Source organism: Amycolatopsis sp. NPDC041971, from assembly GCF_055588925.1.
This window is the reverse complement of sequence record NZ_JBVJCE010000012.1, coordinates 143879-200921: the sequence shown is the minus strand read 5'-3', so window position 1 is coordinate 200921 and position 57043 is coordinate 143879. Positions and strand designations below refer to the sequence as shown.

General features: G+C 69.0%; 50 protein-coding genes, 1 pseudogene and 1 riboswitch (1 of these 52 only partly in view). Of the genes and pseudogenes, 14 read left to right on the top strand and 37 right to left on the bottom strand.

All coding sequences use genetic code 11. The features are described 5' to 3' along the window. Window positions 1–611, top strand: partial view of a lytic transglycosylase domain-containing protein gene (locus ACZ6DT_RS23905; RefSeq protein WP_465598989.1) — the 3' portion only. Its footprint begins 211 nt before the window's first position; 611 of the gene's 822 nt are visible here — the last part of the coding sequence; the start codon falls outside the window, past its left edge; the stop codon is at window positions 609–611. On the opposite strand, the gene ACZ6DT_RS23900 is transcribed toward ACZ6DT_RS23905, so the two are convergent. From ACZ6DT_RS23900 to ACZ6DT_RS23890, 3 genes are read right to left on the bottom strand one after another with little or no spacing between them, the layout of a single operon-like run. Further along, complete coding sequence (locus tag ACZ6DT_RS23900; RefSeq protein WP_465598987.1) at window positions 608–1957, bottom strand: vWA domain-containing protein; 1350 nt, start codon at window positions 1955–1957, stop codon at window positions 608–610. The two genes, ACZ6DT_RS23905 and ACZ6DT_RS23900, sit on opposite strands and share 4 nt — an antisense overlap. Next, window positions 1954–2835, bottom strand: a complete 882-nt coding sequence (locus ACZ6DT_RS23895) for an AAA family ATPase (RefSeq protein ID WP_465598985.1) — start codon at window positions 2833–2835, stop codon at window positions 1954–1956. Before ACZ6DT_RS23895 ends, ACZ6DT_RS23900 begins: the two co-directional genes overlap by 4 nt. A 21-nt stretch (window positions 2836–2856) precedes the next feature. Further along, complete coding sequence (locus ACZ6DT_RS23890) at window positions 2857–4302, bottom strand: MFS transporter (protein ID WP_465598983.1); 1446 nt, start codon at window positions 4300–4302, stop codon at window positions 2857–2859. A gap of 62 nt (window positions 4303–4364) precedes the next feature. On the opposite strand from ACZ6DT_RS23890, the pseudogene ACZ6DT_RS23885 reads away from it, so the two are divergent. From ACZ6DT_RS23885 to ACZ6DT_RS23875, 3 genes and pseudogenes are all read left to right on the top strand, one after another. After that, window positions 4365–4790: pseudogene (locus ACZ6DT_RS23885) on the top strand (helix-turn-helix transcriptional regulator); the annotation flags it as partial. Window positions 4791–5002: 212 nt separating this feature from the next. Beyond that, window positions 5003–5674, top strand: coding sequence for a TetR/AcrR family transcriptional regulator (locus ACZ6DT_RS23880; RefSeq protein WP_465598981.1), 672 nt, complete (start codon window positions 5003–5005; stop codon window positions 5672–5674). A gap of 12 nt (window positions 5675–5686) precedes the next feature. Then, window positions 5687–6610 carry a TIGR03564 family F420-dependent LLM class oxidoreductase gene (locus ACZ6DT_RS23875; protein WP_465598979.1) on the top strand — a complete coding sequence of 308 codons (924 nt, stop codon included), beginning with the start codon at window positions 5687–5689 and terminating at the stop codon, window positions 6608–6610. Here ACZ6DT_RS23875 and ACZ6DT_RS23870 read toward each other — a convergent pair. From ACZ6DT_RS23870 to sigC, 5 genes are all read right to left on the bottom strand, one after another. Further along, window positions 6570–7382 carry an aldo/keto reductase gene (locus ACZ6DT_RS23870; RefSeq protein WP_465598977.1) on the bottom strand — a complete coding sequence of 271 codons (813 nt, stop codon included), beginning with the start codon at window positions 7380–7382 and terminating at the stop codon, window positions 6570–6572. The genes ACZ6DT_RS23875 and ACZ6DT_RS23870 overlap by 41 nt on opposite strands. A 9-nt stretch (window positions 7383–7391) precedes the next feature. Beyond that, window positions 7392–8633: a PucR family transcriptional regulator gene (locus tag ACZ6DT_RS23865; protein WP_465598975.1), complete on the bottom strand. Its 1242-nt coding sequence runs from the start codon at window positions 8631–8633 to the stop codon at window positions 7392–7394. Between the two features lie 140 nt (window positions 8634–8773). Continuing rightward, complete coding sequence (locus tag ACZ6DT_RS23860) at window positions 8774–9229, bottom strand: (2Fe-2S)-binding protein (protein WP_465598973.1); 456 nt, start codon at window positions 9227–9229, stop codon at window positions 8774–8776. Between the two features lie 26 nt (window positions 9230–9255). Next, a complete protein-coding gene (locus ACZ6DT_RS23855; protein ID WP_465598971.1) occupies window positions 9256–11502 on the bottom strand; it encodes a xanthine dehydrogenase family protein molybdopterin-binding subunit in 2247 nt (748 codons plus the stop codon). Window positions 11503–11768: 266 nt separating this feature from the next. Continuing rightward, window positions 11769–12338, bottom strand: coding sequence for an RNA polymerase sigma factor SigC (gene sigC, locus ACZ6DT_RS23850; protein WP_465598969.1), 570 nt, complete (start codon window positions 12336–12338; stop codon window positions 11769–11771). A gap of 58 nt (window positions 12339–12396) precedes the next feature. Here sigC and ACZ6DT_RS23845 point away from each other — a divergent pair, with 58 nt between their 5' ends. The 4 genes from ACZ6DT_RS23845 (at window position 12397) to ACZ6DT_RS23830 (ending at window position 17990) form a co-directional block, all read left to right on the top strand. Continuing rightward, the gene (locus ACZ6DT_RS23845) at window positions 12397–13125 is read left to right on the top strand and encodes a zf-HC2 domain-containing protein (RefSeq protein ID WP_465598967.1); all 729 of its coding nucleotides are present in this window, start codon (window positions 12397–12399) and stop codon (window positions 13123–13125) included. A 249-nt stretch (window positions 13126–13374) separates the two neighbouring features. Further along, complete coding sequence (locus tag ACZ6DT_RS23840; protein WP_465599174.1) at window positions 13375–14535, top strand: ROK family transcriptional regulator; 1161 nt, start codon at window positions 13375–13377, stop codon at window positions 14533–14535. A 363-nt stretch (window positions 14536–14898) separates the two neighbouring features. Next, entirely contained in the window at window positions 14899–15633 is a 735-nt protein-coding gene (locus ACZ6DT_RS23835; protein ID WP_465599173.1) for an HAD family hydrolase, read from the top strand. Then, entirely contained in the window at window positions 15630–17990 is a 2361-nt protein-coding gene (locus ACZ6DT_RS23830) for a glycoside hydrolase family 65 protein (protein ID WP_465598965.1), read from the top strand. The genes ACZ6DT_RS23835 and ACZ6DT_RS23830 overlap by 4 nt, the downstream gene beginning before the upstream one ends. Before the next feature lie 80 nt (window positions 17991–18070). On the opposite strand, the gene ACZ6DT_RS23825 is transcribed toward ACZ6DT_RS23830, so the two are convergent. The 4 genes from ACZ6DT_RS23825 to ACZ6DT_RS23810 all read right to left on the bottom strand — a co-directional run bounded on the left by ACZ6DT_RS23825 (window position 18071) and on the right by ACZ6DT_RS23810 (window position 23879). Continuing rightward, on the bottom strand, window positions 18071–18250 hold the full coding sequence (locus ACZ6DT_RS23825) for a hypothetical protein (protein ID WP_465598963.1): 180 nt from the start codon (window positions 18248–18250) through the stop codon (window positions 18071–18073). 39 nt (window positions 18251–18289) lie between these two features. Then, window positions 18290–19246 (bottom strand): Ppx/GppA phosphatase family protein, encoded by a 957-nt coding sequence (locus ACZ6DT_RS23820; RefSeq protein WP_465598961.1) that lies wholly within the window; start codon window positions 19244–19246, stop codon window positions 18290–18292. Between the two features lie 201 nt (window positions 19247–19447). Beyond that, entirely contained in the window at window positions 19448–20488 is a 1041-nt protein-coding gene (locus ACZ6DT_RS23815) for an LLM class F420-dependent oxidoreductase (RefSeq protein ID WP_465598959.1), read from the bottom strand. Between the two features lie 79 nt (window positions 20489–20567). Then, entirely contained in the window at window positions 20568–23879 is a 3312-nt protein-coding gene (locus tag ACZ6DT_RS23810; RefSeq protein WP_465598957.1) for a DUF885 domain-containing protein, read from the bottom strand. Between the two features lie 134 nt (window positions 23880–24013). Here ACZ6DT_RS23810 and ACZ6DT_RS23805 point away from each other — a divergent pair, with 134 nt between their 5' ends. Further along, window positions 24014–25033, top strand: a complete 1020-nt coding sequence (locus ACZ6DT_RS23805; RefSeq protein WP_465598955.1) for an AsnC family protein — start codon at window positions 24014–24016, stop codon at window positions 25031–25033. A gap of 175 nt (window positions 25034–25208) precedes the next feature. On the opposite strand, the gene ACZ6DT_RS23800 is transcribed toward ACZ6DT_RS23805, so the two are convergent. The 10 genes from ACZ6DT_RS23800 to ACZ6DT_RS23755 all read right to left on the bottom strand — a co-directional run bounded on the left by ACZ6DT_RS23800 (window position 25209) and on the right by ACZ6DT_RS23755 (window position 37917). Continuing rightward, a complete protein-coding gene (locus ACZ6DT_RS23800; RefSeq protein WP_465598953.1) occupies window positions 25209–26135 on the bottom strand; it encodes an RluA family pseudouridine synthase in 927 nt (308 codons plus the stop codon). Beyond that, entirely contained in the window at window positions 26132–26695 is a 564-nt protein-coding gene (lspA, locus tag ACZ6DT_RS23795; RefSeq protein WP_465598951.1) for a signal peptidase II, read from the bottom strand. Before lspA ends, ACZ6DT_RS23800 begins: the two co-directional genes overlap by 4 nt. A 24-nt stretch (window positions 26696–26719) precedes the next feature. Continuing rightward, complete coding sequence (locus ACZ6DT_RS23790; RefSeq protein ID WP_465598949.1) at window positions 26720–27331, bottom strand: hypothetical protein; 612 nt, start codon at window positions 27329–27331, stop codon at window positions 26720–26722. A 19-nt stretch (window positions 27332–27350) separates the two neighbouring features. Continuing rightward, the gene (locus tag ACZ6DT_RS23785; RefSeq protein WP_465598947.1) at window positions 27351–28715 is read right to left on the bottom strand and encodes an aminotransferase class V-fold PLP-dependent enzyme; all 1365 of its coding nucleotides are present in this window, start codon (window positions 28713–28715) and stop codon (window positions 27351–27353) included. A gap of 32 nt (window positions 28716–28747) precedes the next feature. After that, window positions 28748–28862, bottom strand: a riboswitch (SAM riboswitch). A gap of 163 nt (window positions 28863–29025) precedes the next feature. Beyond that, a complete protein-coding gene (locus tag ACZ6DT_RS23780) occupies window positions 29026–29709 on the bottom strand; it encodes a M23 family metallopeptidase (protein WP_465598945.1) in 684 nt (227 codons plus the stop codon). Window positions 29710–29839: 130 nt separating this feature from the next. Then, on the bottom strand, window positions 29840–31318 hold the full coding sequence (locus ACZ6DT_RS23775) for a potassium/proton antiporter (RefSeq protein ID WP_465598943.1): 1479 nt from the start codon (window positions 31316–31318) through the stop codon (window positions 29840–29842). 111 nt (window positions 31319–31429) lie between these two features. Continuing rightward, entirely contained in the window at window positions 31430–32113 is a 684-nt protein-coding gene (locus ACZ6DT_RS23770; protein WP_465598941.1) for an ArsR/SmtB family transcription factor, read from the bottom strand. A 43-nt stretch (window positions 32114–32156) separates the two neighbouring features. Next, window positions 32157–33761 (bottom strand): penicillin-binding transpeptidase domain-containing protein, encoded by a 1605-nt coding sequence (locus ACZ6DT_RS23765; protein ID WP_465598939.1) that lies wholly within the window; start codon window positions 33759–33761, stop codon window positions 32157–32159. 207 nt (window positions 33762–33968) lie between these two features. Then, window positions 33969–37130 carry an isoleucine--tRNA ligase gene (gene ileS, locus ACZ6DT_RS23760; protein ID WP_465598938.1) on the bottom strand — a complete coding sequence of 1054 codons (3162 nt, stop codon included), beginning with the start codon at window positions 37128–37130 and terminating at the stop codon, window positions 33969–33971. A gap of 271 nt (window positions 37131–37401) precedes the next feature. After that, window positions 37402–37917: an Imm21 family immunity protein gene (locus tag ACZ6DT_RS23755; RefSeq protein ID WP_465598936.1), complete on the bottom strand. Its 516-nt coding sequence runs from the start codon at window positions 37915–37917 to the stop codon at window positions 37402–37404. A gap of 48 nt (window positions 37918–37965) precedes the next feature. On the opposite strand from ACZ6DT_RS23755, the gene ACZ6DT_RS23750 reads away from it, so the two are divergent. Next, window positions 37966–38229, top strand: a complete 264-nt coding sequence (locus tag ACZ6DT_RS23750; protein WP_465598934.1) for a hypothetical protein — start codon at window positions 37966–37968, stop codon at window positions 38227–38229. 21 nt (window positions 38230–38250) lie between these two features. Here ACZ6DT_RS23750 and ACZ6DT_RS23745 read toward each other — a convergent pair whose 3' ends face one another. Beyond that, complete coding sequence (locus ACZ6DT_RS23745; RefSeq protein ID WP_465598932.1) at window positions 38251–38457, bottom strand: hypothetical protein; 207 nt, start codon at window positions 38455–38457, stop codon at window positions 38251–38253. A gap of 357 nt (window positions 38458–38814) precedes the next feature. Between ACZ6DT_RS23745 and ACZ6DT_RS23740 the strand changes: the two genes are divergently transcribed. Then, window positions 38815–40632 carry an FUSC family protein gene (locus ACZ6DT_RS23740; protein WP_465598930.1) on the top strand — a complete coding sequence of 606 codons (1818 nt, stop codon included), beginning with the start codon at window positions 38815–38817 and terminating at the stop codon, window positions 40630–40632. Here ACZ6DT_RS23740 and ACZ6DT_RS23735 read toward each other — a convergent pair. The 11 genes from ACZ6DT_RS23735 to ACZ6DT_RS23685 form a co-directional block, all read right to left on the bottom strand. Further along, window positions 40629–41198, bottom strand: a complete 570-nt coding sequence (locus ACZ6DT_RS23735) for a hypothetical protein (RefSeq protein ID WP_465598928.1) — start codon at window positions 41196–41198, stop codon at window positions 40629–40631. The two genes, ACZ6DT_RS23740 and ACZ6DT_RS23735, sit on opposite strands and share 4 nt — an antisense overlap. A 122-nt stretch (window positions 41199–41320) precedes the next feature. Continuing rightward, window positions 41321–42181, bottom strand: a complete 861-nt coding sequence (wag31, locus tag ACZ6DT_RS23730; RefSeq protein ID WP_465598926.1) for a DivIVA-like cell division protein Wag31 — start codon at window positions 42179–42181, stop codon at window positions 41321–41323. Window positions 42182–42235: 54 nt separating this feature from the next. Further along, window positions 42236–42511 (bottom strand): YggT family protein, encoded by a 276-nt coding sequence (locus tag ACZ6DT_RS23725; protein ID WP_005155180.1) that lies wholly within the window; start codon window positions 42509–42511, stop codon window positions 42236–42238. A gap of 114 nt (window positions 42512–42625) precedes the next feature. Beyond that, window positions 42626–43240, bottom strand: a complete 615-nt coding sequence (locus tag ACZ6DT_RS23720; RefSeq protein WP_465598924.1) for a cell division protein SepF — start codon at window positions 43238–43240, stop codon at window positions 42626–42628. A gap of 82 nt (window positions 43241–43322) precedes the next feature. Beyond that, window positions 43323–44060 carry a YggS family pyridoxal phosphate-dependent enzyme gene (locus tag ACZ6DT_RS23715; protein ID WP_465598922.1) on the bottom strand — a complete coding sequence of 246 codons (738 nt, stop codon included), beginning with the start codon at window positions 44058–44060 and terminating at the stop codon, window positions 43323–43325. Next, window positions 44057–44770, bottom strand: coding sequence for a peptidoglycan editing factor PgeF (pgeF, locus tag ACZ6DT_RS23710; protein ID WP_465598920.1), 714 nt, complete (start codon window positions 44768–44770; stop codon window positions 44057–44059). Before pgeF ends, ACZ6DT_RS23715 begins: the two co-directional genes overlap by 4 nt. Window positions 44771–44973: 203 nt before the next feature. Then, entirely contained in the window at window positions 44974–46299 is a 1326-nt protein-coding gene (gene ftsZ / locus ACZ6DT_RS23705; protein ID WP_125789611.1) for a cell division protein FtsZ, read from the bottom strand. Between the two features lie 251 nt (window positions 46300–46550). Beyond that, on the bottom strand, window positions 46551–47309 hold the full coding sequence (locus ACZ6DT_RS23700; protein ID WP_465598917.1) for an anti-sigma factor: 759 nt from the start codon (window positions 47307–47309) through the stop codon (window positions 46551–46553). Then, a complete protein-coding gene (sigK, locus tag ACZ6DT_RS23695) occupies window positions 47306–47914 on the bottom strand; it encodes an ECF RNA polymerase sigma factor SigK (RefSeq protein WP_465598915.1) in 609 nt (202 codons plus the stop codon). Before sigK ends, ACZ6DT_RS23700 begins: the two co-directional genes overlap by 4 nt. Beyond that, window positions 47907–48653, bottom strand: a complete 747-nt coding sequence (locus ACZ6DT_RS23690) for a DUF1365 domain-containing protein (protein ID WP_465599171.1) — start codon at window positions 48651–48653, stop codon at window positions 47907–47909. Before ACZ6DT_RS23690 ends, sigK begins: the two co-directional genes overlap by 8 nt. A gap of 5 nt (window positions 48654–48658) precedes the next feature. Beyond that, window positions 48659–49936: an NAD(P)/FAD-dependent oxidoreductase gene (locus ACZ6DT_RS23685; RefSeq protein ID WP_465598913.1), complete on the bottom strand. Its 1278-nt coding sequence runs from the start codon at window positions 49934–49936 to the stop codon at window positions 48659–48661. Between the two features lie 87 nt (window positions 49937–50023). On the opposite strand from ACZ6DT_RS23685, the gene ACZ6DT_RS23680 reads away from it, so the two are divergent. Beyond that, the gene (locus ACZ6DT_RS23680) at window positions 50024–51334 is read left to right on the top strand and encodes a class I SAM-dependent methyltransferase (RefSeq protein ID WP_465598911.1); all 1311 of its coding nucleotides are present in this window, start codon (window positions 50024–50026) and stop codon (window positions 51332–51334) included. Further along, complete coding sequence (locus ACZ6DT_RS23675) at window positions 51334–52119, top strand: DUF1295 domain-containing protein (RefSeq protein WP_465598909.1); 786 nt, start codon at window positions 51334–51336, stop codon at window positions 52117–52119. Before ACZ6DT_RS23680 ends, ACZ6DT_RS23675 begins: the two co-directional genes overlap by 1 nt. Here the strand turns inward: ACZ6DT_RS23675 and ACZ6DT_RS23670 are convergent. Further along, on the bottom strand, window positions 52106–52615 hold the full coding sequence (locus ACZ6DT_RS23670) for a DinB family protein (RefSeq protein ID WP_465598907.1): 510 nt from the start codon (window positions 52613–52615) through the stop codon (window positions 52106–52108). The two genes, ACZ6DT_RS23675 and ACZ6DT_RS23670, sit on opposite strands and share 14 nt — an antisense overlap. Window positions 52616–52833: 218 nt before the next feature. Between ACZ6DT_RS23670 and ACZ6DT_RS23665 the strand changes: the two genes are divergently transcribed. Then, window positions 52834–54141: a wax ester/triacylglycerol synthase family O-acyltransferase gene (locus tag ACZ6DT_RS23665; protein ID WP_465598905.1), complete on the top strand. Its 1308-nt coding sequence runs from the start codon at window positions 52834–52836 to the stop codon at window positions 54139–54141. Between the two features lie 73 nt (window positions 54142–54214). On the opposite strand, the gene ACZ6DT_RS23660 is transcribed toward ACZ6DT_RS23665, so the two are convergent. Next, complete coding sequence (locus ACZ6DT_RS23660) at window positions 54215–55606, bottom strand: class II 3-deoxy-7-phosphoheptulonate synthase (protein ID WP_465598903.1); 1392 nt, start codon at window positions 55604–55606, stop codon at window positions 54215–54217. Between the two features lie 79 nt (window positions 55607–55685). Next, window positions 55686–56618 (bottom strand): trypsin-like serine peptidase, encoded by a 933-nt coding sequence (locus ACZ6DT_RS23655; protein WP_465598901.1) that lies wholly within the window; start codon window positions 56616–56618, stop codon window positions 55686–55688. Window positions 56619–57043 lie beyond the last annotated feature (425 nt).

Genomic DNA, 57043 nt, shown 5'->3' with positions numbered 1-57043 from the left:
GTTCGGCGATCCCCGGCGACGCCGGACCGCTGCCCGCGGAGCCCGCGAAGGACGCCTGGATCGCAAAGGTGTCGGAAAACACGGACATACCTTCGCGCGCGCTGCGGGCGTACGTGAACGCGGCCGTGAAGACCGCGACGACCACGCCACGCTGCGGAATCACCTGGGCGACCATCGCCGGGATCGGCCGGACCGAGTCCCAGCACGCCCGGCACGACGGCTCCCGCGCCGGTGAGGACGGGGTCGTGACGCCGCCGATCATCGGCATCCCGCTCGACGGCTCCCCCGGTGTGCTGGCGATCGTCGACACCGACAAGGGCGCCCTCGACGGCGACCCGAAGTGGGATCGCGCGGTCGGTCCGATGCAGTTCCTGCCCGCCACCTGGAAGCGGTACGGCGTCCGCGCGAGCGGTGACGGCGCCGCACCGGATCCGCAGAACATCGACGACGCCGCGCTGACGACCGCGCGGTACCTGTGCGCGCGGGGCGGCGACCTCGGCAAACCCACCGGCTGGTGGTCGGCCGTGCTGACCTACAACAACTCCACCGCGTACGGGCAAGAAGTGTTCAGCAACGCCGACGCCTACGGCAAGGCCGCGCTGAAGCCCTAGGCGGGAAGCAGCCGCGTCACCAGCCGGGTCAGCTGGTGCACGTTCCGGCATTCGTACATCTCGACGACCTCCGCGTAGGCGTGCGCCTCGGAGTCCCCGGTGGACCACAACGCCGTCCGCTCGGGATTGAGCCAGTACGTATGCCTCGCCGCGGCGGCGATCGCGCGTACCGCCGCCAGGTTCGGGTCGCCGCCGTTGGTCCTGGCGTCCCCGAGGATGAGCATGGATGTCTTGGGCCCCACGGCATCCGAGTACCGTTCGACGAACTCGCCGAGCGCGTGGCCGTAGTCGCTGTGCCCGTCCCAGCGGGTCAGTTCCGCGTCGGCGAGGATGCGCGCGCCGAGGTCCTCCGGATCGGCGGCTCCGGTGTCGACGAGGTGGGTGATCTCGTCGCACGCGTCGATGAACGCGAACACCCGCACCTTGCTGAACTGGTCACGCAAGGCCTGCACCAGCAGCATGGTGAAGTTCGCGAAACCGGCCACCGAGCCCGACATGTCGCACAGCAGCACGATTTCCGGCCTCCCCGGCCGGTGCCGCCGGTACGACGGCCGCATCGGGACGCCGCCGGTGGACAACGAGCGCCGCAGCGTCCGGCGCAGGTCGATCTGCCCGCGCGCGTGCCGCCGTCGCCGGGCGGCCAGCCGGGTGGCGAGCTTGCGGGACAGGGGCCGCACGACGCGGCGGAGTTCGGCGAGTTGCGCGCGGCTGGCGAGCAGGAAGTCGACGCGGTCGGCCGCCGGTGGGACGGCGTGCCGTGAAACCCGTTCCCTGCCACGGACTTCCGCCACCCTGCGGCGTGCTTCGGTCCGCACCATTCCCCGGAAGCCTTCGACCCGCCGCCGGACGTCGTCGCGGTCCAGTCTGTCAGTGAAATCGCTCAAAGCTCCCGCACGGATCGCTTCCAGCACGCGGACGACGAGGGTTTGCGGCTGGAGCCGTTCCAGCGTCTGGTGCGCCGACCAGCCGCCGGTGCCCGCCGTGCCGCCGTACTCCCCGAGCAGGTCGACGGCGAGCCCGGCCAGTTGCGTCAGGTCCGTCTGATCGTTGGCGGCGAGCGCCGTGGCGAGCCGGTCTCGCAGCGCGGCCAGGTCTTCGACGGGGTCCTGCGAGGGCGCGCCGACGCCGAGCGGGAAGTAGATGTCGAACGTCGCGTCGAACACCGCGCGCTGGCCGCCGCGCCGGACGAGCGCCGCCGCGAGCCCTTCCCTCATCTGCTCGCGGGAGGCAAGGCCCAGCACTTCGAGTGCCGCCGCGGCGTCGACCGTCTCACTGGGACCCGCCGGGATCCCGTGTTCCCGCAACGCTTCCACGAACTCGACGAGCCTGCCCGGCACACCGCTCACGAGTCGAGGACCTTGCCGAGTTCCAGCCGCGCGTCCGCCTTCACGACGTCTTCCTGATGCTTGAGGATCACGCCGAGACTCGCGCGGACGACGTCCTCACCGAGGCTGTCCGCGCCGAGCGCCAGCAGAGTGCGGGCCCAGTCGATGGTCTCCGCGACCGACGGCGCCTTCCGCAGTTCCATCGCCCGCAGCGCGGTGATCACCTTGACCACGGACGCCGCGAGCGCGTCGTCGACGCCGGGCACCTTGAGCCGCACGATGCGCTGTTCCAGTGCCGCGTCGGGGAAATCGATGTGCAGGAACAGGCAGCGCCGCCGCAGCGCCTCGGAAAGTTCGCGCGTCGCGTTGGAGGTCAGCACCACGAACGGCTTGCGCCCGGCGGTGATCGTGCCGAGTTCCGGGACGGTGATCTGGAAGTCGCCGAGCACCTCCAGTAGCAGCCCCTCGATCTCGACGTCGGCCTTGTCGGTCTCGTCGATGAGCAGGACGGTCGGCTCGTCGCCCTTGATCGCCGTCAGCAGCGGCCTGGCCAGGAGGAATTCCTCGCCGAAGATGTCGGTGCGGGCTTCGTCCCACGTCTCGTCCTTGCCGGCGGTGATCCGGAGAAGCTGTTTCGCGTGGTTCCACTCGTATAGGGCGCGTGACTCATCGACGCCTTCGTAGCACTGCAACCGCACGAGCCGGGAGCCGCTCGCCTGTGCGACCGCCTTCGCCAGTTCGGTCTTGCCGACCCCCGCGGGGCCCTCGATCAGCAACGGCTTGCCGAGGGCGTCCGCGAGGAACACCGTGGTGGCGACGGCCGCGGAGGCCAGGTAGCCGGTGTCGGCGAGCTTCGCCGTCACGTCTTCGACGGATGTGAAGTACCCGGTCCCAGCCACGCGGCCTCCCAGCTCGATCGCCTACCCGGCCGACTCTACGTCGCGGATCTGCTTGGGCAGCAGGAACCCGACCGCGAAGGTGAGCATCACCATCACCGCCACCACCCAGAACGTCCGCTGGGCGGCGTCGGTCGGTTCGGCGGTCCCGGCGTCGAAGAACACCGTGCCCAGCAACGCCATCCCCAGCGCGCCACCGACCTGCTGGAGCGAGGTCAGCGCGCCCGACGCCGATCCGGCTTCCGACGGTTCCACTCCGGACAGCGCGATCTCGAAGTACGGTCCCATGATCAGCCCGGAGCCGATCCCGACCACCAGCAACGCGGGGGCGATCGACCACGGACCGGTTTCCGGGCCGAGGAGCAGCAGCAGCGCGACCACACCCGCGGCCATGATCAGCGCGCCGGTGTGCAGCACCTTGCGGCCGTGCTTGCGCACCGCCTGCACCAGGCCCATCCCGACGATCATCCCCAGCGACATCGGCACCCCGGTCAACCCCGCTTTGAGCGGCGAGAAACCGAGCCCGAGTTGCAGGTACAGCGTGAAGACGAGACCGAAACCGGAGAACGCCGCGAAGTAGATCGTCCCGGTCGCCATCCCGGCGAGAAAACTGCGCTTGCGGAACAGGCTGGGTTCCACCAGCGGGTCACCGCCGCGACCGCTCTTGCGCTTCTCGAACCACGCGAAGACCCCGAACACCACGACCGCGGCGGCCATCATCGCGAACGTCCACAGCGGCCAGCCGTACTCGCGGCCCTGTACCAGCGGGAAGACGATCAGCAGCGCACCGGTCGTGGCGAGCAGCGCGCCAGGGATGTCGAGGGTGAGCGAACCACCGGGACGGGACTCGGGAAGGAATTTCAGCGCGGCCAGCACGGCGAGCGCGCCGATCGGGAGATTGATCAGGAAGATCATCCGCCAGCCGGTGCCGAAGAGATCGGCGTCCACCAGCCAGCCCGCGAGGATCGGGCCGCCGACCGCGGCGAGCCCCATCACCGGGCCGAACAGGCCGAACGCGGACTGAAGCTCCTTTCCGGTGAACATCTCCTTCATCATGCCGAGGCCCTGCGGGATCATCGCGGCGCCGAACAGGCCCTGCACCACCCGCGCGGCGATGATCATCTCCGGGTTCACCGCGATCGCGCAGAACAGCGAGCCGACGACGAAGCCGACCGCGCCGATCAGGAACATGCGCTTGCGACCGAAGATGTCGCCGAGCCGTCCGCCGGTGAGCAGGCCGGACACCATCGCGAGGGTGTAGGCGACGCCGAGCCACTGGATCATCGCCGTGCCACCGCCGAGCGAGGCCCGCATGACCGGTCCGGCGATGCTCGTGACCGTCATGTCGAGCAGTTCCATCACCGAGCCGGTCAGGATCACGAACAGCGCGGGCCAGCGCCAGCGGTACGGCTTCGCCACGAGCGCGTCTTCCGAGGTCGCATCGCTCGGCGTATCCAGTGTCATCGTCATGGAAACAACGCTAAAGTCAATTCCGGCCACATTCTGACCGGAATCGGAGCGAACCTGGATTCATGGCGAATACGAGTGCGCGGATGCTGCGGCTGCTGTCACTGCTGCAGACACACCGCTTCTGGTCGGGGACTGAACTGAGCGACAAACTCGAGGTGAGCGAGCGGACGCTGCGACGCGACGTCGAGCGACTGCGCGAACTGGGCTATCCGGTCAACGCGAGCCGCGGCGTCGCGGGTGGGTACCAGCTGCGGTCGGGGACGGTCATGCCGCCGCTGCTGCTGGACGACGAGGAGGCCGTGGCGATCGCCGTCGGCCTGCGGACGGCGGCGGGCGGTTCGGTGGAAGGCATCGAGGAGACCTCGGTCCGGGCGCTGACGAAGGTCGTCCAGGTGATGCCGCCCCGGCTGCGTCGACGCGTCGACGCGCTCCAGGCGTACACGACCCCGGCGGCCGTCACCGGTCCCCGGGTCAACGCGGCCAGCCTGGCGGAAGGTGATCTGGATCGTGCCGGGCTTCGAGGTGGAGAACTACCACGACGAGCTCGCGGACCTCCATCGGATGATCGAGGCCGACGAGAAGTTCGTCGCGCACTCCCGGCGGGTGCTCGTGGAGGCCGTCAAGCCTGGCCACACCTCGAGTGCCCACTCTCCGCCGTCCGCCACTTGACCAAATTTCAAAATCAGTCATAAACTAGCGCGTGACCGAGGACCGGCAGGAACGCGCCGAACGTATTCTCGACGCCGCCGCGGACCTGCTCCTGCGGCACGGCTACCGGCGGGTGACCGTGGAGGACGTCGCCGAGCACGCCGACGTCGGCAAGGGAACCCTTTACCTGCACTGGAAAACCCGGGAACAGCTGTTCCTCGCGGTGATGCTGCGCGAGGCGGCGCGGTCCATCGAGAACCTGGCACAGGCGATCGAGGACGATCCCGACCTCACCCTGCTGCACCGGATGACCCGCACCCAGTTCCTCAACGTCGTGCGCAGGCCCCTGCTCCACGCGCCCTACCTCGCCGACTCCGGCGTGCTGGGCAAGCTCGCGGCGAAGCTCCACGAAAACCAGGACCCCCGGCACCACGAGGCGTTCCTGGACTACCTGAAACTGCAAGCCGAGCACGGCCTGATCCGCACCGACATCGAGGTCGAAGACCTGGCGAAGGCTTACCAGGCCGTCCTGCACGGCTTCCTTCTCGCCCCTTCGGCGGATCCCGAAGCCGCCGCCGACCTGCTGGCCGACACCGTCGCCCACGCCTTCCAGCCGACGGCCACTCCGCCCGCCGCGAAGGTACGCGCGGCGGCACCGGGCGCCATCGCCCTCTTCCGCGCGACCGCGGAAATCGACCACGCCAACCTCCGGCGCGCCTACTGACGGGAGCCGCCCATGCGGACCGGAATCCTCCTCGACGAAATCGGTGTCCCCTTCGGCGACGTCGTCGCGCAAGCGAAAGAAGCCGCCAGGCTGGGCTACGACGCGATCTGGCTCGCGCAGCGCGGCGGCTGGGACGCCCTCACGGCGTTGACGGCGCTGGGCGCGGCCGCCCCCGGTCTCGCGCTGGGCACTTCGGTGCTGCCCACCTACCCGAGGCACCCGATTTCCTTGGCGGCGCAGGCTTTGACATTACAAGCCGCCACGGGCGCGCCGGTCTCGCTCGGCGTCGGGCTGAGCCATCGGCCGATCATCGAAGACCAGTACGGCTACTCCTTCGACCGCCCTGTCCGGCATCTGCGCGAGTACCTTCAGGCGCTCTACCCGTTGTTGCACCACGAAAAGGCCGACGTGCACGGCGAGACGCTGACCGCTGTCGGCACCGTCGAGGCGCCCGGCGCCGAGCCACCTTCGGTCGTCGTCGGCGCGCTGAGCCCGCTGTCGCTGAAGGTCAGCGGCGCCTGCTCCGACGGCGTGGTGTCCACTTGGGCCGGGCCACGCTCGCTGGCCGAGTACATCGTCCCGACGCTGACGAAAGCGGCGACGGAGGCCGGGCGTACGGCACCGCGCGTCATCACCGGGCAGCTGATCTCCGTCACCCACAACCCCGACGGGCCGCGGAACTGGGTCGCCGAGAACTACGGCATGGCGGCGAACATCCCGGCGTACCAAGCGATTTTCACCCGCGACCGGGTCGACGGCCCTGGCGGGACGGTGCTCGCCGGCGACGAGGAGTTCGTCCGGGCACGGATCCGCGAACTCGAAGAGGCCGGTGCGACGGAGCTGATCCTGATGCCGGTGGGGACGCCCGAAGAGCAAGCGCGGACCCGGGAACTGCTCAGCTCCCCAAGCGCTCCAGGTGCTCGGCCGTCAGTGTGACCTCCGCGGCGGCGAAGTTCTCCTCCAGGTGCGCGACGTTCGCCGTCCCCGGGATCGGCAGGATCACCGGCGACCGGGCGAGCAGCCACGCCAGCCCGGCCTGTGCCGTGGTCACCCCCAGCTCCGCCGCGACGGCGGTGAGTTCGGAACCGGCCTCCGACGCGGCGCCTAGTACCGGACGCCAAGGCAGGAAAGCGATGCCTGCCGACTCGCACGCGTCCAGCACCGCCTCGTGCTCGCGGTCGAGCAGGCTGTAGCGGTTCTGCACGCTCGCGATGTCCACGATCTCACGTGCCCGCGCGAGTTCGTCCACGGTGACCTCGGACAGCCCGATCCGGCCGATCTTGCCCTCGTCCCGCAGGTCCCGCAGCGCGCCGAGCTGGTCGGCCAACGGGGTCTCCGGATCGATGCGGTGCAGTTGCAGCAGCTCGATCCGTTCGACACGCAGCCGCCGCAGCCCTTCGTCGACCTGCACGCGCAGCGATTCCGGCCGTGCGTCGTACTTCCAGTCGTCCCCGGTCCGCACGACACCGACCTTGGTGGTGACCACCAGGTCGTCCGGGTACGGGTACAGCGCTTCCGCGAGGAGTTCCTCGTTGGCACCGCCGCCGTACAGGTGCGCGGTGTCGATCAGGGTGATGCCGAGCTCCACGGCCCTTCGCGCCAAGGCGATGGACGCCTCACGCGCGGGGCCGGCTTCGGTCGGCAGGTGCATGGCGCCGAAACCGAGACGGTGCACGGCCAGATCTCCACCGATGGCGAATTCGTTCATGGGGGAAACCTAGCGCAGCGGATCCCTCGGCGAGGGCAGATGAGAAGTGTCCGGGAACATGTGGAGCGCGCGCAGGGCGGCGCCGAGCTCGGCGATGTCGGCCGGGTCGGTCAGCGAACGGCCCAGTTCCTCGGAGATCCGCTTCAGCCGGTGCCGGATCGTGTTGGGGTGGCAGAACATCCGCTCCGACGTCAGTTTCGTGGAGCCCTGGCATTCGAACCACGCCCGCAACGTCAGCAACAGCACGTTCCGGTCGTCGCCGGGCAGGTCGAGGATCGGCCGCAGCACGTGGTGCGCGAGCTGGACCGAAGCTTCCGGCGCGCTGGCGACCAGACCGGCGAGCGGAGATTCGTTGAACTGCACCATTCCCGTCGTCCCCGGCATCATGCTGGAGAGCGCGACCCTGGCGAGATGCAGTGCGCGTGAGGTGTTCCCGAGGCCGGTGAACACCGGACTGACCCCGATCCGGCCGGTCTGGTTCTCCCGCAGCAACTCGACGATCAGCTCCGACGCCGACGGATCCCGCATCGACACGACCCCGACCTGCAGGTCCGGGGTGAGCCGCCAGGCGGACGCGTGATGCCGGTCGCGGAGCCGGTTTTCGATCTTCGGCAACGGTTCGTGCCCGACGCGCGGGGTCTCCGCCGCGACGACCACATAGGTCCCGTCGAGGGAGAGTTCCAGCACGCGCGCGATGTCCCACAGCGTGCCCTCGGTGGCCGCGCCACCGGCGAACAGCGCCTCTACCAACGCGGAGCGTCTGCTTTGGTGCGCCAGCATGACTTCGGCGGTGGTGTCGCGGTACGTCGTCGTCAGCGCCTCGGCGTAGTCGTCGATCAGCGCCCAGATCGCCGACGTCGCGGCGACGAGGCCGCGGAGGTCCTGAAGCTCGCCCGAAGCGGTCAGCTCGACGAACCGGTTCCACACCTCGGTGAGCCCGATCCGGTAGGCCCGCAGCAGTTCCGGCAGCGGCGCGCCCTGCAACGCCCGCGCGCGCCCGGTCGCCCGCGCCTGCGCGAGGTCGGGTTCCTCGGTGCCGCGCAGGGTCCGCATGACGAACTCGAGGTTGTTCCGCACCGAGGTCCGCAGTTCGGTGAGGGTCACGAACTGCGCGTCGCGGTACACCGGCATCTCGGCGCGGATCTGCGCGACGGTGGTCTCGCTGAGGCTTGGCAACTGCATTTCGACCTCGAAGGCCAGTTCGGCGACGACGGCGGCCGAGCCTTCGCGGAGCACAGTTCGGTAGTGCATGGACGCCCTCCGGGCCAGGGGCTCCTCGTCGAGTCCCTGGGGACGTCATCTAACACGACTTGCCCGGAGGTGGCCTGCCGAAGCCGAAGGGCTCCGCCGGTGCGGCGGAAAACCGGGATTTCCACCGCACCGGCGGGATCTCACAGCTTCGCGGCCGCGCTCTTGATGGCTTCGCGGATCCGGAAGTAGGTGCCGCACCGGCAGACGTTCTCGATCGCGTCGATCTCGGCGTCGGTCGGGTTCTTCGTCTTCTTCAGCAGCGCCACGGCGGCCATGATCTGCCCCGGCTGACAGTAGCCGCACTGCGCGACATCCTGCTCCAGCCAGGCCTCCTGCACCGGGTGCAGGTCATCGCCGTCGGCGAGGCCTTCGATGGTGGTGACCTCCTTGCCCGAGCAGTCGGACACCGGCGTCACGCACGGATTGAACGCCTCGCCGTCGAGGTGGCTGGTGCAGGCCTTGCAGACGTTGATCCCGCAGCCGTACTTCGGGCCGCGGACGCCGAGCTTGTCCCGAAGCGCCCACAGCATGGGCAGATCCGCGGGCGCGTCGACGGTGACGGTCGTCCCGTTCACCGTGAAGGTGTAGTTGGGCATCGAAACTCCTTGGCGGGGAAGGAAAGTCAACGAGGGAAGGGTTCGAAGTCGACCGGGAAGTCGATCGGGAAGCTGCGGGGCTTGATGCCGGTCGCCCGCGCATAGGCGTTGGCGATCGCGCCGACCGGCGCCGGCACGCCGAGCTCTCCCGCGCCACCGATCTCGCCCGTCTCCGGCATGACGAACACCTTGACGTCCGTCGGCGAGTTCTTCTGTCGCGCGTAGTGGAACTGCGAGTAGCTGCCCTCAAGCGGCAGGCCCTTGTCGATGTGCAGTCCGGCGGTCAGCGTGGTCGAGATGCCGTCGGTCAGGCCGCCGAGCATCTGCGCCTCGATCCCCCGCGGGTTGATCGGCTTGCCGACGTCGACCGCGATGGTCGCCTTGGTGACACGCGGCTTCTTCGGGTCGCGTCCGTCGAGTTCGACCAGGCAAGCGGTGTACGACTTGTACTCGCCGTGCACGGCGACACCCTGCGCGAAACCCTTGGGCATCTTCTTGCCCCATTCGCCGAGTTCGGCGACCTTGTCCAGGACGGCGCGCTGCCGGTCGTTCTTGATGAACTCCCGCCGGAAAGCCACCGGATCCTTGCCGAGCTTCGCGGCGATCTCGTCGACCATGATCTCTTCCGCGCCGCGCGTGCTCGACGAGTACACCGACCGCCAGGCGCCGGTGTGGAAGTCGACCGGGACCTCGTTGAGCAACTGGGTGGTGACACCGAAGTTGTACGGCGATTTCACCGTCAGCAGGAACACCGTCTGCGCGAAGCTCAGGTTGCCGCCGACCGGCAGTTCCGCGGCGAACGCGGTCAGGACCTCGCCGAGCCCGTGCCCCCAGTCGGTCTCCACGCTGGCGACGCGGTGTTCGAAGGTGAGCACCTGGCCGAGTGCGAAGGTGGCGCGGATCTTGTGGTGACTGGCGGCGCGGGCCCGGCCGTGGCGCATGTCGTCGATGCGACTCCACATCAGCCGCACCGGCCGCTTCATCGCCTTCGAGATCCGCGCGGCTTCGATGGCACCGTCGGAGAACAGGCGGCGGCCGAACGATCCACCCGCCTGCTGGACGTGCACGGTGATCTTGTTCTCCGGCAATCCGAGTTCCCGCGCGATGTGCTGCTTCGCGAGGATCGGGACCTTCATCCCGGACCAGATGGTCGCGCTGTCCTCGCGGACGTCGGCGACCGCCGAGTTGGTCTCCAGCGGCGCGTGGCTGGCGAAGGCGAAGTCGAACTCGCCATCGACGTACTGGGTCAGCAGCGGCGGCACGACGAACGGCAGCGTCGCGGCTCGCAGCTTCTTCTTGATCGTCGCGTTGTTCTCGCCGTCGACGGTGCCCGCGTTCCAGGTGACGTCGAGCGCGTTCTTGCCGTCGAGTGCCTGGCCGAAGGTCTCCGCCAGCACCGCGACTCCGGTCTTGATGACGGCGATGTCGATGATGCCGGGCATCGCGCGCACGGCGGCTTCGTTGTTGACCTTCTCGACCGTGCCGTTGATCGTCGGCGGGCGGCGGACCATCGCCGGTTTCGCACCGGGGATGTCCAGGTCGAGCGTGTACTCAAGCTGCCCGGTGACCATCGCGCGCGCGTCCTTGCGCGATTGAGGCGTGCCCACTAGCCGGTGCGCGGACTCCGCCTTCGGGGTCACCGTGAGCTTCCCCAGATCGGCACGCGCGGCGGGCTTGGACAGCGCGCCGTACTCCGCGCGGCGGCCGTCGGGCGCGATCACCGCACCGTCCCTTGTGGACAGCCGGTCGGCCTTCGCCCCCCACTGCCGCGCCGCGGTCGCGACCAGGCGGGCGCGGGCGGCGGCCGCCGCGGTCCGCACCGGGGTGTAGAGCGAGCGCATCGTGTTGGAACCACCGGTCAGCTGGTTGAACAGCAGTTCGGAGCGGGCGTCGGAGAGCACGGCGTCGACCCGGTCGAGCGGCAGGTCCATCTCCTCGGCGACCAGCATCGCGTTGGCCGTGGTGATTCCCTGGCCGACCTCGGTCCGCGGCAGCTCCAGCCGGACGCGGCCGTCTTCGCGGACTTCGAGGACGAGCAGATTCGCGGTCGGGGCGTTCGAAAGGGTGAGGACGTCGCCGAGGTCGAGGATCTCCGCAGGGCCGGGCAGAGTCGGGATGACGGCTGCGGCCTCTTCGGGCGCGAAGCCGTCGATTCCGATCTTCGTGGCGATCGTGAGCGTGGGGGCGGCGACGAGGAAGCTCAGGAACCGGCGGCGGCCGAGACCGCCGGGGTCCTGAGTCTCGCCTGGGGTTCCAGTGGTGGGACTGGCCATCGGGAAGATCCCTTCGAGAACGCGCGGATAAGGCGGGGACCCTCGCGCGGCCTGGGGTCGGAGGGCGACACGCTAGGCACCGGCATTCGGCCTAGTCAACGCGGAGTATCGGCCCGGCCCATCTGTGTGACGAGGTGACAGCGAACGGGCCCGAATGTGTGGCGCGCCACAGCGCGGGCTGCTCGACCAGCGCCCCGAACGCCGCATTTCGTCCTCTGAATGCGGTACTTGCGCGTGCAACTACCGCATTCAGAGGACGAAATGCGTTAGATGGAGTCGCGCTCCCGGCCCGCTTCGAGCAGGTCTTCGCGGGCTCGCGCGATCCGCGAGCGCACCGTGCCGATCGGGCAACCGCAGATCTCGGCCGCCTCGGCGTACGAAAGCCCCAGCACCTGGGTGAGGACGAGTACCTCGCGCCGCTCCGGGTCGAGCGCGTCGAGCAGCATCCGCAGCTCCACGAGGTCTTCGAACCCCGCGACACCCTCCGCCTGCCGAGCGCCGCGGCGCTCGGCGGTGGCCTCCCAGTCGACATCGGCGAGCTTCGGACGGGCCGAAGCCGCCCGGATGCGGTCGACGACCACGCGGCGCGCGATCGACAGGAGCCAGGTCCGCGAGGAGGACCGGCCGGCGAACCGGCGCAGGCTGCCGAAGGCGCGCAGGTACGTCTCTTGGGTGAGATCGTCGGCGGCACCGACGTCGGCGAGGTGCGCCACGAACCGCCAGACATCCGCCTGGGTGGCACGCACCCAGTCCTCGAGGGCCCGCCGGTCACCGCGGGCGGCGGCGAGGGCGAGCGCGGTCACCCGCTCGTCGTCGTGGTTGCGCGGCCCGGCCATACGGGAAACGTAGCAGCGTCCCGGGAACCGGGGCAGGCCCGCGCCCGACAAGTGAGACGTGAAGTGCGAGACCTGCCGCGAGGCCCTGTCGGCCCGGCTCGACGGCGAAACCGAACCCGCCCCGCCTGAGGTGGTCGACCGGCACGTGGCGGGCTGCGCCGCCTGCCGGTCGTGGCACGCGCGCGCCGAGCGACTGCACCGCACGATGCTGCTGCGGCCCGCTCCGCCGGTCCCGGACCTCACCGCCGTCATCCTCGAGCGCACCCCCGCCCCGCCGGGCGAGGGCTGGCCCGCCAGGATCGCGCTCGCCATGGTCGCGATCGCGCAGCTCGGTCTCGCCTTCGCCCAGCTGCTGGGCGTCGACGACCACGGCGCCGGACACGCCACGGAATCGCTGGTCGGCCACCTTTCCCACGAGAGCAGCGCATGGAACCTGGCCGTCGGCGTCGGGCTCGGCTGGGCGGCCGTCCGCACGAAGGCGGCGGCCGGGCAGCTGCCGGCGCTGACCGGTTTCGTCGCGCTCCTCCTGGCGTTGTCGGCGGGCGACCTCGTCACCGGACAGGTCACCGCCGGACGCGTGCTCACCCACGGGCTGGTCGTCGCCGGACTGCTCTTGCTCTACGTGGTGAATCGCCAGCACCGGCTGCGCAACCGGCCCAGTCCCGCGACGACGGCCGACGGTCAGGGTTCCCACCTCGCGGAAACGGGCCACGAGACCGGCGACGTCCCCGAACGGCCGCGCCAGCACAGGGGATTCCGGCGTCCCGCGAGTCGCCACGCCGCTTGAACCTTCTGGTCTAGACCATTTCCGGTCACTGGGAGCATCCGCCCGGACACCGGGTGAATCACCGGGTTTTCGCGCGCGGCGTGCGCGATTCGCGGCGCGGCACGTTTATCGTCACCGGGAACCACCGAATGTAAACCTTCTTGCCCCTTTCGGGCCGGACCCGGATAACTTTGGTGGAACACCTTGGTTCGACAGGAGGCGAAGTTCGTGGTTGGCGCAGGAAATCCGCCCGTCGGCACCCCCGCCGGGATGCGGAAGATCAATCAGCGCGCCGTGCTGGACCTCCTGCGCCGCAGCGGCCCGGCGACGCGGCCCCAGGTCGCCAAAGACACCGGTCTTTCGAAACCCACGGTGAGCCAAGCGTTACTGGCGCTCGAAGCGGCCGGTCTCGCCAGGGCGACCGGGCACACCTCGACCGGTACCGGCCGGTCCGCCGTCCTGTACGAAGCGGATCCCACGGCCGGATATGTCCTGGGTGTCGACATCGGACGCGAACATCTCCGCGTCGCCGTCTCGGATCTCGGCCACACCGTGGTCGCCCGCCGTGACGAGCGGAACACCGCGCGTTCGGGCACCGCACTCGTCAGCGCGGTGGGCGCCCTCGCGGCGGCGACGGTGCGCGAAGCGGGGTTGAGCCAGACCGACATCGTCGTGCGGGTCCTCGGCTCACCCGGCGTCGCGGACCCGGCGAAGCGCTGCTTCCGGCACGCGCCGAACCTGCCCGGCTGGGGCAAGGCCGGCCTGCTCGACGAACTCCAAGCCGTCCTCGGCCCGGAACTCATGGTCGAGAACGACGCGAACCTCACCGCCGTCGGCGAATGGGAACGCGGTGCCGCGCGCGGCGCTTCCGTGTTCGGCTGCATCACCATCGGCACCGGCGTCGGCATGGGCGTGATGGTCGACGGCCAGGTCTTCCGCGGCGCGACGGGCGCGGCGGGCGAAATCGGCTACCTGCCTTACGGTCAATCGCACGCGCCGGGCGGGGGTGAGGACGCCCCGCCGGTCCGCGGGCACCTCGAAGAGGCGACTGCGGCACAGTCCGTCGTCCGCGGCGCACGCGAACTCGGCCTCGGCACGGCGAAATCGGCCCGTGAGGTCTTCCGGCTCGCCCGCGACGGCGACGAACTCGCCCTCCGCGCCGTCGAAGCGGAGGCGGACAGGCTCGCGTACACCGTGGCGTCGGTGGCTGCGGTGATCGACCCCGAACTGATCGTGCTGGGCGGCGGGATCGGCACCGCGGCCGATCTGCTGCTCGACCCGATCGACCGCGCGCTGCGCTCGTTCACTCCCCTGGTCCCCTCGGTCGTCCAGGGCGAACTGGGCGACGACGGGGTGCTGACCGGCGCGATCAGCGTCGGGTTGCGCGCCGCCGAGGGCCTGGTCTTCGAGCGCAAGGTCGGCGCGGCCTAGGTCGCCCGCCGCCAGGTCTTCCCGCCCACGCTGACCCGCCACGGCGTCAGCGTGCGCCGGATCCCGGTACGAGCACGAGACGAACGGCGTCGGAACGATGTCCGCATGACCACAGCCAAGAGGATCGTCGTCGACTGTTTCGAGAACCTGTTCGTACGCAAGGACTTCGCCGCCGCGGCCGCGAACGTGCACCCGGATTTCGTCACGCACCTGCACGTGGTCCCGCCGGGCGAAGTGCTCGGGACTGCCGTCATCGACGCGATGTTCCAGGACTCGATGATCAGGCAGGTGCCCGACGCCGGCCGGCCGCGTCGCGCCGGAAAGCCGAGCGGGCACCGGCGAGCACGGGTAGCGTTAGGACACATGATCGGTCTGCCCCACACCATCACGGCCTGCCTCTTCGACCTCGACGGCGTGCTGACCGGCACCGCGGCCCAGCACCGCGAAGCGTGGAAACGCACGTTCGACGAATTCCTGCGCACCCGCGACGGTGACGCGTTCTTCCCCTTCACCGACACCGACTACGCGGCCTACGTCGACGGAAGGCCGAGGGCCGACGGCGTTCGCACCTTCCTCACTTCCCGCGGGATCGAACTACCCGAGGGGAGCCCGGACGACGGCATCGACGCCGCCACCGTCAACGGGCTCGGAAACCGCAAGAACCAGCTGGTCCTGAAGATCCTCGACGAAGAAGGCGTCACTCCGTATCCGGGTTCCGTCCGATATCTGGAGGCGGCGAAGGCGGCCGGCTTGCGCATCGGCGTCGTCACCTCGTCGGCCAACGGCGCGAAGGTGCTCGACGCCGCCGACCTGACCAAGTTCGTCGAAGCGCGGATCGACGGGATCGTGCTCACCGAGAGGAACCTGCGCGGCAAGCCCGCTCCTGATTCGTTCCTCGCCGGTGCCGAGGCGTTCGGTATCGCTCCGGAGAACGCGGCTGTCTTCGAGGACGCCCTCGCGGGGGTTCAGGCGGGCAAGGAAGGCGGTTTCGGTTACGTGGTCGGGGTGAACCGCGCGCATCAGGCAGGCGAACTGCTTTCACACGGTGCCGACGTCGTGGTGGACGACCTCGCCGAACTCCTGGAGGACCGCAAGTGACCGAATCGTTTCTCCACGGCTACGAGGTCTCGCCCTGGGAGCTGCGCTGGCACGGGATGGACGTCGACGCGTTGCAGCGCACCGAATCGGCGTTTGCGCTGTCCAACGGGCACATCGGCCTGCGCGGGACGCTGGAGGAGGCCGAGCCGCGCGGCCTGCCGGGCACCTACCTGAACGGTTTCTACGAAGAGCACGACCTTCCCTACGCGGAGACCGGCTACGGCTACCCCGAAGAGGGGCAGACCGTCGTCAACGTGACCGACGGCAAGATCATCCGCCTGCTGGTCGAGGACGAACCGCTCGACATGCGCTACGGCCAGGCGACCGAGCACGATCGCGTCCTCGATTTCCGGAAGGGGACGCTCGCGCGCGAGACCGTCTGGGCGTCACCGACCGGCCGCCGGGTTCGGGTGAAGACCGAACGCCTGGTCTCCTTCACCCAGCGTGCCGTCGCCGCGATCCGGTACGAGGTCGAACCGCTCGACGACGAGCTCCAGCTGGTGGCGCAGTCGGATCTGCTGGCGAACGAACCGATCGAATCCGACACGCGTGATCCGCGGGTCGCGGCCGCGCTGGAGTCGCCGCTGGTCGGTGAATACCACCACGCGGAGGCGTATCACGCGGTGCTGGTGCACCAGACCCGGAAATCCGGGTTGCGGATGGCCGCCGCGATGGACCACAAGATCGACGTCTCCGATGGCGTGCGGACGCAGATCGAAGCCGAAGAGGATCTGGCACGGCTCACCATCGCCGTCGACGTGCCCAAGGGCGGACGGCTGCGGATCACCAAGTTCCTCGCTTACGGCTGGTCCGCGCAGCGTTCGGTGCCTGCCGTGCGCGCCCAGGTCGAGGCCGCGCTGGCCGGGGCCCGGCAGACCGGTTGGAAGGGACTGCTCGCCGAGCAGAAGGCGTTCCTCGACGACTTCTGGGAAACCTCGGACATCGAAATCGACGGCGACCCGGAACTGCAGCAGGCCGTGCGGTTCGCGCTCTTCCACCTCCTGCAGGCCGGGGCCCGCGGCGAGGCGAGGGCCTTGGCGGGCAAGGGTTTGACCGGTCCCGGTTACGACGGTCACGCGTTCTGGGACACCGAGACCTTCGTGCTGCCCGTGCTCACCTACAGCATGCCGGACGCCGCTCGCGACGCACTGCGCTGGCGTTACTCCACTTTGGACAAAGCCCGGGAAAGGGCCGTACAGCTGGGTTTGCGCGGCGCGGCGTTCCCTTGGCGGTCCATCAACGGCGCCGAGTGTTCGGCGTATTGGCCGGCGGGCACCGCGGCCTTCCATGTCAGCGCGGACATCTCGGACGCCGTCGTGCGGTATCTCAACGCCACCGGCGACGAAGAATTCATGCGGACCTGCGGGGCGGAACTGCTGCTCGAAACCGCACGGATGTGGTCGTCACTGGGGCATTTCGACCGGCGGGGCCGGTTCCGCGTCGACGGTGTCACGGGGCCGGACGAGTACTCCGCGGTGGCGGACAACAACGTCTACACCAACCTGATGGCTCGCCGGAACCTGTTCTACGCCGCCGAAATCGTCGGACAGCACGACGACGTGGCCCGGCGGTTCGACGTCAGCGAGGAGGAGGTCGCGTCGTGGCGCAAGGCGGCCGACGCGATGCTGGTGCCCTACGACGAGGACCTCGGCGTCCATCCGCAGTCCGAAGGGTTCCTCGAGCATGACGAGTGGGACTTCGAGGCCACGGACCCGGACTTCTACCCACTGCTGCTGAACTTCCCGTATTTCGACCTGTACCGCAAGCAGGTCGTCAAACAGGCGGATCTGGTACTCGCGCTGCACCTGTGCGGGGATTCCTTCACCCCGGAGCAAAAGGCGCGCGACTTCGCCTACTACGAGGCGCGGACGGTGCGGGATTCTTCGCTGTCGGCGGGGACGCAGGCCGTGATGGCCGCCGAAGTGGGGCATCTCGAACTGGCTTACGACTACCTCGCCGAGGCGGCGCTCACCGACCTGCACGACGTGCACAACAACGTCCGCAACGGTCTGCACCTGGCCTCGCTGGCCGGCGCCTGGCAGGGCACCGTCGCCGGGTTCGGCGGTCTGCGCGATCACGGCGGACGGCTGACCTTCGCGCCGAGGCTGCCACCCCAACTCCGGCGGATCGCGTTCCGGTTGACCTTCCGCGGCACCCGGTTCCAGGTCGAGATCGACGGCGATGGCGCGACGTATCACGTGATCACCGGGGATCCGCTGGAACTGGCGCACCACGGTGAGACGTTCACGGTGACCACGGAGCCGGTGCGGCTGCCGATCCCGGTGGTCGATCCGGGTCCGGCGCCGGTGCAGCCCGCGGGCCGCGCTCCGGTGCGGAGGCAGCCGAAGGACGGGTGATCGGTCCCTTCTCGTGCCATGAACGGTCCGTTACTTGCAAATTTTGCAAGTAACGGACCGTTCATGGCACGCGCGACAGTTCAGTCCGGAGGTTCGACGGGCACTTCGCCGCTGCCCGGCACGCCGTCGACCTCCTCGGTGCCGTGCGGGCCGACGTCACGGTTGGGCGCGCTCGGCACGTCGGTCTTCGGCTGGATCCCGCGGAGGTCGTCGAGGCCTTCTTCGTCGTCCTGCCCGAAGCTCTTTTTGCTTTCCCTCATGTGTCCGGGGTACCCGCTCACGGCCGGAAACGCCAGTTTTCAAGCGGCTTTCGCCGGTTTGCCCTCCAGCGTGACGAGCCCGTCGAGCAGGCCGAGCAGCAGTCCGTCCCTGGTGGACCACGGGCAGATGGCGACCTGCCCACCGGAAAGCGTCAGCAGCGCCTCGGCGACGATCGCGCCCGCGAGCGCCTGATGCGAGCGTTGCCGCGAGATGCCCGGTAGTTCGGCGCGGCGTTTCGCGGGTAGTTTCGCCAGCCTCGGGATCCACGCGCGAAGGTCGTCGAGGTGCAGTTCCCTGGCACGGGATGGCCGGTCGCCGGCGAGCCGGGCGAGTTGCCGCAGCACCTTGGAGCAGCCGACGGCGCGGTGGTCGCGGATCTGCGGCAGGACGTCCTGCATCGCGTCGCGGACCTCGTCGAGCACGTGGTCGCGCATCGCCCGCACGACCTTGGGCGACGGACACTCGGTGGTGAACCAGTCCCGCGTCAGCGAACGCGCACCGAGCGGCAGCGAATGCGCGAACTCGGCCTCTTCGGCGTTCCCCGCGGCGAGTTCGACGGTCCCGCCACCGATGTCGAGCACCAGCAGCCCGCCCGCCGAAGCCCCGTACCACCTGCGCGCGCCGACGTAGGCCAGTTCGGCCTCGCGGCGGCCGGTGAGGAACCGCAGTTCGACTCCGGTGGCCTTCGCGACTTCGCGGACTACCTGCTTCACGTTGGCCGCGTCGCGGATCGAAGAAGTGGCCAGCGGGAACACGTTCCGGACGCCGTGTTTGGCGGCCATGGTCATTCCCGCTTCGACCGCGGACGAGACCGCGTCGATGCCGCGCCGGGTCAGATTCCCACCGTCGTCGAGTTCCCGGTCGAGCCGCAGACGCGTCTGGTGACTCAGCGCGGGAGCGAGCGGCGAACCACCCTTGGCCAGAACGACCAGCCGTGCACTGAACGACCCGATGTCCAGGACCGCGGCGGACGGCTCCCCGATCTGCTTGCGCACGCGAGGCACCTCACCTTCGTCGCGAACGTATTCCCCCGAGGTCTCGCTTTCACTCCTGATAATGGCGGATTTTCCCGCCGTTCAGGCGCGGTTTACGTTCTCTTTCCACCGGGAGGCCGCTTTTTGACCGAGAAGAAGTCAAACCCGCGCAGGTCAAGTATACCGTATCGATACAGATGAGAGGTTCGCCTCCCCACCTGCCTAGTCGATGAGTTCGCGCAGCTTCGAAACCTGCGCCACACGGGCTTCACGGCCGGGTAGCAGCGGGTTGACCACCAGTGTGGTCGCGCCGGCCTCACGGAACGCGGCCAGCCGCTCCTTGACGTGACCCTCCGGCCCGATCAGTGAGATCGCCCTGATCAGTTCCGCCGGCACCGCCGCGGCGGCTTCGTCCTTCTTGCCGTCCAGGTACAGGTCCTGAATGAGCTTCGCTTCTGCCTCGTAGCCGTACCGCTGAGCGAGACTGTTGTAGAAGTTCTTCCCGCGCGCGCCCATCCCGCCGATGTACAGCGCCAGCATGCCGCGCAGGTGGTCCAGCAGCCCGTCGACGTCGTCACCGATCGCCAGCGCGGTGCCGACGAAAGTGTCCAGCTCGCCCAGCGACGAATCGCGCTTCGCCTTGCCCTCGGCCAGCGACGCGCCCCAGACCTCGGCGGCCTTCTCGGGGTGGAAGAAGATCGGCTCCCAGCCCTCGGCGAGTTCGGCGGTGAGCGCGACGTTCTTCGGGCCGATCGAGGCCAGCAGGATCGGGATCCGCTCGCGCACCGGGTGGTTGATCAGCTTCAGCGGCTTGCCAAGGCCAGTGCCCTGCTCGGGTGGCAGCGGGATCGAGTAGTGCGTGCCGGAGTGCACCACCTTCTCCCGCCGCCACACCTGACGGCAGATGTCGATGATCTCGCGTGTGCGACCGAGCGGCGCGTCGTACTTCACGCCGTGGAAACCCTCGATGACCTGCGGACCGGACGCGCCGATGCCGAGGGTGAACCGGCCGTCGGAGACGAAGTCGAGCCCGGCGGCGGTCATCGCGGTCAGCGTCGGCGTCCGCGTGTAGATCTGGAAGATGCCGGACGCGATCTGGACCCGCTCGGTCTTCGCCGCGACGTAGCCGAGCTGGCTGACCGCGTCGAACGAATAGGCCTCGGGGACGAAGACGATGTCCAGTCCGGCCTTCTCCAGCTCGACGATGTCCGCCACGCTGTCGGCGAAACCACCGGCGTAGCTGATCGCGGTCCCGATCCTCATCGACATCTCCTCACAAGTTACTGAGCGTTCGCTTAGCGACAGTATGCGCTGGCACGCCGTTGGGCGCCTGTGTGCCGGCTCACTGCGCGGCCACCCACTCCTTCACGACGTCGTCCAGGACCCGCAGCGGCAGGATCCCGTTGCTCAGCACGACCTCGTGGAAGCCCTTGATGTCGAACCGATCGCCCAGCGCCGCCTCGGCCTCGGCACGGATCCGCTCGATCTCCAGCCGTCCCACCATGTACGACAGCGCCTGCCCCGGAACGGCGGCGTAGCGGTCGATCTCGGCCTCGATCTCCACCCTCGCCATGGGCGTGTTCTCGGTGAGGAAGTCGACGGCCTGCTGACGGCTCCAGCCGAGCGCGTGCATCCCGGTGTCGACGACGAGCCGCCCGGCGCGCATCGAATCCTGGGTGAGCATGCCGAACCTGGTCAGATCGCTGGAGTACAGACCCATCTCGTCGGCGAGGCGCTCCGCGTAGAGCCCCCAGCCTTCGACGTAGGCGTTGACGTCGGCGTGACCGCGCAACATCGGCAGGCCCTTGAGCTCATGCGCGATGCAGATCTGGAAGTGGTGCCCCGGAACGGCTTCGTGGAAGGCGATCGCCTCGCTCGTGTGCTTCGGGCGCAGCTCGGCCTCGTAAGTGTTCGCGTAGTAGATGCCCGGCCGCGAGCCGTCGAGCGCGGCCTCGACGTAGTACGCCAGCGTGCCGCCGGGCGCCTCCGCGGGCGGGACCGGCTCGACCTGGCACCGCTGCCCGGGGACGGTCGAGAACCACTGCGGGGCGACGGCTTCGGCGCGGGTGATGGCGTCACGCGCGGCGTCGAGCAGTTCGTCGCCGTCCCGCCAGCGCAGGGCCGGGTCGGTGCGCAGCCGCTCGAAGATCTCGTCGAGATCCTTGGTGCCGAAGATCTTGTCGCCAAGCTCGCGGTACTGGTCGGCCAGTTTCGCGATCATGTCGAGGCCGGTGTCGTGCAGTTCCCGCGCGGTGCGTTCGGTAGAGGTATGCGCCCGGATCAGCGCGGCGTACTTCTCCTGCCCGCCGGGAAGCGCGCACAGACCGGGCTCCTTCTCGGACTTCGCCACGGGACGCAGCTCGTCGGCGAGGAAGTCGCGATACCGGGCATAGGCCGGCCGGACGACCTCGGCCAGCAGTCGATCCCGTTCGGCTTCGTAGCCCTCCACGGAAACTGACGCGGTGAGCGCCAGCGGGTCACCCGCCTCGTCACCGAGATAGCGCTCCACGTAAGCGATCCCGCCTTCGACGAGGAAGCCGGGCGGGACCAGCCCTTCGGCCGCCGCCGCGCGCTGGCGCACGATGAGGGCGTCCAGGTAGGCGCCCATGCCGTCCAGCCGCTTCAGGTAGCCGCGGACCTTCTCCTCGTCGTTCAGCGACAGCACCGAGAGTTCGTTGAGCATGAACAGCGCGGGCGAAGCCAGTCCGTCGCTGACCGAGAACTCGGCGGCGCGGGCGTCGATCAGGTCGATCATCGCCTTCGCCTGCTGGATCACGACCTCGCGGGTGACCGCTTCGGCCGGAAAAAGTCCTTCGGTGGCGAGGGCTTCGGCCCGCTCGGCGATGGCGACCGCCGACGCGCGCTGTGCGGTCGCGGCCTCCGCGCTCGGGTCGGGCAGCGCGCCGTGATCGCCGGGCAGCCCGAGCAGGGACGGCCACAGCGGGAGTTCTTCGAACTTGAGCTCCATCAGCTCGTCGGCGAGACCGTTCGGGGTGTCGCCGTGCCCGGCGACCCAGTCGCGGACCACACCGTCCAGCACCGAAAGCGGCAGCGACCCGCCGCCGAGCACGACGTCGTGGAAGGCCTTGATGTCGAACCTGCTGCCCAGCGTCAGCTCGGCCCGCGCGCGGATGCGCTGGATCTCCAGCCGTCCCACCATGTACGACAGCGCCTGGCCGGGGAAGGCGATGTAACGGTCCACTTCGGACTCGATCTCCACCAGCGCCATCGGCGTGTTCTCGGTGAGGAAGTCGATGGCCTGGCGGCGGCTCCATCCCAGCGCGTGCAGCCCGGTGTCGACGACCAGCCGCCCGGCCCGCATCGAATCCATGGTCAGCATGCCGAGTTTCGCGACGTCGTCGGAGTACAGACCCATCTCGTCGGCGAGGCGCTCGGTGTACAGGCCCCAGCCCTCGGCGTACGCGGTGAAGTCGCCGATGCGGCGCAGCAACGGGAGCTCGGTGAGTCCCTGCGCGAGGCTCAGCTGGAAGTGGTGGCCGGGGATGGCCTCGTGGAACGCCGTCGCCTCGGCCGCGTGCCGGAACCGCTCCTCCGCCTTGTGGGTGTTGGCGAAGTAGATGCCCGGCCGGGAGCCGTCGACCGCGGGCCACATGTAGTACGCGGCGGGCGCGCCGGGCGCGGATTCGGCGGGGACCGGCTCGACCGTCCACGGCTGCGGCGGGATCCGGCCGAACCACTTCGGTGCCTCGGCCTCGGCCCTGGTGATGGCCGCGCGGGCGGAGTCGAGCATCTCCTCGGCGCCCGACCAGCGCAGTGCCGGGTCGCTGCGGAGCCTGCTGAAGATCTCGGCGAGGTCGCTGGTGCCGAAGACCCGGGAGCCGTACTCGCGGTACTCGGCGGCCAGGTTCGCGATCACGTCGAGTCCGGTCTGGTGCAGCTCACGCGGGGTGCGGGCGGTCGTGGTGTGCATCTCGGCGAGCAGCGTGTAGATGCGCTCGCCGTCGGGCAGCCAGCAGACGCCGGGCTTGTCCTCGGGACGGCCGTGCGGCGCGATCTCCTTCGCGAGCACCTCGCGGTACTCGGCGATCGCGGGCCGGACGACGTCGCGCAGGAGGTCGGCGCGGCGGATTTCGAAGTCTTCGTCGGGCGCGGGCTGGCGCAGCAGCGGATCGGCCGACGGGTCGACGAGGTGCCGGTCGAGGTACGCGACGGTGGCGTCGACGAGGTAGGCGACCGGGACCAGGCCGCGGGCGACGCCGTCACGATGCCGCTGCGCGGCCTGCCGCAGGTACTCGGGGATCGCGGCGATCCGCCCGAGGTGCGCCTCCGCCTGCGCGCCCGTCCCGACCGACATCATCGGCAACACGGTGAGCACCTCGGCGGCGGGCGAGATGAACAGGTCGCTGACGGTGAACTCGACGAACCGCGAGTCCAGCAACGCGATCCTCGCCCGCGCCATCGCGATCAGGACGTCACGGGTGGTCTTCTCCTCCGCGCTCAGGCCGTCGGTGGTGAGCGCCTCGGCCCGCTCGGCGAACCCGGCCAACCGCGCGCGGAAAGCGTCTCCCGCGGCCTCGCTGAGATCGGTGAGCCCGGTCGATTCAGGACGGAAGCCCTGCAAAGCGGGCATGACCGGCTCGGCGTCGAAGAGGGCTTCGACGAACTCGTCGGCGAGGGCGGAGACTTCGCTCATGTTTCTTCCCCAGTGATCGGTGGAGACGGTATCCCCGACCCTAATGGAGACCGCGTCCTACCGAAGCCGGGTTTTGCGGCACTCGGACGGCCTCTCCCCGCGGCGCCGGAGGTGAGACGGTAGCGTTCCCGGACGTGGCCGTGACCGATCCCGTGGACATCCGCCTGCTCGCCGCCCTCGCGGACCTGGGCAAGGTGGCAGTACACGAACTCGCGGCCAAGGTGGGGATGGATCCGCGTGAGGTCGCGTACCGGCTGGTCGCCCTCTCCGGAAGCGGGCTGCCGCTGCTCGTCGGCGTGGAGAGCGACCCGAACGGGCTACGGGCCGCCATCGCCGGGGCGCCACCTTCGTGGGCGCAGCAGCCGCCTCAGCCTCAGCAACTCCAGCAGTCTCAGCGTCCGCCGGGTCACTCCGGGCCGCACAACATCCAGGGCACCCCCTCGGGGCCGTACAACGTCCAAGGGACACCGTCGGGTGCGTACAACGTGCACGGCACGCCGTCGGGCGCCTACAACGTGCACGGCACGCCGTCGGGGCGCTACCCCGGTCCGCCGTCGGCCCCGGTGCGCCAGCCGATGGCGCCGCCGCGACCGCCCGCCCCGCCGCAGCAGCAGTTCGCCCCGTCCCCGATGGCGCCCGCCGACCCGGTGATGAGCACCTGGGGTGTCCCGCAGACCGCGTCCTGGGCCCGCGGCGACGAACAGCAGGTCACCCCCCAGTCCGCACCGGAGGGCAAGAAGGGCCGGACCGGTGACGTGATGGAGACCCAGGGCCTGGAGGGCGAACAGCTCACCGTCCAGTTGCTCGAGGTCCAGGACCCGGCGGACTACCTGTTCAGCGCGGCGGGCTACTCGCTGGAGGCCGGGGAACGGTCGGTCGTGGTGCACACCGAGATCACCAACCGCGGGAACATCCCCTTCGTGTCGCTCCCGGACAACTACCTCGAACTGCTCACCGTGGACGGCAAGCCGATCACGAAGGCGCCGGTCTCGCTGACCTCGCGGCCGCCGCACAAGATCGGTGTCCGGCCCGGTGAGACCCTCGGCGGCCACACCGTCTACGTGCTGCCGGACGCCACCCGCGTGGTCGCCGTGCGCTGGTCACCCCGCCCGGAACCGGACGAGCGCACGCTGACCTGGTCGATCGACGACTGACCCGCGCGGCGCCCGCAACGCCTTCGGTAGCGACGGCCTAGTCCTCTTCAAGTACATGAAGGGGTCCTTCACGGAGCCAGGCGCAAGGATGGGGGCCTTCATGTACTTGAGAGCGCATCCGGTGGCGACGGCCGGGGGCCCCTTCGCGCCAGCGCCTAAGGTCCAGAAGTCGGGGCTAGTTCTCGTCTTGCAGGATCCGCAACGCGGTGGCGAGGTCGTCGGGGTACTCCGACTCGAACTCGACCCAGCGCCCGTCGGACGGGTGGGCGAAGCCGAGCGTTTTGGCGTGCAGCCATTGCCGGGAGAGCCCGAGCTTGCGCGCCAGCACCGGGTCGGCGCCGTAGGTCAGGTCGCCGACACACGGATGCTTGAGCGCCGAGAAGTGCACGCGGATCTGGTGCGTGCGGCCGGTCTCCAGCTTGATCTGCGCCAGCGACGCGGCGCGGAAGGCCTCGACGACCTCGTAGTGCGTGACGCTGGGCCGTCCGCCCTGGACGACGGCGAACTTGTAGTCGTGCCGGGGGTGCCGGTCGATCGGCGCGTCGATGGTGCCGCGCGTCGGATCCGGGTGGCCCTGGACGATGGCGTGGTAACCCTTGTCGACGGTGCGTTCCTTGAACGCCCGCTTCAGGACGGTGTACGCGTGCTCGCTCTTCGCCACGACCATCACGCCGGTGGTGCCGGCGTCCAGCCGGTGGACGACGCCCTGGCGTTCGGCCGCGCCCGAGGTCGCGATCCGCAGCCCGGCGGCGGCGAGCCCGCCGACGACGGTCGGGCCGGTCCAGCCGGGGCTCGGGTGCACGGCGACGCCGACCGGCTTCGAGATCACCACGATGTCGTCATCGTCGTGCAGGATCTTCATGCCTTCGACGGCTTCCGCGACGACCTCGATGGGCGAGGCCGGATCGGGCAGCGTCACTTCGAGCAGCCCGCCGGCGGTCAGCCGGTCCGACTTCCCGGCCTGCCTGCCGTCGAGCAGGATCTCGCCGGATTCGGCCAGTTCCGCCACGATCGTGCGGGAAAGCCCCAGTAGTTTCGCCAGCCCCGCGTCGACGCGCATGCCGTCGAGCCCGTCGGGAACGGGCAACATCCGCGCGCTCATTCGCTCGCCGCTTTCTTCTTGTCCTTCGTGGATGTCCCGTCGTAGTCCTTGCCCAGCAAGGAAAGGATCACGACGAGCACGCCGCCGACACAGATCGCGGAGTCGGCGACGTTGAAGATCGCCCAACCCTGCCCGTTCGGCGCGAACGCGGAGATCATGTCGACCACATGTCCCCGCAGCGGGCCCGGCGCGCGGAAGATCCGGTCGGTCAGGTTGCCGAGCGCACCGGCCAGCACCAGGCCGAGGCCGATCGCCCAGCCGACCGAGCGCAGCCGCCGGGACAGCCAGACGATGGCGATCACGACGGCGATCGCGACCAGCGCGAGCACCCAGGTCAGCCCGGTCGCCATCGAGAAGGCGGCACCGGGGTTGCGCACCAGCTGGAAGTACACCAGCCCGCCGAGGAACTCGACCGGCTGCTTGCCCTCGAGCGTGGACACGGCGATCTGCTTGGTGAGGAGGTCGATCCCCCACAGCACCGCGGCGACGGCGAACACCACGGCGACGCGCTTCTTGGGCAGCGGCGGCGACGGTGGCGCGGTTTCGGGCTCTGTACTCACTCCCCCATTGTCCACTGAGCGTGCTCAGGCCTCCTCGGCGGCTGTCTTCGGCCTGCTCAACAGGGCCGCGAACGCCCCGGCGAGCGCGACCAGCGACGACAGCACCAGCGCGAGCTGTCCTCGCGCGAGCACGACCGCGCAGAGCACGAACGCCGCGGCCACGACTAGCACCAGCACGCTGCGCTCCAGCCAGGCGAGCAGGACCAGGCCAAGCGTCAGCAAAACCGCGCTCCGCGTGTCGCCGTCCATGTCGAATTCCCAGTAGCCGACCAGATCAGCCAGCACGATGGCGACCAGTCCGCCGAGCGCGATCGCGGCGACCTTCCACCACCGCACGGTCTTCGCCCGGAAGGCATAGAACAACACCGTGCCGAGATAGACCGCGAGGACGGCGAACAGCCAGCCGTCGTTCCGGCCGACGCCGGAGAACGACATGTCCAGCGTGGTCGCGTACTCGCGGCTCATCTCGACCCCAGAGAAGCCCACATATCCGTAGGAATGCCGCTGGTCTGTACCAGGCGCGTAGGCGAACCAGCCCCCGGACCACGGTCCGCCGAAGGCCACGGCCACCACCACCAGCTGGGCGAATCCCAGCAACGCCAGCGGAAACCAGTAACGCGGTCGTTCGTTCCCCATGCGGGGTGAGGGTAGTGGGTCAGGCGCAGAACGGGGGAAGCTCCCGCGGATCGTTCTCCGGCACCCAGCGGCCCTCGGGCTTCTCGTACTGCCAGCGCGCGCCGCGGGCGACGATCTGACGCAGCGCCAGCACGAGGCGGTCCACATGTTCGGTGGTGCTACCGAGGCCGAGGCTGACCCGGACTGCCTGCTGTCCGGTCGAACCGGCTGCGGAGATCAGCCGTTTGGTCGCGATGTGCGCGCAGAACGCGCCGTCCCGCACGCCGATGCCGTACTCCGCCGAAAGGACGGCGGCGAGCCAGCCCGGGTCGAAGCCGTCGACGACGAAGCTGAGCGTGCCGACCCTGTCGACCGGAGCGTCGAACAGCCGCAGTTCGGCGAATCCGGGAACGGCGGCGAGACCGCGACGCAGCCGCGCCAGCAGTTCGTCTTCGTGAGCGACGATCGCGTCCCAGTTCTCAGCCAGTGTCTCGCAGGCGACACCGAGCGCGTGGACGCCGACGGTGTTGGGAGAACCGGCTTCGTGCCGCTCGGGGCCGGAATTCCAGACCACGCCGAGGTTTTCGGAGTCACGGTTGACGAGCTTCGTCGCGCCGCCACCGGCGAGGTACGGCTGAGCGGCGCGCAGCCAGTCGGCGCGGCCGATCAGCGCGCCGGCCCCGAAAGGCGCGTACAGCTTGTGGCCCGACAGCGCGACGTAGTCGACGTCAAGTTCGCGCACGGAGATCTTGCGATGGGGCGCGAGCTGCGCCGCGTCGAGCGCGATCCGGGCGCCGTGCCGCCGCGCGACCGCGGTGATCTCCTTGACCGGCAACAGTTCCCCGGTCACGTTGGACGCGCCGGTGATGACGACCAGCCGCGGGCCCTGCGGGCAGTCCGCGAGCGCTTCGTCCACAGCGGACACCGCGGCGAGGCGGGTGCGAGGGGTCTGGACCCGGCGGACGTTCGGGCCCCTCCATGGCAGCAGCGCGGCGTGGTGGTCGGTGTCGAACACGACGACCGACGTGTGCTTCGGCAGGCTGCGCGCGAGAAGGTTGAAGGAATCGGTGGTGTTGCGGGTGAACACGACGGCGTCGGTCGACCGCGCGTCGACGAAGTTCCGCAGGATTCCCCGCGTGCGCTCGTAAAGCTTGGTGGAGACCTGCGACGCGAACCCGGCCCCGCGGTGCACGCTGGCGTACCAGGGCAGGAATTCGTCGACCGCGGCCCGCACCTTGTCCAGACAGGGAGCGCTCGCCGCGTGGTCGAGGTTCGCGTATCCGATCTCGCCACCGGTCACCAGCGGAACCCGCAGATCGGCGCACGCGACCGTCGGGATTTCATGCGTGGCCACGGTTTCCGCGACAGCGGCGGGGGTGTTCGTGCGTTCGAGAGCGAGTGTCATCGTCATCCTCCGGGCCAGGGGACCCGGCGAGGATCCCGCGCTTGCCCGTCGCACCACGCGACGAGCCAGGTCCTCACCCGGGGCACCCCACCGCGGAAGGAGGGTTGCCGGTCAGCTAGCCGGGGCTTGACGCTGACACTCGTGACCTACGGACGAAGTTAGCGGATGGGCGGGCGATCGAGCCACCCCTCGTCCGCATGTTGAGACGCCGGTCACGCGTTCCGTAACCGAAGAGAACCCCCGCATTTAGTCCTCTAGTTGCGATAGATGCGCGTGCAAGTACCGCATCCAGAGGACTAAATGCGAGAGGTCAGACGTGGAATCGGCCGGGCAGGGGGACGGTCGCGCGGGAGGACACCTCAGTCGCGGTCCCCGAGTACTGATCGGTGCCCGCGGTGAACTGCCAGCCGCCGAAGGTCTTGCCGTCGATGGGCTCGCCGTAGGCCTGCGCGACCTTGGTCGAGACCTCGTCGTAGGACATGCCGTTCCAGTTGCCCGCGCCGACGCCGAAGTCGCGCGAGTCGCCGCCCCGCGCGGCGGCCGTCGGCAGGGTCCAGAGGGTGAAGTGCACGTGGGCGCCGGTACTGCTGCCACCGCAGGGCAGCGCGTTACCGGTCCGGCCGAGGGCGTCGCCAGGAGCGACCTTCTGGCCGTCGGTGACCGAAATGCCTTCCAGGTGGTAGTACCCGGTCCGCCGGCCGCCGTCGTGGTCGACGGTCACCCAGTCGCCGCCGTCGCAGTGCTGGATCCGGACCGTGCCCGCCAGCGGGGCGCGAACGGTCCTGTCGCCGGGGCTGAAGTCGATGGCGTTCTTCACGCCGGAGGTCCCGTTGTCCGAGTGGATCCCCGCCGAGTAGACCGACTGGCCCGTACCGAAGGGCAATCCGAACGCCGGGAACGCGTCGGCCGCGGCTGCGGTCGGCGCGGCGAGAACCACCCCGACGAGTGCAGCAGTGACCCCCAGACCGGCGAACCGCACAGGAAGTTTCGTCACCTTGCGTACTCCTTATCCCGCGACACTCACCCATTCGATGGAGTCGATTGCCGGGAAGGTAATCCAAAAGGAGGACGAAAAGGAAGAACTTTCTGAGATCAACCGACGAACAGCCGGTGCCGATCGTGACCTACTGGCCGGATTCGCCCTTCCACCTGGCCAGGCGACCAGCGCGGTCGACGGCCCGCAGGCGTCGTTCGGCCACGTCGCGGGCCTCGGCGGTGGTCACGACGAGTAACTGATCACGTTCCTGGAGCCGGGTGTCCTTGTTGGGCGTGAAGCCTGTGCCGTCGCGGACGAGGAGGCTGATCGTCGCCCCCACCGGCAGCCGCAGTTCGGCCAGGTAGACGCCGTGCATCTTGGAGCCGGAGTGGATACGGACCTGCAGCAGCTCCGCGCCCATCTCGTCGAGTGGCGCCGAGTCGACCTCGATCTCATGCGCTTCGGAGTGCTGGGCGAGTCCGAGCACTCGGGCGAGCGGGGTCAGGGTCGCGCCCTGAAGCAACGTCAGCACGATGACCAGCACGAACACCGCGTCGACCAGTTCCTGCGCGCCGGGCACCCCGGACGACAAGGGGATCAGCGCGAGCACGATCGGGACCGCCCCGCGCAAGCCCGCCCAGGAGAGGAACACCTGTTCTCGCCAAGGGATCTTGAACGGCAGCGCCGAGAGCACCACCGACAACGGACGGGCGAGCAACAGCACGACCGCACCCGCGACCAGGCCCTGAACCAGGCTTTCGAGGATCCTGCTCGGCGAGGCGAACAGGCCCAGCAGCACGAACAGCCCGATCTGCGCGAGCCAGCCGAGCCCCTCGGCGAAGGACAGTGTGTCCGACCGGTGCGGCAGCTTCGAGTTCCCGAGCACCAGGGCCGCGACGTAGGTGGCGAGCAGTCCCGACGCGTGGGCGAGCTGCCCGCTCGAGTACGCCACGACGCAGACCGCGACCGTGGCCAGCGGATAAAGGCCGGTGGCGGGAAGCGCCGCCCGGCGCAGCGCGAACGCCCCGCCCCAGCCGAAGGCCAGGCCGATCACCAGCCCGGCGCCGAGTTCGTAGACCACCAGCAGCGGTAGCGACCAGTCGATGGTCGTCCCCTCGGCCAGGACGACGACGGCGATGTAGGCCGGGGCGTCGTTGATCCCCGACTCGATCTCCAGCGCGCCGACGAGCCGTTTGCCGATGCCCGCCGATCTCAGCACGGAGAAGACCGCGGCGGCGTCGGTCGAGGCCAGTACCGCGCCCCACAGCAACGCCATCCGCCAGTCCAGGCCCAGCAACCAGTGCAGGGCCGCGCCGGTGACCGCGATGCTCACCACGACGGCCACTGTGGACAGTGCGATGCCGATGCCCAACGACGGTTTCACGGCCGTCCACCGGGTGGTGAGGCCACCTTCGGACAGGATCATCACCAGCGCGGCGAGGCCTAGCGACTGGGTGAGTTCGGGGTTTTCGTACTGGATGCCGAAGCCGGCTTCGCCGAGCAGGACTCCCATCCCCAAGTACAGCAACAGCGAAGGGAGGCCGACCCGGATCGACACCCGGACGGCGATCACGGCGACGAGGAGCACGGCTCCACCGGTACCGAGGATGAGCGGGAGCTGCTCCATGTCGCCTCCCGTCCGGTCGCCGTGAGGGCTCCAGAATAGTGAGGCGGTGGCCGTCACACCTTCGTGTACCGCTCGACGGTGAGCCGAACGGACTGTGTTACAGACTGTCCTTTACGGACTCCGCAGGGCCACCAGATCGACGCCGAGTTCGGCGAACGGTTCCTCCGCCGTCGGCAGGACTTTCACCGCGCGGTTGCCCTCACGGGACAACCAGCCGACCCGCACTCCGTGAGACAGTAACGCCGCGGGGACCCGGCCCGCCAAATGATCACGGCGGACCGTCCAATCCAGACAGTCGCGCAGCATCGGGCGGCGGCCGTCGGCGATCTCCACCCCGAGCCCGCCGAGCACCTCGCGTCCGCGACCGGTCAGCGTCAGTCCGTCGGCCTCGTCGATCAGCCCGGTGGCCAGCATCCCGTCCCGCAGCGCGACACCGACCGTCCCGGCGAGGTGGTCGTAGCAGGTCCGGGCGAACTCGAGCCGTTTCACCCGCACCGACGAACGCAACCCCTTCACCGGGCGGTGCTCGGCGTGCTGCGCCAGATGCTCGATCAGCTCCGCCACCCGGGGATCGGCGATCCGGACGTAGCTGTGCCGCCCCTGTTTGACCCGCACGACGAATCCGGCCTCGGCCAGCTTCGTCACGTGCTCGCTCGCCGTCGACGCGGCCACCTCGGCCGCGCCCGCCAGCTCCGTCACCGTCCAGGCACGTCCGTCGAGCAGCGCGAGGCACATCGACGCGCGGCTCGGATCGGCGAGCACGGCCGCCACCTGGGCCAGAGCGATCGTTTCCATGCGTTCACCGTAGAAGACCGAAGCTTCGGCGAGGACCGAACCGTCAGCCCGCCAGGAACTTGGCCGCCAGCTGCACCGCGGGCCCGGAGTCGTCGGAACCCTCGAGCATGACGGCGAAGGCGACGTCCCCGCGGTAGCCGACGAACCAGCCGTTGGCGTCGGCACCCGAGCCGAACTGCGCCGTCCCCGTCTTGCCGAAGACGGCGCCGCTGCCCTTCAACGCCTTCGCGGTCCCCGTCGTGCAGACCTCGCGCATCATCGCGCGGACCTGGTTCAGCACCCCGGCGGTCGGGGCCTGGTAACCGGCGTTGACCTTGGTCTCCAGTCCCTGCCACAGCTTCGGCACCACCGGCTTCCCCGTGGCGACGGTCGCGGCCATGAGCGCCGCGCCCAGCGGGCTGACCTGCACCCTTCCCTGGCCGATCCCGGCCTCCACCTGCTCGTCGCCGCTGCCTGAGGACTCCACTTTCCCGGTCTCGGTGGCCAGTCCCGGGATCTCGAAGTCGGCGTTGAGGCCGAACTGGTTCGCGGCCTTCGCGAGGCCGTCCGCGGGCAGTTGCCCGGCGAGCCGCCCGAAGGTCGTGTTGCACGACGCGGCGAACGCCGTCTTCAGCGAAACGGTCCCCAGGTCGAACCCGTTGTCGTTCTTGAGCGTGCGGGTGCCGATCTGCTCACTGCCCGGGCAGGCCACCGGCGAGTCCGCGGAGACCCCGCCCTGCTGCAACGCCGCGGTCGCCGTGGCGATCTTGAAGGCCGAGCCAGGCGCGTAGAGACCGCTGAGCGCTTTCGGCTGATTCCCGGCGGCGGCGTTCTGCGCGACCGCCAGGAGCTCGCCCGAGGTCTTCATCGCGACGATGATCGCCGATCCACCGAAGCCGTCGACGGCTTTCTGCGCGGCGGTCTGGGACGCCACGCTCAAGGTCGAGACCAGCGGTTTGCCGGTCTCGGCGGCTTGCCCGAAGAGCGTTTCGACCGGTTTCCCGGAAGCGTCGACGCGCGACACCGTGACGGTCGCCGGGGTCCCGGTGCCGCCGTTCTGCCCGGACGCGACCTTGGACAACGCCCCCTGCAGGATCGGCGCGACACCGGCCGCGTCCCCGCCGACGAGGGCCTTGCCGTCCCGGTCGGCCACAACCGGCTTTGCCGAAACCGGAGCGGCGGAAAGCCGCTGCCCGGCTTCGAGCTTCGGGTGGATCGCCGACATCGCCCAGCGGACCACCCATTTCCCGGCGTTGCGCACCAGGTCCAGCTTGCCTTCGTACTTCCAGACGCTGTTGGCAGCGAAGGTCCACGCGGCATGGAAGGTGGCCGACGTCGTGGTCGCCTCGCCCGGCGTCGTCGGAACCTCGCCGAGCGTCGTCTTGACCGACGCCCCGCTGAGCGCGCCGCGCGTCCCGGCAAGAGCGGCCGTGGCCGCCGCCGGATCGTCGACCGGCGCACCGGTCAGGTCGCCGGTGTCGAACTGCCGCAGGAACCGGGTGGCGACCTGCGCCGGGCTCTCCTGCGCGTTCGCGGTGGACTCCCCCGGCCCGCCGTCTGCCGCGGGCGCCTGGTCCTCCTTGACCAGCAACACCACCGCCGCCACCACGATGGCGACGACCGCCAGCACGGCGCCGAGCAGGATCCCTCTTTTCCGGGCAGGACTCATGGCTTCGCTCTCCCCCAGTGCGGCACGCCCCTCGCGCGCCTCGGGCGCCAGCCTGCCGATTTCCCCGGGGCAAGGCTGCCTCCGGGCGGGAAAGCGACGTTTCCGAATCCGTTTCGTAATCCCGGCGATCAGGCCCCCTCGATGCTATGAACGGTCCGTTCCTTGCAAATTTTGCAAGGAACGGACCGTTCATAGCGCTCACGAGGGTCAGGCCTTGGCGACCGTCACGGTCACCTTGGTGCCCTCCCCGACCGTCCCGGCCGAGCCGTCGGCGACGGCGCCGTAGGCGACCGAAGTCGCCAGCGTCTCCGAAGCGATGAACTCCTCGTGCGTCTTCGCGGCCGTGACCACGTCTTCCGGCGCGTCGACCGTCAGCGCGATCCGGTCGGCGACGTCGAGTCCGGCGTCACGGCGAGCCTGCTGCACGACGCGGACCAGGTCACGAGCGAGACCCTCGGCCGCCAGCTCGTCGGTCACCTCGGTGTCGAGCAGCACCAGCCCGGCGCCGCCCGGCAGTTCCGCGGCCGCGCCGCCGCCCTTGGCGACCAGACGCCGGTCGTACTCGCCTTCGACGAGTTCGATCCCGGCGGCCACGACGGCACCGCTCTCCGAAGTCGTCCACTCGCCGGCCTTGACGGCCTTGATCACCGTCTGGACGTCCTTGCCCAGCCGCGGTCCGGCGGCGCGCGCGTTCACGGCGACCTCGAAACCGCCGTGGGCGGCGACGTCCGTGGTCAGCTCGACGGACTTGACGTTGACCTCGTCACGCAGGATGTCGGTGAACTCGCGCAGCGAGTCGGCCTCGTGCGCGGCGACGACCAGCTTGGCCAACGGCAACCGCACGCGCAGCTTGTTCGACTTCCGCAGCGAAAGCGCCGAGGACGCCACCTGGCGCACCCGGTCCATCGCCGTCACCAGAGCCGCGTCGGCGGGCAGGTCGAGCGCGTTCGGCCAGTCGGTCAGGTGTACCGAACGGCCGCCGGTCAGCCCACGCCAGACGACCTCGGTGGTCAGTGGCAGCAGCGGCGCCACCACCCGCGACGTCACCTCCAGCACGGTGTGCAGGGTGTCGATCGCGTCCTGCTCGCCCGCCCAGAACCGGTCGCGCGACCGGCGTACGTACCAGTTCGTCAGCACTTCGAGGAAGTCACGGACGGTCGAGCAGGCACCGGCGACGTCGTAGGTGTCGAGCGCGTGCTCGACGTCGGTCACCAGTTCGTGCGTCTTCGCCAGCACATACCGGTCGAGGACGTGCTTCGAATCCGTGCGCCACTTGCCTTCCACACCCTCGGCGTTCGCGTAGAGCGCGAGGAAGTAGTACGAGTTCCACAGCGGCAGCACGGCCTGGCGGACGGCGTCGCGGATGCCCTTGTCGGTGACGACCAGGTTCCCGCCGCGCAGGATCGGGCTCGCCATCAGGTACCAGCGCATCGCGTCGGAGCCGTCGCGGTCGAAGACCTCGTTGACGTCCGGGTAGTTGCGCAGCGACTTGGACATCTTCTGGCCGTCCGAGCCCAGCACGATCCCGTGCGAGACGCAGGTGCGGAACGCCGGCCGGTCGAACAGCGCGGTCGCCAGCACGTGCAGCAGGTAGAACCAGCCGCGGGTCTGCCCGATGTACTCGACGATGAAGTCGCCCGGGTAGTGGTGCTCGAACCACTCGGTGTTCTCGAACGGGTAGTGCACCTGCGCATACGGCATCGAACCCGAGTCGAACCAGACGTCGAACACGTCCTCGATCCGGCGCATGGTGGACTTCCCGGTCGGGTCGTCCGGGTTGGGCCGGGTCAGCTCGTCGATGAAGGGGCGGTGCAGGTTCTCCAGCCGCACGCCGAAGTCGCGCTCGAGTTCGTCGAGCGAGCCGTAGACGTCCGTGCGCGGATACGCCGGGTCGTCCGACTGCCACACCGGGATCGGCGTGCCGAAGTACCGATTGCGGGAGACCGACCAGTCGCGGGCGTTCTCCAGCCACTTGCCGAACTGGCCGTCCTTGACGTTCTCCGGGTACCAGGTGATCTGCTGGTTCAGCTCGATCATCCGGTCCTTGAACTCGGTCACCGCGACGAACCACGACGAGACGGCGCGGTAGATCAGCGGGTTCCGGCAGCGCCAGCAGTGCGGGTACGGGTGCTCGTAGGTCTCGTGGCGCAGCAGCACCGCGCCCTGACGGCCGGCGGATCCGGTGCCGTTCTTGAGATCCTTGATGATGTTCGGGTTGGCGTCGAACACCTGCTGGCCCGCGTAGTCCGAGACGGTCGCGTCGAACTTGCCCTGCGCGTCCACCGGGGTGACCGGCACGATGCCTGCCGCGTCGGTGACGACCTTGTCCTCTTCACCGTAGGCGGGCGCGATGTGGACGACACCGGTGCCGTCCTCGGTGGTGACGTAGTCCGCGGACAGCACGCGGTGCGCGTTCTCATGGCCGGTGAAGTACGGGAACGGTGGGGCGTAACGAGTTCCGAGCAGTTCGGTGCCGGTGTAGTGCCCGACGACCTTCGGTTCTTCACCGAGCTCGCGAGCGTACGAGGCGACGCGCGCTTCGGCGAGCAGGAACCGCTTGCCGTCGGATTCCACCACGACGTAGCGCACGTCGGGGTGCACCGCGGTCGCGAGGTTGGACGGCAACGTCCACGGGGTCGTGGTCCAGATCAGCAGATACGTGCCGTCGAGCTCGTTGTCGTTGCCCTCCAAGCGGAAACCGACCGTGACGGCCGGGTCCTGGCGGCTGGCGTAGACGTCGTCGTCCATCCGCAGCTCATGGTTGGACAGCGGCGTCTCGTCGCGCCAGCAGTAGGGCAGGACGCGGTAGCCCTCGTAGACCAGGCCCTTGTCCCACAGCTGCTTGAACGCCCAGATGACCGACTCCATGTAGGACAGGTCGAGCGTCTTGTAGTCGTTCTCGAAGTCGACCCAGCGGGCCTGGCGGGTGACGTAGTCCTGCCATTCGCCGGTGTAGCGCAGCACGGACTCGCGGCAGGCCTCGTTGAAGACGTCGATACCCATCGCGTCGATCTCGGACTTCTCGGTGATCCCGAGCTGGCGCATGGCCTCGAGTTCGGCGGGCAGGCCGTGGGTGTCCCAGCCGAAGCGGCGCTCGACGCGCTTGCCCTTCATGGTCTGGTAACGCGGCACCAGGTCCTTCACGTACCCGGTGAGCAGGTGACCGTAGTGCGGGAGACCGTTGGCGAACGGCGGGCCGTCGTAGAAGACGTACTCGTTCGAACCGTTGACGCCGGGGTCGCGGGCATCGATCGAAGCCTGGAAGGTCCGATCGGATTCCCAGTACGCGAGGACGCGCTTTTCCGACTCGGGGAACGAAGGCTGGGACGGGACGCCGGTCTCGCCGTCCATCTGTGCCTTGGGATACATCTTCGGTGCTCCTCAGATCCGACACTGCTCGTCTCTCTCGTACAGGCTCGCGCCCACACGGGGACGAGACGGCCGTTTCCGGCGCGTTCCGCGGTACCACCCCGCTTGCCCGGCCGGTGGTGTTCCGGCTGGGCCGCTCATTCGACGGCTGTGACGGGCCGTACCCGTCCGGTTCTACTGAGGGCCTGTGCCCTGTTCTTCCGGAGGCTCCCCGGTGATGCCGGATCGGTGCCAGTTGAGTCAAGGGTAGCGCGCGAGGGCAATCGGGTTGTCACCCGGTCTTCGGGGTCAGCCGGACCAGGCCGACTCCTTGAGTATGGACGGCTCGGATCCCGAAGTGCCCTTTCTCGATCTCGACGTACGCCTGCTCCGGCTTCCCGCCGGCGGGATACTCGACGCCCAGCTCCGGGCCGGCCGCCACCGAGTCCATGAGAATCGCGGGGCCGTCGGTCTCCCACTGGCCGCAGTCCTGCCATGGTGTGGCGGGATCGGCGAGGAGCCACTCGGCCTCGGTGAGCAAATCTGCCTCGGAGTCGGCGGCGAACCATCGAAGGAACGCGCGGTGTTCCGGGAGATAGCAAGTGGTGGCGGGCTCCTCTCCGAGGACCAGGCCCGTCACCCCGCCGATGGGAAGGGTGCCCGCCGGCGCGCTCACCGCGCAGGCACGGTCGTAGTCGTCTTCACCCCCTTCCAGGCTTCCCTTCCACTGCGGCAAGACGGAGACGGGCACGACGATGAGCGGGCCGCCGAGCGATTCGACCCAGGCTTGCGTCCGCGTGATGGTCACGGCGGCAGTGTGCCGTGAGGGACCGACAGTTTCGGCGATACTGCGAATATGGCGCGGGACGACTGGCTGGCCGAGCAAGCAGGGAGCTTCGCGTCGTTGCGTGGCAGGCAAGTCGACATGTGGACCGGCGTAAAGATGGCTCTCCGGGAGAACGTGGCGGGAGCCGGTCCACAATTCGCCGACCCCGACGTTCCTTGCCTCCAGCTTCACTGGCTTCAGGCGTGGCTGGACGACGGCAGCGCGATGGAGATCGGCACCTATCAGGACGACGACGGATTCGGTCTCCGCGGCCATACTTCGGGCAGGTCGTAACGACGGACGTCGGGACGGGATCTATCGATGGAAAATCAACGCCGCCAACGTCGAATGACCAGAACACCCCCGAACACCACGGGAATTGTTTTCCGTCAGAATCACATTCTGCTCCGCGTCGATCCGACGCTTCCAGATCTCGAGTTCCTGCTTGCGGACATGCAGCGTCGCGGTATCGACACGCCACCACGCGGTGGACGTCTCCGGGGATGCATCGTCGCTGTCCACAACCCCACGCTACTTCAAATCGAACACATGCGCTAGCCCGAACAGCCTAGCGAACAAAGTGGCCGGAATGCGCATGCAGCGAAGCAACTTTAAGGGCGCGAAGGCGTCGTGAGTGACAATTTGAGTTCAAGCAACCCTTTCGCAAGTGACGTGCGGCGCATATTTGCCTGATGCCAAGAGGCCAGCGCTCACGTGAAGTACACGAAGGCCCCCTTCCTGTACCTAGACGCAAGGAAGGGGGCCTTCATGTACTTCATGGTCTGAGTTCAGCCGCAGTAGTCTTGGCTCCCACAGGGCCCGAGTTGCCGTCCCCGCCATCGCCTCTAGGTTGACGGGTATGTCGATCTGCGGGGCACGATGAAAGGGCCCGGACTCCTCGTCGTCCTGTTGGTGGTCCTCGGCGGCGTCAGTGGGCTCGGGTTCCTGCTGGGGCTGGGCAACGCGGCCGTACTGGCGGCCCTCACCGCGCTTTTCTGTCTCATGGCGGTGGTGGGCGGGCCGCTTTGGGCGGATCTGCGGTTGCTGGGGTGGTTCGCGCCCGCGTTGATCCTCGCGGTCGGCGTGCCACGTTTGCTGGGGGCGGTGTCGCAGTGGGCGGCGATCGGGCTGTTGGTGGTGATCGTGGTCGTCGCCGGGCTGCTGCCGGTGCTCGGGGCGCGGTTCGTGACGGTCGGCCTGGGGCTCGGGATGGCGTCGCTGTTCGGGTACGGCTTCCAGTTGACGGGGACGGCGTCGGCGGGGCAGATCCTGGGCGCGCCGTCGCTCGCGGTGGGGGTCGTAGTCCTGTTGCGAGTGCTGATGGGCGCGAAGGATCCGGCCAAGCCGACCCGTGACGCGCTGGCCGACGCGCTCGCGACGGGTTCGCCCGAAACGCAGGAACGTGCGGCGCGGCTTTGGCTCGCGGATCGGCCCCGTCGCTGGACCGGGAGGGTCCTCGGCGGCATGTTCCGGTATCGCGCGGTCACCGGGTTGCTCGAGATCCGCGGGAAACGGCTGAACGGCCCCGAAATCGGTGAAACGCTCGGCGTCGCCAAGGAAGAAGCCGCCAAGCTTGCCGTGGCCGTCCGGAACGCGACGGCGCCGGACGAGGTCGAACCGGTGCGGCGCAAAGAACCCGTCGGACTTCCGGGTGCCTCGGCAAGGCTCGTCGACGGGCTCTGGGACGCTCTCGAAACCATCCGGGCCGCGGCGATCGAACGCGACGAGTCGCGTGTGGACGTTCCTAAAGGACTCCGTAAGGAGTTGCGCCGGATCGAGCTGAGCGGCGCGTTTTCCTGGCAGTCGGCGCAGTTCCGGCACGCACTCCGCTGCGGGCTCGGCGTCGGGCTGGCACTGGTGGTCGCGAGTTTCCGGCCCAGCGACCCGCTCACCGTGTCGTTCCTGCTCGCCACTTTCGCCATCATGCAACCGGAATGGCGGGACAGCCTGAGCAAGGCCTGGCAGCGGATCGGCGGGTCTCTCGGCGGTGCCGTCGTGCTCACGCTCGTTCTTTGGCTTCTGCCGCGAGGGTTTCTGCTGCCGATCGGGCTCGTCGCGCTGCTTGTCGGGTTCTCGTTCATGCGGACGCGACCGGCGGTGTTCAACGGCTGCATGGTCCTGATGTCGGTCGGCATGAACGCGACCACCAGACACCTCGACCCGCGCTACGTACTCGTCGAGTACTTGCTTCTGATGGTCCTCGCCGGCGCCATCGCCCTGCTGTTCGGTTTCGCCGCGATCCCCGGCGTACCGAAACCCGGCCCGGCGGAACGGTTCGAGAGCGCGGTCGGCGCCACCCGTGCGCTGCTCGGCTCGGTGGGGCGGAAACTGCGCGGCGAGGACGTCGACCCGCGAACGCTCGGCCGCGAGTTCCGTGCCGCCGCCGTCGCCCATCACGGCCTGCGCGCCGCGGAGCCGGGCACCAAGCAGCCCGCGCCCGGCCAGCAGGACGCGCTGGAGAACGCCGCCGAAGCCTTGCGCGGCCTGTCCGTCACCGCGTCGTCGCTCTTGCTGCGGCCGGGATCGGCCGGAGCGGCGGAAGCCGTCGACGAAGCGGCACGCACACTCGGGACCGAAGAGGCGGCGGAAATCCCGGTGCCACGGGACGCGGACGCGGAACAGCGCCTGGTGCTCGACACGATCGCCGCCGACGTGGTGGCGGTCGGCGAAGCGGCTCAGACGCTCAAGAGTGCCTAGACCTTGTCGCGGTGCTGCCTGGCGGTCTCGGCGTCGGGCGTGCACAGCGCGCACGGGGTGAAGCCGAGCTGCCGCGCCTCGCCGATACCGAGCGGGATCGTGTCCCGGGTTTCGAGCCACGTGCACGAGATCACGTGATAGCGCGGGTACTCGTCGACGACGACGATCTCGGCCTCGAGTTCGGAGACGACCGCCACGTCCTCGGGGTCGCTGTCCTCCTCGCCGGGGTCGCCGGCGCCCTGAGGCTCCGAAGACTCTTCAGCGTCGCCCAGCTCACCGGAGGCGGGCATCAAGACGGTCTGCTCGACATCCTCGGATTTCTTTTCCTCGCCCTCGGCGAGTTCGTCGTCATCGGACGCGTCTTCGACCGATTCCTCCGCCGGTTCTTCGGCGGGGGTGTCGGCCGCGCGCTTCTTCCGGCGGCGCAGCAAGTCGAAGAGAAGCAGCAACCCCGCGACGACGGAGAGACCGATGGAGAGCCAAGCCCACAGGGAGTTCGCGGTGATGAGCGCCGCGACGAGCAGCCCCAGAGCCGCCAGTACCAGTACCAGGACGATGTAGAGCACGGTGAATTACAACACGAGAGCCCAGCGAAACGGCCCCGACCCTCCGGAGAGTGCCGAGGCCGTTCCACTGTGTAGAAATAGACCGCGTAGGAACAACCAGGTGGAAACCACCCGGGCGGAGATCAGCCCGCTTCGGCCCGAGGACCGAACGAGTAGCCCTGTCCGCCACCGGAGGACGGCGACTGGCCCGAGTTCGACGAGGACGCCGAGGCGGGAGCGGCCGAACCGCGGTCGTCGAGCTCACGCAGCTGGGACTCGAGGAACCCGCGCAACCTCGTGCGGTACTCCCGCTCGATCGTGCGCAGCTCTTCGATCTTCTTGCCCAGCGAGCCCTTCTCCGCGTTCATGTTGTTCATGGTCTCGGTGTACTTGCGCTGAGCCTCGCGCTCCATGGTCGTCGCCTTGTCGCGCGCCTGGCGCTCCAAGGTCTCGGCACGGGTTCGCGCGTCGTTCAGCATGGTCTCGGCGCGCGTGCGCGCCTCGTTCACCATCGAGTCCGACTTGGACCGCGCGTCCGACAGCAGCTGCTCGGACTTGGTCCGGGCTTCGGCGAGCATGCCGTCCGACTCGGTCTTGGCCTCGGCGGTGAGCCGGTCGGCCATTTCCTGCGCCAGCCCGAGCACCTTCGCGGCCTGGACGTTGGGCTCCCCGTTGTCCGGCACCATCGAGTGGGCCTGGGTCTGCTCCATCGCCGACTGCGGCGGCGGCACCGGCGCCAGGCGACGCGACGGCTCGTCGCGTACCTGTGGCGGCGGGCCGACGGCGCCGGCCTTGGCGTTCTCGAGCTCACCACGGGTGGTCTCGAGCTCGTTGTCGAGCTGTTCGACCTGCTGCCGCAGCTCGTTGTTGTCTTCGATCAGCCGGGCAAGCTCGGTCTCCACCAGGTCGAGGAACGCGTCCACCTCGTCCTCGTTGTAGCCCCTTTTGCCAATGGGCGGCTTGCTGAACGCGACGTTGTGCACGTCAGCGGGGGTCAACGACATCAGATCACCTCACGCACTCCATGGCCTGCAGGTCCACCGGGGCTTCCCCGAAAATCACCCTGGCGTTGCCAGCTGCATCGCAAAGAACACAACCAACAGCAGCACCATAATCGATAAGTCCAGTCCGACGCCGCCGATTCGTACGGTCGGGATGATTCGTCTGAACAGACGAACCGGTGGGTCGGTCACTGTGTAGATGGTCTCCAGCGTTACCGCAACCCCTCCGGCAGGACGCCACTCGCGAGCGAAAGCACGCACGAGCTCGACGACGATCCGTGCCGTCAGCAGGAGCCAGAAGGCGAACAGCACGTACCAGACGACCAGCAACACAGCATTCACGTAACCACTCTGCCATGGTCTGCGTCAAAAGACGCAGTGGACGGGCAAGAGATGCCGATGAGTCGACAAAATCACATCCGGCTGCGTTCAGCGGTCACCGGGTGATCAGCCGCGCAGGAATAATCCGCCTTCGGCAATCCGCCGACGGTCCTCCGCCGTGACGTCCACATCGGGCGGTGAGAGAAGGAACACCTTGTTGGTGACCTTGTCCATCGATCCGCGCAACGCGAAAGCGAGCCCAGCGGCGAAGTCGACGAGACGCTTCGCGTCCGCGTTCTCCATCTCCGTGAGGTTCATGATCACCGGGATGCCCTCCCGGTAGTGCTCCCCGATCGCCCGCGCTTCGGCGTAGCTCGTCGGGTGCAGCGTGGTGATCCGGCTCAACGGGTCACGCACCGCGGCACGGACCGGCTCGGTGACCGGCCGCAGCCGGGCGACCGGTTCCGGCTGGCGATCGATGGCCAGCGCCCCGTGGACCACAGGCTCCGCGCTGGGCACGGAGCGTGACCGAGGGCGCGGCGCGGGCTCGTCATACGTGTCATCGAGGTCCCGGTAACGTCCACCCCGTGACCGGGCCGGCGGCTCATCGTCGTAGTCATATTCGTCGTCGGCATATTCCTTTGGGGCGTAGCCTCGCCGGTAGTCATCCTCGACGTCATAGCCGTCTTCGTCCGCGGGCACCATCCCGAAGTAGGCCTTCAGCTTCTGCAGCGCGCTCATGCCTCTCCCTAGCCTTAGCCGCGTCCCGCACCGTACTCCCCCGCCCTCGCCACCACTCCCCGTAACGACGAGACGGTATTCCCTAGGGCGAGGCTAAACCGCGTCCACCGAGCAACGCGGTTCCGACACGCACACAGGTTGAGCCGTGCGCGATCGCCTGCTCGAGATCATTGCTCATTCCGGCGGAGATCTCACGGGCTTTTGGGTGCTCTTCCCGTAGACGCTCCGACGCGCGAGCGAGTTCCTCGAACGCCTCCACAGGAGCAATACCCAGCGGAGCCACGGCCATAAGCCCCCGGAGGCGAAGATCACCCACATGGGCTATTCGCTCCGCCAATTGGCTTAAGTCGCTCACCCGAATGCCCCCGCGCTTCGGATCGTCATCGAGACTTACTTGAATGAGGACGTCCAGCGGGTGCTCGCGTTGCCCGGAATCGAGGGCCGACCTGGTGGCCTTCGCGAGCGCGTCGGCGAGGCGTTCGGAGTCGACGGACTGGACCTCGTCGGCCCAGCGCACCACCGAGCGGGCCTTGTTCCGTTGCAGACTGCCGACCATATGCCAGCGGACGCGGGCGTCCGGACGGAGATCGGCGACTTCCTGGGCTTTCGCGCCCGCCTCTTGATCGCGGTTCTCGGCGAGGTCGAGCGCGCCGAGGTCGGCGAGCAGCGCGGCGTCGAGCGCCGGGAAGGTCTTGGTGACCGCGAGCAACTTGACCTCGTCGCGCGCCCGCCCGGCGGCCTTGCACGCGGCGCCGACCCGCTCTTCCACTTCGGCGAGGGAGGCGGCGAGTTCCGCCTTTCGTTCGTCGGCGGTACTCACGACGCGTCCAGCCAGGTGATCCCCGCGATCCGGCCGGTGGTGCCGTCGCGGCGGAAGCTGAAGAGTGTCTTGTCTTCGTTGGTGCAGCGCGGGTCGACACCGATCTTGCCGACGCCGAGGTCGGCCAGTTGCCGCCAGAGGCCGGCGCGCAGATCGAGCCCCGGCGTGCCCTTGCGGGTTTTGCAGGCGCTGCCCGGCACGTGCTTTTCGACGTCGGCGGCCATGTCGGCGGGGACTTCGTAGCAGTCGCCGCAGATCGCGGGGCCGAGCAGCGCTTCGGTGCGGGCCGGCTCGGCACCGAGACCGCGCATCGCCTCGATCGCGGCGGGGACGACACCGACCCTGGTGCCGACGCGGCCCGCGTGGACAGCGGCGACGACACCGGCTTCGGCATCGGCATCGGCGAGCATGAGGGGAACGCAGTCGGCGACGAGCACCACGAGCGCGAGGCCGGGCTCGGCCGTCACGAGCGCGTCGGTCGCTTCGGCGGCGGAGGTTTCGGAACCGTCGACGACGGTGGCGGTACGGCCGTGGACCTGCTCCATCCACGCCAGCCTGTCCTCGGTGAGGCCGAGTTCGGTGGCGAGACGTTTGCGGTTGGCGTAGACGTCGCCGGCGTCGTCACCGACGTGGTCACCGAGGTTGAAGGTGTCGTAAGGCGGCCGCGAGGCCCCGCCCGCCCTTGTCGTGACAACCCGCCGTACCCGCAAAACTTGCCTCCTAAGCCAAGGTGCCCCAGCTCAGGCGACCCAGCTGAGGTGACCAAGGTCTTTTGATCTTCTGAAGTCGCGCCTTTTGGCCGACAGGCCCCGCTATCACGATGACAGGGCGCCCTCCAGGGAGAATGTACCTTCTCCCCGAACGGGCGCCCTGGCAGCGTGATAGCGGCAGCGCGATAAAAATACAGCTCGATTTACCTGCGCATGAACGGCGGCACGTCGACCTCGTCGTCCGAAGGGTCGTCGTGCACCGGGGTGGCGCGGCCGGGCAGGCTGCCGTGGGTCGAGTTCGATCCGATCGGCGAGTAGCCGCGCGAGCCGCCGCCGGGCTGCGGAAGTCCGCCGCTCAGCGAGCCGTTGCCCTCGTTGCGCGAGGACGGCATCGGCGTGTGCGTGCGCGGCGGCGCGACCGGGTAGCCGTTCGAACCGGTCGACGGCACCGGCGTGGCACCCGAAGGCGGGCTTTGCACCGGAGTCGCCCCGCCGCCGTTGACCTGGCCGGCCTGTGCGGACGCGGTCGACGAGTTGGAGCGGGAGCCGAAGGTCGACGGGTCGAGCTTCTTGTGGGTCGGGGTGCCGGCATCGAAACCGGCCGCGATCACGGTGACCCGGACCTCGTCGCCGAGCGAGTCGTCGATGATCGTCCCGAAGATGATGTTGGCGTCGGGGTGCGCGGATTCCTGCACCAGCGACGCGGCTTCGTTGATCTCGAACAGGCCGAGGTCCGAACCGCCCGCGATCGACAGCAGCGCGCCGTGCGCCCCGTCCATCGACGCTTCCAGCAGCGGCGAGTTGATCGCCTTCTCCGCCGCCTGGATCGCCCGGCCTTCCCCGCGCGCCGAGCCGATGCCCATCAGCGCGGAACCCGCACCGGACATGACGCTCTTGACGTCGGCGAAGTCCAGGTTGATCAGACCCGGCGTGGTGATCAGGTCGGTGATGCCCTGGACACCCGAAAGCAGCACCTCGTCCGCCGAACGGAAGGCGTCCATCAGCGAGACGCCGATGTCGCCCAGCTGGAGCAGCCGGTCGTTCGGGATGACGATGAGGGTGTCGCATTCGTTGCGCAGCTGCTGGATGCCGTCTTCGGCCTGCTTGCTGCGGCGCTTGCCCTCGAAGGTGAACGGGCGGGTGACGACGCCGATGGTCAGCGCGCCGAGTTTGCGGGCGATCTGGGCGACGACGGGCGCGCCACCGGTGCCGGTGCCACCGCCTTCACCCGCGGTCACGAACACCATGTCGGCGCCCTTGATGACCTCTTCGATCTCTTCGCGGTGGTCCTCGGCGGCCTTCTGCCCCACCTCGGGGGCGGCGCCGGCACCGAGACCGCGGGTCAGTTCCCGGCCGATGTCGAGCTTGACGTCGGCGTCGGACATGAGCAGTGCCTGTGCGTCGGTGTTCACCGCGATGAACTCGACACCCTTGAGGCCGACCTCGATCATGCGGTTCACGGCGTTCACTCCGCCGCCGCCGATACCGACGACCTTGATCACCGCAAGGTAGTTGTGCGGGGGCGTCATCGGAGCCGCCTTCCTGATCGTGTGTGCTCGTGCTGCCCGCCGGTCGCTGAGCCTCTGCCGAAACCCTCGAGCTGAAGTTCAGATCGAGAGTTATGTCAACTGCCGACGTTGAAGCAGGACGGTATGCACCAGGCTGGCTCGAATCCAGTAGCCACGCCGTGTGTCGCAAAGGTGTTTTGCCACAACATGTTCGCGGGCGCAAGAGCGAGACCCGGTCGCGGCGGCGAACGGCGGCCTGGTAGGGGCGGGGATCAGGTGGGCATGGGCATGACCATGACGACGTCCTTCGACGGCGTTCCGGTCGGTGATCCGCCCGCCTGTTCGACGCTGAGCGCGAACCTCTCGGCCCCGCCGAGTCCGTCGGCGACCAGCAGCGCACCGCCCTGACCACCGGAAATGAGCCCGGCGGGCTTGGGTGCGGTGCCCGGGAACATCAGCCACGCCTGGTAGGTCCGGCCCGGTTCGTTCTTCGGCAGCTGTGCCGCCATGAAGACGAGCTTGTCCTTCGAGCGCGACATCATCACGGTCCCGCCACCCCCGACGGTGGCGTCGGCGCGCCCGGTCCGGACGTCGGCGGCCGAAAGCACCTCGGCGACGGGCTCGTAGCGCGCCGCTTGTTCGCGCGCGGCGGTCAGCTGGGTGTGGTTGTCGTAGGCGATGCCGCCGAACACGGCGGTGCCCGCCAGCCCGACGATCGCCGCCGCGGCCGCCGCGATCGCCCAGCGCGGGGCGCGGCGGCGGTCCTTGACACGCTGCCCGGTCTCGAAGCGTGTCTTCGGCGGCTGCTGCCTGGTCGCCATCGCCTCCTCGAGCACCCGGCGCTTGAGTTCGGGCGGCGGGTCTTCGGCCAGCGCGGCGCCGAGCCGGGTCGCGGTCATCTGCAGTTCGAGGACCTCTTGAGCGCAGGAAGCGCACTCCCCGAGGTGCCGCTGGAACTGCGCACGCTCCACATCGGACAACGCGTCGACGGCGTAGGCGCCGGTGAGCGTGTGCATTTCGGGCATGGTCATGCCGTCACCCCCAAACAGTCCCGGAGCCGGATCAGGCCGTCCCGGAGCCGGGTCTTGATGGTCCCGTGCGGGGTCTGGAGCACTTCCGAGACCTCACGATAGGTATATCCCTGGTAGTAGGCGAGCAGCACGGATTCCCGTTGCAGCTCGGTCAAGGTCGTGAGACAGCGGCGCACCTGCGACCGTTCCCAGCGGGCCGCGACGGCCTCGGCCACCTCGTCGAAGGGCCGGGCGCGGGCGGCCTCGAAGGTCGCCTTGACCTCGCGGTCCGAACTGGCGCGTGCCGAACGGACGCGGTCGACGGCACGGCGGTGCGCGAGCGTCATGGCCCAGTTCAGCGCGCTCCCCCGCTCCGGGGAGTAGCGCGTGGCCGTGCGCCACAGCTCCACCATCACCTCCTGGGTGACTTCTTCCGACTGCGCGGAGTCACGCAGGATCCGCCGCACCAGGCCGAGGACCGGGCCGGCGAGCTTGTCGTACAAAGCGTCGAAGGACCGCTCATCGCCCTTCGCGACCCGGACGAGCAGATCCTCGGCCGTCGGGCCTGCCGGTTCGCCGTCTTCGGGAACGGGCGCCATCCGGCGCGGGCGTGCCGATTCATCCATCAAGCGTGCCTCCGGCCGTCAGTAATGCCTGTGGTGTCTGTGGTGTTCGCCGCGTGATCGGTGCCTTCTTCCACCACAGTGTGATCCCGTGCCGCCGGATCAGCGCGGAGACCCGGTGCGGCATGAGCGGACGGGTGATCAGCATATGCGCCAGCCACTTGGCGGTGGCCGGTCGGCGCACCCCGCGCAGCGACGCGATCAGCAGGGTCTTCCCGTCCTGGCGGAGGGCGATCTCGACCGAGAGCAGCGACTCCGGCCTGGGCACCTCCATCCGGTACTCACCGTCCATCGGCTGGAACGGCGAGACGTAGAACTCCTTGTCCGCGACGGCGTTTCCGGCTTCGTCGGGACGCAGGAGGTACGCGTGCCTGCCGCGGTAGGTGTTGTGGACCTCGGCGACCACGCATTCGAGCGCACCGTCGGGCCGGTGGCACCAGTACAGGGTGATCGGGTTGAAGTTGTGGCCGAACATCCGCGCGCCGGCGAGCATCAGCACCCGGCCGGCGCGAAGGTCGACGTCGCGCGCCGCGAGCCAGCGGTCCAATTTGGACCGGATGCTGGCGGTGTCCTTGGACGCGAAGTGGTCTCGAGGGTCGAAGCGGGCGAAGGGGCGCAGCCACCACGGCAGCTTCGGCGGCGCGTCGAGGTCGATGAACCACAGATAGACGCGGTGGGCGAACGAGAGCGGCGGATCGTTGCGCCGGACATGCGCCACCGTGGAGTCGTAGAGCACGGCCATCACCGTCACCAGCGCACCCCGAATTTCTCGGCGGCGCGGACACCGGAGGCGCAGCCGTCCTCGTGGAACCCCCAGCCGTGATACGCCCCGGCGAAGGCGACCGCGTCGTCGTTCAGTTCCGGCAGACGACGCTGGGCGGCGACGGATTCCGGCGTGTAGACGGGGTGTTCGTAGGTCATCTTGGCCAGCACCGCATCAAGGTCAGGGGCCTTGCCGGGGTTGAGCGTGACGACGTGGCCGGTCGGCTCGTCGAGCCGCATCAGGCGGTTCATATCGTAGGACACCTGGACCGCGCCGTGGCCCGCACCGCAGAAGGGGGTGGCGTAGTTCCAGCCCGCCCGAGCCGATTCCGCCGTCGGGAGCACGCCGGTGTCGGTGTGCAGCCACGCCTCGTTGCTGAAGTAGCGGAACGAGCCGAGGACCGCACGTTCGGCCTCGGTCGGCGCCGTGAGCAGCTTCAGTGCCTGGTCCGCGTGCGTGGCCAGGACGACTTTGTCGAGCTTGTGCCGCGTGTCGGCGTCGTCACGGACCTCGATCCCCCGCGGGGTGCGCTTGACCGAGCGGACCGGCGTCGACAGGTGCACGGCGGTCAGCTGCTTGGCCGCCCGCTCGACATACTCGCGGGAGCCTCCGGCGACGGTACGCCAGCACGGGGAACCGCCGACCGACAGCATGCCGTGGTTGCGCAGGAACTCGAACAGATAGCGCGCCGGGTAGCGGAGCGTGTCGGTCCGGTCGGCCGACCAGACGGTCGAGACGACCGGGAGCATGAAGTGGTCGACGAAGTACTTCGAGTACCCGCCGATCGCGAGGAACGCGCCGAGCGTGACGTCTCCGGCCTCGGGCGCTTCGAGGACGCGTTTCGCGTGCCGATGGAAGCGCTTGACGTCGGCGAGCATCCGCAGGTAGCGCCCTCGGGTGACGTTGCGTGGCTGGGCGAACAGGCCTTTCATGCCCTTCGCCCCGGCGTACTGGAGTCCGCAGCCGTCGCAGCGGATGCTCATCGACATCTCCGCGTCGCGGGTGGTGACACCCAGTTCGGCGAAGAGGCGGAGCAGGTTCGGATAGGTGCGCTCGTTGTGCACGATGAACCCGGAGTCGACGCCGACGGTGCCGCCGTGCGCGCTCGGGACGTCGTGGGTGTGCGCGTGCCCGCCCAGCCTGTCGTCGGCTTCGAACAGCAGCACTTCGTAACGGCGTTGAAGCAGGTAGGCCGCCGTGAGGCCGGCGACGCCGCTGCCGATGACCCCGATGCGTTGCCCCTTGGTGTGCACATAAGACATTCGGAGCCGGAGCGGCCGAGGATTGGATCGCGTGAAGCGGTGCCACCTCCGACCCATCCCTTTCCGGTCCGGGAGCGAATGACGACTATGCCGAACAGTCCCGCGTCCCGCCTGGCCCCGTTCGTCGAGCGGCTCCTCGGTCGCTCCTTGCCGGTCGGTCTCCGTACCTGGGATGGCGTACGCACCGGTCCGCCGGATACCCCGACCGTGGTACTCCGGAACCGGCGTGCGCTGCGCCGTCTCCTCTACGCCCCCGGCGAACTGGGGCTGGCGAGGGCCTACGTCTCCGGAGATCTCGATGTCGAAGGCGATCTCGCCGACGGATTCCGCCGGATCTGGACGCTGACCCGGTCGGGTGCCTCGCGCGGTGCCAAGCTCGGCCCGCGCGAATGGGCCGAGGCGCTGCGGATCGCGGTGCGCCTGGGTGTCGTCGGGCCGCCGCCCAAGCCGCCCGTCGAGGAAGCCCGGCTGTCCGGGAAACTGCACACCCTGCTCCGCGACAAGTCCGCGATCGTGCATCACTACGACCTGAGCAACGCCTTCTACCAGCTGCTGCTCGACGAATCGATGGCCTACTCGTCCGGGTATTGGGCCTCCGACGAGGACGGCTACGACGTCGAACAGGCCCAGTGGGACAAACTGGAGCTGATCTGCCGCAAGCTCGGCCTCCGGCCGGGGATGCGCCTGCTCGACGTCGGTTGTGGCTGGGGCTCGCTGCTGGTGCACGCGGCGAAGCACCACGGCGTGCACGCCGTCGGGATCACGCTTTCGGCGGAGCAGCGGCAGCACATCCGCGGCCGTCTCGTCCAGCACGACCTCGAGGAACGCGTCGAGGTCCGGCGGCAGGACTATCGCGAACTGTGCACCCGGACCCTCGGCGGGAAAACGTACCTCGGGTCGGCCGACGAGCCGTTCGACGCGGTCGCGTCCATCGAGATGGGCGAACACGTCGGCGAGGAGAACTACCCCGAGTACACGCGGACGCTGTACCGGATGCTCAAGCCCACCGGACGGCTGGTCCTGCAGCAGATGTCCCGCGGCACGGTGGCCCCCGGCGGCGGCGCGTTCATCGAGCGCTACATCGCCCCCGACATGACGATGCGGCCGTTGGGCCGCACGCTCGGGCATCTGGAGACCGCCGGATTCGAGATCCGCGACGTCCACGCGCTGCGCGAGCACTACGTGCGCACGGTCCGGGCATGGGAGAAGACGCTCGAAGCCAACTGGGACGACGTCGTGGCGCTGATCGGTGAGTCCGGTGCGCGGGTCTGGCGGCTGTACCTGGTCGGCGGGGCGCTCGCGTTCGAGGAGAACCGGATGGGCGTCGACCAGATCCTCGCGGTCCACCCGTCCGAGGAAGGCTTGAGCGCGCTACCCGCCACCCGGGAGTGGTCCTGATGGCCCTCGGCGGGACCCTCGCGGTGACGGCGGGCGCGACCCTCGTGGCCTTCGTCGTCACCTTCGCCGTCGCGCGGTGGCGCAAGCGGTACGACACCGTCGACACGTTCTGGGGACCGGGCTTCGCCCTCGTCGCGCTGGTGGCGGCCCCACTCGGGGACGGGTCGGTGGCGCTGCGCGTGGTCACCGCGCTGCTGACCACGGTCTGGGGTGTGCGCCTCGGCGTCCACCTCCACCTGCGCAACCACAAACTGCCGGAAGACCCGCGTTATGTGCGGATGGCGGAGAACGCCGGGGAGAATCCGGCGCTCAACCTCTTCGTCCGCGTGTACCTGCTGCAGGCGGTGGTGCTCTGGTTCGCCTCGCTACCGGTCCAGTTCGCGATGTACGGCGACTCGTTCGGGCTGACGGCGTGGCTCGGTGTCGCGGTGTGGCTGGCCGGCTTCGGGTTCGAGACGATCGGCGACGAGCAGCTGCGCCGTTTCAAGGCCGTCCCGGCCAACAAGGGGAAGGTGCTCGACAGCGGACTGTGGCGCTACACGCGGCATCCCAACTACTTCGGCGACGCGTGCGTGTGGTGGGGCCTGTACCTGCTGGCGTGTTCGAGCTGGGTGGGGGCGGCGACGATCCTGTCGCCGATCGCGATGACGTACACCCTCGCCAAGGGCACTGGAAAACCTTTGCTGGAGAAGGGTTTGCGGCGTTCGCGGCCGGGATACGCGACGTACGTCGAGCGGACCAGCGGATTCTTCCCGCTGCCCCCGCGCAGGGTCACTCCCCGGTGAGACCGTCGGTCAGCTCGCGTAACAGGTCGAGGTGGCCGGCGTGCCTGCCGGTCTCCTCGATCATGTGCGCGACCACGAACCGGACGTTGACCTTGCGATCGCCGCGGAAGGGGACCTCGTCGTCCAGCCCCATCCCGGCGACGACCTTGCGGCTGCGCTCGCACTCGGCCTCGTAGACGGCGATCAGCTGGTCGATCGGGGTCTGCATGGCGACCCGGAATTCGGCGTCCGGATCGACCTCCAGCGCCTCCTTCCAGACGTCTTCCTGGCCGTTGAGCACCACGGTGAACCAGTACTGCTCGACGAGGGTCAGATGCCCGAGCAGACCGGCGACGGTGGTCAGTTCACTGGGGACGAGCGGCCGCCGGGCCTGCTCGTCGGTGAGGCCCGAGCACTTCCACACGACCGTGGCGCGGAGGAAGTCGAGAAAGCCGTTCAGCTGGGTGCGCTCGTCGCCGGTGAGCGGCGGTTCGGGGCGCTGCGGTTCGTCGGTCATGGTGGTGCAGTCTGCCGGTTTCCTCGGATGATCCGCTAACGAGTTACCCCGGGACGCACGGTCCACCATCTGTCGCAGAGCCGTGGTCCATGTCCGAACACGATCCCATCGTTCGAGTGAAACCAGCGGTAATTAGCGCCGAGGAAACATGACGACCACCCGCCCGTCATGTCAGGCTGGTGCAGTTGTGCCCCTAGCCGGAGCGTCACGGAAGGCAAATGATGTCAGGCCTGCAGCTGAGCGCACTCGATGTCGCTTTCCTTTGCCTGGAAAGCGAAACGACACCGATGCACATGGGCGCGGTGGCCACCTTCCGCCCGCACGGGCAGGTGCACGCGCGTCAGCTGACCACGTTGCTCGCCGAGCGGGCGGCCCGGCTTCCGAAGCTGCGTCAGCGCCCTCGCACCACGCTGTTCCCGCCCGGCGCCGCCATCTGGGCCGAGGACCCGGATTTCGTTGCCAGTGAACATATTTCACATCACCATCTGAGCTCCCTGTACGAACCGGACCCGCTCTCCGCCTACGCGTCGCACTGGATGGGCCGTCCGCTCGACACCGGAAAACCCTTGTGGGACTTGCATCTCGTCACCGGCCTGCCGGACGGCGAGTTCGCGTTGCTGCTGAAACTGCACCACGCGCTCACCGACGGGGCGGGGGCGTACGCCGTCGCCGCGGGCCTGCTCGACGAGCTTCCTCACGCGACGCGGCGTCCGCGCGGCGGCACCGGACCGCCCGCGCCTCGCTCCCCTGTGGACGCTGTCAAGGAGGCCGTCGGCTCGACGCTGGCCCAGGCCGGGATCGCCTCTTCGGTCGTCCGCGCGACCCGTTCGCCGCTGTCGCCGATCAGCGCGCCGCCGTCGACCGAACGACGGCTCGGCCTCGTCCGGCTGGACACCACCGAGATCCGGCGGATCCGCCGGGCCCACGGCGGGACGGCCAACGACGTCGTGCTGGCGATCCTCAGCGGCGCGCTGCGCGAATGGATGACCAACCGCGGTCAACGCGCCGACGACCGGACACTGCGGGCGCTCATCCCGGTCAGCGTGCGCGGACGGTCCGCCGAGCAACTGGGCGGGAACAAGCTGTCCGGCTACCTCTGCGACCTGCCGGTCGGCCTCGACGACCCGGTGCGGCGGCTGCTGGCCGTCCAGCGCGAGATGAGCCGGAACAAGGCCGGGGGCCCGGCCCGGGGCGCCGGCGCGTTCCCGCTGCTCGCCGGCCGGATGCCGCCGATGCTGCACCGGCTCGGCAGCAAGGCCGCCGGACTGGCCGCGCCGCTGCTGTTCGACCTCGTGATCACCACCGTGCCGGTGCCGCCCAACCGGCTCGCCCTCGACGGGACGAAACTCGACGGTGTGTACCCGTTCGTGCCGCTGGCGCCGCGGCAGGCGATCGGGATCGCGGTGGCGACCTACCGTGACTCCGTCCACATCGGACTTCAGGCGAACGGGGCGGCGGTCTCGGACGTGGGTTCGCTGCGGGACGGGGTGCTCAAGTCGGCCGCGAGGCTGCTGGACACTGCCTAGCGCGTGCTAGGAACGGTCCGTTCCTTGCGAAATTTGCAAGGAACGGTCCGTTCATAGCGCGTACGAAACCCGGTCAGCCGCGCAGCATCTCCGCGACCAGGAACGCCAGCTCCAGCGACTGCTGCGTGTTCAGGCGCGGGTCGCACGCGGTCTCGTACCGGCCCGAAAGGTCCAGATCCGAGATCTCCTGCGCGCCGCCGAGGCATTCGGTGACGTCCTCGCCGGTGAGTTCGACGTGAATGCCACCCGGGTACGTGCCGAGCTTGCGGTGCACCTCGAAGAAGCCCTGCACCTCGTCCACGATCCGGTCGAAGTGCCGGGTCTTGTAGCCCGTCGAAGACTCGTGCGTGTTGCCGTGCATCGGGTCGCACTGCCAGATGACCTTGTGCCCGGACGCCTCGACCTTCTCGACGATCGCGGGCAGCACCTCGCGGACCTTGCCGTTGCCCATCCGGGCGATCAGCGTCAGGCGGCCGGGCTCGTTGCGCGGGTCGAGGCGGCGGACGTACTCGACGGCCTGCTCGGGTGTGGTCGTCGGGCCGATCTTGAGGCCGATCGGGTTGGCCAGCAGTTCGGCGAAGGCGATGTGCGCGCCGTCGAGCTGCCTGGTCCGCTCGCCCACCCACAGGAAGTGCGAGGACAGGTTGTACAGCTTGGGGTTCGTCGCGTCCGCGCGGTCCATCCGCAGCATGGAGCGCTCGTAGTCCAGCAAGAGCGCCTCGTGGCTGGCGAAGATCTCAGTGGACTGGAGCGAGGCGTCGGTCACGCCGCAGGCGGACATGAACCGCAGGCCGCGGTCGATCTCCGCGGCCAGCGCCTCGTAGCGCTCGCTGGCGGGCGAGGACTTCACGAAGTCCTTGTTCCAGTCGTGCACCTGGTGCAGGTCCGCCATACCGGCGCCGGTGAGCGCGCGGACGAGGTTCATCGCGGCGCCCGCGTTGGCGTAGGCGCGGATCATCCGGCCGGGGTCGGGCACGCGCAGTTCGGGCTTGGCGACGAGCGAGTTGATGATGTCGCCGCGGTACACCGGCAGGCCGAGCGCGTCGTTGGACGCCGAACGCGGCTTCGCGTACTGGCCCGCGATCCGGCCGACCTTCACCACCGGCAGGCTCGCGCCGTAGGTGAGGACGACGGCCATCTGCAGCAGGGTTCGCAGGTTGGCGCGGATGTGCGGCTCGGTGTTCGACTCGAACGTCTCCGCGCAGTCACCACCCTGCAGGAGGAACGCCTCGCCGCGCGCGACCATGGCGAGCCGGTCGGAGAGCCGGTCGATCTCGGCGGGGACGGTGATCGGCGGCACACTCTCCAGCACGCCGCGTACGCGCTTCGTCAGCTCGGCGTCCGGCCATTCGGGCTGCTGCGCGGCGGGCCGGGAAAGCGCGTCGTCGAGCCGGTCACGCAGCTCGGGAGGCAGAGGAGGCAGTTCGGGGAGCGTGTCGACGGGAACGTCCACTGTCCAGTTCACAGGCACCAGGATATGCCGCGCCGAAAGCCGCCCGCCCACCGGGACAAAAGTCCCAAAGAGTGGGCGGGCGACGGGACGATCAGGCGGCCTGCGCCTTGTTGTAGAGGTTCTGCGCGTCCGTGCCGAAGTACGGGCCGAACATGTAGCCGGGCAGGAAGGTGTAGCCGAAGCTGTTCACCGAGGCTTGGACGCCCGCGCCGGTCGCCTCGCTGAAGTTGAGGAACCACGGGCCGCCGCTCGAACCACCGGTCATGTCGCAGTTCATCCCGTGGTCCTTGGTGAGCAGGAAGTCGGTGAACGTGCTCCCGCTGCAGTAGATCAGCTTCATGCCGTCGTACGGTGCCGCCGCGGGGTACCCGAACGTGTACATCGACTGGTTGCGCGCCTGGTTGAAGGCGATCCCCTGCGCGCCGACGACGTCGGTCAGCTTCTGCCCGTTGAGCGGGTTGACCACGGCCGCGCCGATGTCGTAGTTCATGTCCTCGCTCGCTTCCCACTGCGGAGTGGTCAGCGTGCTCTTCGCGGCCCAGGTGCCGTACGGCGTATTGCCGTTGTCGTAGCCCGGAGCGAAGGTCCAGTTGGTGTGCCAGGCGCCCTGGTACTTCACACAATGTCCGGCGGTGATCACGACACTGCCGTTCGCGCTGGTGACCGCGTCACCGGAGCACGAGGCGTTGCGCCCGCCCATGGTGAAGAACACCCGGCCCGCGGTCTGCACGACCTTGCCCGCCCCGGTCCATGCGCCGCCACCGTTGGGGATGCTCTGGATGATCGTGCTCTCGCCCTTCGCGACCTCCTTGGGCGAAAGGGGCGGGGCCTGGACCAGCTGCTCGATCGGCACCGCCGACCGCATCCGCTCGGGCGTCCAGTAGGCCGCCACCGCGTGTGCGTCGGTCGCCGCCTGATGATGGACCGGCCCGGCGTGAGCGGGACTCGCGACCGCGGTCAGCGCCGTCACCGCGAGCCCCATGAGCGCCGCCAGGATCCCCGTCCGGGAAGCCGTCCTCTGCATGGCGTACCACCTTTCGCCACCGGTGAATTGCCGTATGACTTGCACGACTTCCTGAAAGTATTTGTCCTGCTACAGGCCGTACAAGCGGCCGTTCGGCCCAATCAGGCCGGACAGTGGGAGTCGGCGGCGGGGAAGACACCGTCCCGCAGACAGCGGACGACGGCAGGAAAGCCAATATCGCCAACGTTTTTCTCATGCGGAGAGCTTGGCGAGCGAAACGGCTCTACCGCGTCGAACCGCGGCCTGATCCCGGCCCTCCACCTCGGGTGGGAGCGTCCCCTGCCGTTCGTCACCCCGGCTGCGACGTCGGGGGGGGGGGGGGTGGGGGGGGTGGGGGGGGTGGGGGGGGGGGGGGGGGAGAAGGAGAGCGGCAAAGACGCCTCTGGCGAAGGGGTGCACAAAAAAGCAGGGGGGGAAGTACCGGT

Excerpts from the sequence above, each read along its gene's own strand:
- ACZ6DT_RS23890 (WP_465598983.1), bottom strand. The coding sequence starts at position 4,302 with ATGACGATGACACTGGATACGCCGAGCGATGCGACCTCGGAAGACGCG.
- ACZ6DT_RS23875 (WP_465598979.1), top strand. The coding sequence starts at position 5,687 with ATGCGGACCGGAATCCTCCTCGACGAAATCGGTGTCCCCTTCGGCGAC.
- ACZ6DT_RS23870 (WP_465598977.1), bottom strand. The coding sequence starts at position 7,382 with ATGAACGAATTCGCCATCGGTGGAGATCTGGCCGTGCACCGTCTCGGT.
- ACZ6DT_RS23865 (WP_465598975.1), bottom strand. The coding sequence starts at position 8,633 with ATGCACTACCGAACTGTGCTCCGCGAAGGCTCGGCCGCCGTCGTCGCC.
- ACZ6DT_RS23860 (WP_465598973.1), bottom strand. The coding sequence starts at position 9,229 with ATGCCCAACTACACCTTCACGGTGAACGGGACGACCGTCACCGTCGAC.
- ACZ6DT_RS23855 (WP_465598971.1), bottom strand. The coding sequence starts at position 11,502 with ATGGCCAGTCCCACCACTGGAACCCCAGGCGAGACTCAGGACCCCGGC.
- sigC (WP_465598969.1), bottom strand. The coding sequence starts at position 12,338 with ATGGCCGGGCCGCGCAACCACGACGACGAGCGGGTGACCGCGCTCGCC.
- ACZ6DT_RS23840 (WP_465599174.1), top strand. The coding sequence starts at position 13,375 with ATGCGGAAGATCAATCAGCGCGCCGTGCTGGACCTCCTGCGCCGCAGC.
- ACZ6DT_RS23835 (WP_465599173.1), top strand. The coding sequence starts at position 14,899 with ATGATCGGTCTGCCCCACACCATCACGGCCTGCCTCTTCGACCTCGAC.
- ACZ6DT_RS23825 (WP_465598963.1), bottom strand. The coding sequence starts at position 18,250 with ATGAGGGAAAGCAAAAAGAGCTTCGGGCAGGACGACGAAGAAGGCCTC.
- ACZ6DT_RS23815 (WP_465598959.1), bottom strand. The coding sequence starts at position 20,488 with ATGAGGATCGGGACCGCGATCAGCTACGCCGGTGGTTTCGCCGACAGC.
- ACZ6DT_RS23810 (WP_465598957.1), bottom strand. The coding sequence starts at position 23,879 with ATGAGCGAAGTCTCCGCCCTCGCCGACGAGTTCGTCGAAGCCCTCTTC.
- ACZ6DT_RS23800 (WP_465598953.1), bottom strand. The coding sequence starts at position 26,135 with ATGAGCGCGCGGATGTTGCCCGTTCCCGACGGGCTCGACGGCATGCGC.
- ACZ6DT_RS23790 (WP_465598949.1), bottom strand. The coding sequence starts at position 27,331 with ATGGGGAACGAACGACCGCGTTACTGGTTTCCGCTGGCGTTGCTGGGA.
- ACZ6DT_RS23785 (WP_465598947.1), bottom strand. The coding sequence starts at position 28,715 with ATGACACTCGCTCTCGAACGCACGAACACCCCCGCCGCTGTCGCGGAA.
- ACZ6DT_RS23775 (WP_465598943.1), bottom strand. The coding sequence starts at position 31,318 with ATGGAGCAGCTCCCGCTCATCCTCGGTACCGGTGGAGCCGTGCTCCTC.
- ACZ6DT_RS23770 (WP_465598941.1), bottom strand. The coding sequence starts at position 32,113 with ATGGAAACGATCGCTCTGGCCCAGGTGGCGGCCGTGCTCGCCGATCCG.
- ACZ6DT_RS23765 (WP_465598939.1), bottom strand. The coding sequence starts at position 33,761 with ATGAGTCCTGCCCGGAAAAGAGGGATCCTGCTCGGCGCCGTGCTGGCG.
- ileS (WP_465598938.1), bottom strand. The coding sequence starts at position 37,130 with ATGTATCCCAAGGCACAGATGGACGGCGAGACCGGCGTCCCGTCCCAG.
- ACZ6DT_RS23750 (WP_465598934.1), top strand. The coding sequence starts at position 37,966 with ATGGCGCGGGACGACTGGCTGGCCGAGCAAGCAGGGAGCTTCGCGTCG.
- ACZ6DT_RS23740 (WP_465598930.1), top strand. The coding sequence starts at position 38,815 with ATGAAAGGGCCCGGACTCCTCGTCGTCCTGTTGGTGGTCCTCGGCGGC.
- wag31 (WP_465598926.1), bottom strand. The coding sequence starts at position 42,181 with ATGTCGTTGACCCCCGCTGACGTGCACAACGTCGCGTTCAGCAAGCCG.
- ACZ6DT_RS23720 (WP_465598924.1), bottom strand. The coding sequence starts at position 43,240 with ATGAGCGCGCTGCAGAAGCTGAAGGCCTACTTCGGGATGGTGCCCGCG.
- ftsZ (WP_125789611.1), bottom strand. The coding sequence starts at position 46,299 with ATGACGCCCCCGCACAACTACCTTGCGGTGATCAAGGTCGTCGGTATC.
- ACZ6DT_RS23700 (WP_465598917.1), bottom strand. The coding sequence starts at position 47,309 with ATGACCATGCCCGAAATGCACACGCTCACCGGCGCCTACGCCGTCGAC.
- sigK (WP_465598915.1), bottom strand. The coding sequence starts at position 47,914 with ATGGATGAATCGGCACGCCCGCGCCGGATGGCGCCCGTTCCCGAAGAC.
- ACZ6DT_RS23690 (WP_465599171.1), bottom strand. The coding sequence starts at position 48,653 with ATGGCCGTGCTCTACGACTCCACGGTGGCGCATGTCCGGCGCAACGAT.
- ACZ6DT_RS23685 (WP_465598913.1), bottom strand. The coding sequence starts at position 49,936 with ATGTCTTATGTGCACACCAAGGGGCAACGCATCGGGGTCATCGGCAGC.
- ACZ6DT_RS23680 (WP_465598911.1), top strand. The coding sequence starts at position 50,024 with ATGCCGAACAGTCCCGCGTCCCGCCTGGCCCCGTTCGTCGAGCGGCTC.
- ACZ6DT_RS23675 (WP_465598909.1), top strand. The coding sequence starts at position 51,334 with ATGGCCCTCGGCGGGACCCTCGCGGTGACGGCGGGCGCGACCCTCGTG.
- ACZ6DT_RS23670 (WP_465598907.1), bottom strand. The coding sequence starts at position 52,615 with ATGACCGACGAACCGCAGCGCCCCGAACCGCCGCTCACCGGCGACGAG.
- ACZ6DT_RS23665 (WP_465598905.1), top strand. The coding sequence starts at position 52,834 with ATGATGTCAGGCCTGCAGCTGAGCGCACTCGATGTCGCTTTCCTTTGC.
- ACZ6DT_RS23655 (WP_465598901.1), bottom strand. The coding sequence starts at position 56,618 with ATGCAGAGGACGGCTTCCCGGACGGGGATCCTGGCGGCGCTCATGGGG.